We start from the raw sequence: 56693 nt of genomic DNA, 5'->3' as shown, positions 1-56693 counted from the left end.
GCACGTCGAGGTGCACGGGCCCGCCGACGACCTGGCCGCCCCGGTGGTCGTCCTCGCCCACGGCTGGACCTGCTCCACGGCCTTCTGGGCCGCGCAGATCCGGGACCTGGCCGCCGACCACCGGGTCGTCGTCTACGACCAGCGCGGCCACGGCCGCAGCCCCGCGAGCCCGGCGTGCAGCACGGACGCGCTCGCCGACGACCTCGAAGCGGTGCTCGCGGCGACCCTCGCGCCCGGCGAGAAGGCCGTCGTCGCCGGGCACTCGATGGGCGGCATGACCGTGCTGGCCGCGGCCGGGCGGCCCCGGTTCCAGGAGCACGCTGCGGCGGTCCTGCTGTGCAGCACGGGCAGTTCGCGGCTGGTCGCCGAGTCGACCGTCGTACCGATCCGGGCCGGGCGGCTGCGGACCTGGCTGACCCGGAACGTGCTCGGCTCCCGGGCGCCGCTCGGACCGGTCACACCGCTCGCCCGGCGGATCCTCAAGTACGCCACGATGGGCTCCGGTTCGGCGCCGCACATGGTCGAGGCCTGCGCGCGGATCGTGCACGCCTGCCCGCGGCGGGTGCGGCACGCATGGTCGCAGGTGCTCGCCGCCCTCGATCTCGACCACGGAGTGAGGGAGTTGCGGGTTCCGACGGCGGTGCTGGTGGGTACGGCCGACCGGCTGACCCCGCCGGTGCACGCGCGGGCGCTGGCGGCGGCGCTGCCGCTGTGCGTCGGCCTGACGGAGCTGCCCGGACTTGGCCACATGACGCCGGTGGAGGCTCCTGAGGCGGTCACCGGCCGCATCCGGGAACTGGTCACCGCGCACGCGGTACCGGACACGGCGAAGAACACCGACGAGGCAGGGATCAGGGAGGGCGCATGAGCAGGGTCAGCCTGGAGGGGCAGGTCGCGGTCGTCACCGGCGCGGCGCGGGGCGTCGGCGAGTTGCTCGCGCGCAAGCTGTCCGCGCGCGGCGCGAAGGTCGCCCTGGTCGGCCTCGAACCGGACGAGCTGAAGCAGGTGTCGGCCCGGCTGCACGGCGAGAGCGGCCACTGGTACGCCGACGTCACCGACCACGAGGCGATGAGCCGGGTCGCCGCGGAGGTCAAGGAGCGGTTCGGGAAGGTCGACATCGTGGTCGCCAACGCCGGTGTGGCGACCGGCGGTCCGTTCGTCGACTCCGACCCGGAGTCCTGGCGGCGGGTGATCGAGGTGAACCTGATCGGGTCGGCGGTGACCGGCCGGGCGTTCCTGCCGGTGCTGACGGAGAGCCGGGGCTATCTGCTCCAGATCGCCTCCCTCGCGGCGATCACCCCGGCGCCGATGATGACGGCGTACTGCGCGTCCAAGTCGGGCGTGGAGGCGTACGCGCACAGCCTGCGGGCCGAAGTCGGCTACCGGGGCGTGCGGGTGGGCGTCGCCTACCTGTCGTGGACCGACACGGACATGGTGCGCGGAGCCGATCAGGACGACGTCATGCGGGAGTTGCGGCAGCGGCTGCCGTGGCCGTCCAACAAGACCTATCCGCTGGGTCCGGCGGTGGACCGGATCGTGGCGGGGATCGAGCGCCGGTCGAGCCATGTGTACGGGCAGTGGTGGCTGCGCGGGATGCAGGGGGTGCGCGGGTATCTGCCGGGGCTGATCGGGACGGTGGGGCAGCGGGAGATGCGGCGGTTCGCCGACCGGCTGGCAGGGATGCGAACGGGGCTGGTCGGCGCGGGTGGTGCGGCCGACGAACGGCAGCGCATCACACAACGTGACTGATCGACATGCGCAGGGTCACCGCCCATGTGAATCTGGTCGAGCCCGATCCCCTCACCCACTTTGGGAGTGAAACCGCATGGGCATGAAGGACAAGTACCAGGACCAGGCCGAGCAGCGGCACCAGCAGGGCAAGCAGAAGGCCGGCGAGGCCCGCGAGAAGGCGGGGCAGCACGCGGGGCAGCACGCGGGCCAGCAGCGTGAGCGCTCCTCCGAGCCCCGTGAGCGTGGCCGCCAGGGTGGCGAGCACCCGCGGGACGAGATGGAGGACCGCTTCGACCAGGACTACGACGCCTAGTCGCTGCGTTCGGCTTCGGCCGTGAAGCGTGGGGTGCCCCTTGCCGGTTGGGGTGCCCCACGTTCGCGTTCGGAGTTGCCCCTCCGGGGGTTGGGGTGCCCCACGGTGGGCGTTGCCCCTCCGGGGGGCGTGGGGGGCCGGTGTACTGGCGCTCGGCAGGACAGGGCCTCTTACCGCTCCTCTGGGGTGGGGCGTGGCGGGAGGGTGGGGCGGGAGAGGGTGGGGATGTTGTGGTGGGGCGGGGGAGTGGCCGGGGGGTGGGTGGTGAGGAGGCCCAGGGCCAGTTCGACGGCGTCGTCGAGTTGGGCGTGGCGGCCCTCGGCCCAGTCCAGGGGGGTGCGCAGGACCTCCAGGTCGGGGGCGACGCCGTGGTTCTCCACGGACCAGCCGTAGGCGTCGAACCAGGCCGCGTTCATCGGCACCGTGATCACCGTGCCGTCGCCCAGGCGGTGCCGGCCGGTCATGCCGACCACGCCGCCCCAGGTGCGCTGGCCGACGACCGGTCCGAGCTTCAGCAGTTTGAAGGCCGCGGTGATCATGTCGCCGTCGGAGGAGGTCGCCTCGTCGGCGAGGGCCACGAGGGGGCCCCGGGGTGCGTTCGAGGGGTACGACACCGGCTCGGCGTCCCGGGTCAGGTCCCAGCCCAGGATCGTACGGTTCAGCTTCTCGACGACCAGTTCGCTGATGTGGCCGCCCGCGTTGCCGCGCACGTCGACGATCAGCGCCGGCAGCGACACCTCCTTGCGCAGGTCCCGGTTGAACTGCGCCCAGCCCGAGCCGCCCATGTCGGGGATGTGCAGATAGCCGCACCGGCCGCCGCTCACCTCGCGCACGACCTCGCGGCGTTTGGCCACCCAGTCCTGGTAGCGCAGCGGCCGCTCGTCGACGAGGGGGACGACGGCGACCCGGCGTGGCGGCCCGCCGCCCCCGGCGGGCGAGAAGGTCAGCTCCACCGTCGTACCGCCGGAGCCCGCGAGCAGCGGGTACGGGCCCGAGACCGGGTCCACCGGGCGGCCGTCCACGTGGGTGAGGACCGCCCCTTCGCGGATGCCGGTGCCCGCCAGCGGTGAACGGGCCTTGGAGTCGGAGGAGTCGCCGGGCAGGATGCGCCTGACCGTCCAGCCCCCGTCCCGGCGCACCAGGTTGGCGCCCAGCAGTCCCTGGTGGCGCTGGTAGTGCGGCGGTCCCTCGTTGCGGCGGGAGGCCGTGACGTACGCGTGTGAGGTGCACAGTTCGCCCAGCACCTCACGCAGCAGATCGGCGAACTCGTCCGGTGAGGCGACCCGTTCGACCAGTGGGCGGTACTGGGCGAGCACCCCGTCCCAGTCGATGCCGCACATGCCCGGATCCCAGAAGTAGGCGCGGATCAGCCGGCCCGCCTCCTCGTACGACTGACGCCACTCGGCGGCCGGGTCGACGACGTGCAGGATCCGGCGTACGTCGATCCAGGTCGTGGAGTCGCTGTCGCCGATCTCGGTGGACGGCACCGCGCGCAGCTCGCCCTCGTCGACCACGACCAGCCGGGTGCCGTTGCCGCTGACAGCGAACCAGTCCAGGTGGTCGACGAGTTCGTACTTCTTCGCCTTGGTGAGGTTGAAGTACTCCAGCGTCGGCCGGCCGGTGGTGTCGTCCGGGTTCGCGAACGTCTCGCCCAGCGCGCCGGAGATCGGCCAGCGCAGCCAGACCAGGCCGCCGCCCGCGACCGGGTGCAGCGCCGAGTACTTGGAGGCGATGACCGGGAACGGGGTGACCCGGTTCGCCAGGCCCTCGACCTCCACGGGGACCGCGCCGGGTTCGCCGGTCTCCTCCTCCTCGGCCGGGTCGAGCCCGCCGGCCGCCGGGCGGCCCTCGGGGTTCAGCGCGAAGGGGGAGGGGGTCGCCGAGGACAGGGGGACGAGATAGGGCTTGCAGCCGAGCGGGAAGGACAGGTCCCCGGTGTGCACGTCGTAGACCGGGTCGAAGCCGCGCCAGGAGAGGAAGGCGAGATAGCGGCCGTCCCGGGTGAAGACCGGGTTCTCGTCCTCGAAACGGCCGTCGGTGACGTCGACGGTCAGGTGGTCCTTGATGCGGGCCATCTTGATCTGCCGGAGGGTGCGGCCGATGCCCGGGTGCGACCAGGTCAGCCAGGCCCCGTCCGGGGAGAACGCGAGGTCGCGCACCGGACCGTTGACCGACCGGATCAACTCGGTGACCGTACCGCCCGGTTCACCGGCGGCACCCGGGTCCGCGCCCTCCTCCGCGCCGGCCTGCGCCCCCGCCTCCGCGCCGGCCTCCGCCTCCGCCCTCTCCCGCACGTCGAGCAGGAGCAGCCGTCCGTCGTGGGAGGCGACGGCCAGTCGTTCGCCCTCGGGGTCGCAGACCATCTCCAGGACGCGGCCCAGGGCGCCCGAGGCGAGCCGGCGGGGCGCGCGGTCGCCGGTGGCGCGCGGCAGGAAGGTGATCTCGACGGCGTCCTCGCCCTCGGCGTCGGTGACATGGGCGACCCGGCCGGTCTCACCGAGCATCTCCGGCAGCCGGACGCGGACGCCCGGGGTCTCGACGAGGGTGCGCGCGGGGCCGTCGCGGTGGGTGAGCCAGTACAGGGAGCCGCGGACGACGACGGCGCTGGCCCGGCCGGTGTCGTCGACCGAGATGCCGTCCACGTGCTGGGCGGCCGGCACCTGGTAGGGGCGGCGGCCCGCCCGCGGCCCGCCCACCCGTACGTCCAGCCGGCGCGGCACCGAGTCGGGGGCGAGGCCGTCGACGATCCACAGGTCGCCCGCGCACTGGTACACCACCCGGGTGCCGTCGGTGGAGGCGTGGCGGGCGTAGAAGGCGTCGTGGTCGGTGTGGCGGCGCAGGTCGGAGCCGTCGGGTGCGCACGAGTAGAGGTTGCCGACGCCCTCGTGGTCGGAGAGGAAGGCGATCCGCCCGCCGACCGCCATGGGGGAGTGCAGATGGCCGCCGATGTCGGCGAGCAGCCGCCGCCCGTGCAGCCAGAGGCGGCCCATGGCGCCACCCCGGTAGCGCTTCCAGGAGGCCGGTTCGTGCGGCGGGGTGCCGGTGAGCAGCAGCGTCTTCCGCTCGCCGGCGATGTCGGCCACCTGGATGTCGGAGACCGGGCCCCACGGGAGCTGGTCGCCGGGGCCGCCGTCGGTGGGCACCTTGTAGGCCCAGGTGAAGTAGGAGAAGGGCTCGCCGTGGGAGGTGACGGCGAGGATGTGGCTGTGCCCCTTCTCGTCGGGCGCGCTCCAGCCGCACACCCGCGTGTCCGAGCTGCCCCAGTACGTCAGCTGCCGGGCCGGCCCGCCCTCGACGGGGACCAGGTGGATCTCGGGCACCAGGCTGCGCCAGCTCGTGTAGGCGACGGCGTTGCCGTCGGGGGAGAAGCGGGGGTGGCCGGCCTTGGTGCGGTCCACGGTGAGCCGCCAGGCGCGCTCGGTTCCGTCGAGCGGCGCGAGCCAGAGGTCGTCCTCGGACACGAAGCACAGCAGGTCGCCGCTGAGGTGCGGCAGGCGCAGATAGCTCACCTCCCCATGCTTCGCCGGGGCATGGGACGGAGCAACTTATGGAAAACCGACAGGCGTGACCGAGTCCGTCCCACGTGGCGGAATTCGCTCGTGACGGCCCGGGCCCGGCCGCTAGCCTGCCGGTCATGAGCACGTCTTCCGAGTCGGGAGCCCACCCGCGTTTCGCCGAGGCCCTGCGGGAGCGGGGACTCGCGGACCTGATCGACGAGGTCCGGCGGTTCCCGGACGGCGCGCGGACCGCCGCCGAGGCCGCCGCCGCGATCGGCTGCGAGCTGAGCCGGATCTGCAAGTCGCTGATCTTCGCCGCGGACTCCGTGCCGGTGCTGGTCCTCATGGACGGTGCCTCTCGCGTGGACGTCGAGCGGGTGCGGCGGGAACTCGGCGCCGAGCGGGTGACCCGGGCGAGGGCGGACGTCGTCCGCGAGACGACGGGATACGCCATCGGCGGCGTCCCGCCCTTCGGGCACCGCACGCGGACCCGGGTGCTCGCCGACCGGTCGCTGCTGGAGCACGACGTTGTGTGGGCCGCCGCCGGCACGCCCCACGCCGTCTTCCCCATGGCGCCGACGGAGCTGGTAGCCCAGGCCGGCGGCACCCTGGTGGACGTGCGCGAGCGCACCTCGTGACACCCGTCGTCACCGCGGCCGTCCTGCTGGCCGCCGTCACCCACGCCGGCTGGAACGCGATCGCCCACCGCATCACCGACAAGCTCGTCGGCTTCACGCTGATCGCGGGCGGGGGCGTGCTGATCGGGCTGGCCCTGGCGCCGTTCGCCGCCACGCCCGCGGCCCGGGCGTGGCCGTACCTGTTGTCTTCGGCGGCCATCCACGTCGTCTACTACGCCCTGCTGATGACATCGTTCCGGCTGGGCGACTTCGGGCAGGTCTACCCCATCGCGCGCGGCTCCGCCCCGCTGGTGGTCACCGCGCTCGCGGCCGTTTTCGCGCACGAGGTGCCCGACGGCTGGGCGGCCACCGGCATCGCGGTGTCCTGCGCCGGGCTGACCGGCGTCGCCCTGTGGGGGCTGCGCGGGCACCGGCCGCACTGGGCGGCGATCGGCGCGGCGCTGGCGACGGGGCTGACCATCGCGGCGTACACGGTCGTCGACGGACTCGGCGTACGGGCCTCGGGCTCGCCCCTGGGATACGTCGCGTGGCTGATGGCGATCCAGGGGGTCGTGATCCCGGTGTACGCGGCCTGGCGGTGGCGCGGGCGGACGACCGCCCTGCTGCGGCCGTTCGCCGCCGTGGGACTGCTCGGCGCCGCGCTGTCCGTGGCGGCGTACGGGCTGGTGCTGTGGGCGCAGACGAAGGCGGAACTCGCTCCGATCGCGGCGCTGCGGGAGTCCTCGATCCTCGTCGGCGCGGCGATCGGGGCGGTGTTCTTCAAGGAGCGCTTCGGGGCGCCGCGCATCGCGGCGGCGGGGCTGCTGGTCGTCGGCATCGGCCTGATGCTGCACGCGGGCTGACCGGGCGGCCCCGCGCCGGAGCGGGCCCGTCCTCTTGGGTGCGCGGGTGGCGTGCGAGGGGCACCCTGGAAGCAGATGTTCCGGAGGTGACCGTCATGATGCACACGACTGTGGGATGGCATGTCGAGCTGGAGTTCGAGGAGGACGAGACGCACACGCGGGCGGCGGCGCTCGTGCGCCTGCCCGACGGGTCCGAGGTACGGGGCCACGGCCGGGCCAGCCGGCACTACACCGACACCAATCAGCCGCGGGTCGGCGAGGAGATCGCCGGAGGCCGCGCCCTCAACGACCTCGCCATGGAACTGCTGACCAAGGCGCACGGGGAGATCGACCAGGCGTCCGGGCACACCTCGCACCCCATCCACGTCTGACCGGTCCGGGCAGGCCCTACGCCGGCGACGTCAGGGACGCCCGTACCGCTCCGATCAGCGCCTGCGCCCTCGGGTCCGCCGTCACGCTCGTGCGGAAGCCGTTGGTGACGTAGCCGAAGGCGATGCCCGACTCCGGGTCGGCGAAGCCGAGAGCGCCGCCCCGGCCCGGGTGGCCGAAGGATCCCGGTCCGAGGAGGGGAGAGGCGCTGCCGTGCAGCATGTACCCGAGGCCGAACCGCGTGTTCACCACGAGCACGCGGTCCGGCCCGAAGGAGTGCTCCGCCCGGGCGAGTTTCATGGTCGCCGGGGTGAACAGGCGTCGCCCGCCGTCCACTTCGCCGATCAGCGCGGCGTAGAAGCGGGCGAGGCCGTCGGCGGTGGTGATGCCGTTGGAGGCGGGCAGCGCGGCGGCCCGGTAGGCGGGGTCGTTCTCGTCCGGCAGCGGGCTGATCGCCGCGAACGCGCGCCGGGTCAGCGACCCGGGGTCGGCGTACGCCTCGGCCACCGACCGCTTGGGACGGGTCCGCAGTGCGCCCGCGGACCGCGGGGCCTCGGTCTGCCCCACCCGGCCCGCACGCCCGGTCTCGCGCTCCGGCAGCCCGACCCACAGGTCCGCCCCGACCGGCTCCGCGATCTCGCGCGCGATCCACTCGCCGATCGGGCGGCCGGTCACCCGCAGGACCAGCTCGCCTGTCAGCCAGCTGTACGTCTGCGCGTGGTAGCCGTGGTCCGTGCCCGGCTCCCACAGCGGGGCCTGCGCCGCCACGGCAGCGGCACCGAGCACCGGATCGGCGGCCTGCTCCGGGGTCAACGGGCGTTCCAGCACCGGCACACCGGCCCGGTGCGCGAGCAGGTCGCGGACGCGGGTGCGCTCCTTGCCCGCCGTCTTGTACTCGGGCCAGTACGCCCCCACCGGCGCGTTCAGGTCCAGCTCCCCGCGCTGGTGCAGAAGCAGGAGTACGGCGGCGGCGACGCCCTTGGTCGCCGAGCGCACGATCTGGGCGGTGCCCCGCCCCCAGGGAGCCGAGCCATCCACGTCCTTCGTGCCGGCCCACAGGTCGACGACCTTGTGCCCGTCCCGGTACACGGCCACCGCCGCGCCCCGGTCGCCCAGCCGGTCGAAGTTCGCCGCGAACGCCTCCCCGACCGGCTCGAAGCCCCCGGCCACTGTGCCGTGCACGTCCACGCCCGCGTCCCTCCCTCTGCCTCGCCTACGACCTCGAGCGCAACACGGTGGTCCAGCCTGCGATTCCTGGGTGGCACCCCCCGGGCACGATCGTTACCTCGATGTTGCCGACCCGGCCGGGGCGCAGCCGTCCCGGCCCCGGTGCTCGGCGGCCCGCTCCGGTCGACGACCCCGACGATCCGCCCCGGTCAGCGGACCCGGTCCGCCGCCCGGTCGGCGCGCCGCGCTAGCCGCCACAGCTCCTCGCGCAGTCGCTCGGCCTCCGCCGCGTCCAGCTCCGCCGCCGCCAGCATGGTGCCCGGCACCCGCGCAGCCCGCTCCCGCAGCTCCTCGCCCCGCCCGGTGACCGCGACCAGCACCGACCGCTCGTCGCGCGCCGAGCGCTCCCGGCTCACCAGGCCGGCGGCCTCCAGGCGCTTCAGCAGCGGCGACACCGTGCCGTAGTCGAGACGCAGGGCCGCGGCCAGTTCCTTCACCGTCGTCTCGCCGCGCTCCCAGAGCACCAGCAGCACCAGGTACTGGGGATAGGTGAGCCCCAGCTCGTCGAGGAGCGGCCGGTACGCGGCGGTCACCGCGCGCTGCGCCGCGTACAGCGCGAAGCACAGCTGGTGGTCCAGGAGCAGCGACCCGGCCGCCCCCTGGTTCTCGTCCCGGTTCGTCACGCGCCCATTGTCACGGAGCGCGGGTCGAAGCCGAAGGGCAGCTCCAGCCGGTGGGCGCCCATCAGCGCCTCGTCGGAGAGGAGTTCGCCGGTCGGGCCGTCCGCGGCGATCACACCGTCGCTGAGGATCAGCGAGCGCGGGCACAACTCCAGTGCGTACGGCAGGTCGTGGGTGACCATCAGGACCGTCACGTCCAGCGAGCGCAGGATGTCCGCAAGTTCGCGGCGCGAGGCCGGGTCGAGATTGGACGACGGCTCGTCCAGCACCAGGATCTCCGGTTCCATGGCGAGCACGGTCGCCACCGCCACCCGGCGGCGCTGGCCGAACGACAGGTGGTGCGGCGGGCGTTCGGCGAAGTCCGCCATGCCGACCCGCTCCAGCGCGGTGCGCACCCGCTCCTCCAGTGCCGCCCCCTTCACTCCGGCCGCCGCCGGCCCGAACGCCACGTCCTCCCGCACGGTCGGCATGAACAACTGGTCGTCCGGGTCCTGGAAGACGATGCCGACCTTCTGCCGGATCTCGGCCATGTGCGCGCGCCCGACGGGCAGTCCGGCCACCGTGACGGTGCCGGTCCCGCCGCTCAGGATGCCGTTGAGGTGCAGCACGAGGGTGGTCTTGCCGGCGCCGTTCGGGCCGAGCAGGGCGACCCGCTCCCCGCGCGCGATGCGGAAGTCCACGCCGAACAGGGCCTGGTGGCCGTCGGGGTAGGCGAAGGCGAGGCCGGAGACCTCCAGGGAGGCGGGGGGAGCGGCAGTCACAGGATCCATCCCAGCAGACAGACGACGAGGGCGGCGAAGGGGAGGGCGAGGGCGTACGACCACTGCGCCCGGGAGGCGGTCACCTCGTCGATCACCGGCATGGCACCGGCGTAGCCGCGGCTGACCATGGCCAGGTGCACCCGCTCGCCGCGCTCGTAGGAGCGGATGAACAGCGCGCCCGCCGACTTCGCGAGCACGCCCCAGTGCCGGATCCCGCGCGCCTCGAAGCCGCGCGACTCCCGGGCGATCCGCATCCGCCGCATCTCGTCGGTGATGACGTCGCCGTAGCGGATCATGAAGGAGGCGATCTGCACGAGCAGCGGCGGGACCCTGAGGCGCTGCAGGCCGAGGAGGAGTTCGCGCAGTTCGGTGGTGGCGGCGAGCAGGACCGAGGCGGCGACGCCGAGGGTGCCCTTGGCCAGCACGTTCCAGGCGCCCCACAGGCCGTGCACGCTCAGCGACAGACCGAGGACGTGCACCCGCTCGCCCTCCGCGACGAACGGCATGAGCACCGCGAACGCCACGAACGGCACCTCGATCAGCAGCCGCCGCAGCAGGAAGCCGGCCGGCACCCGGGCCGCGTACGCGACGAGGGCCAGCAGGACGGCGTACAGGGCGAAGGCCCACATCGCCTCGCGCGGGGTCGAGACGACCACGACCACGAAGGCGAAGGCCGCGGCGAGCTTGGTGTGCGGCGGCAGGCCGTGCACGGGCGAGTGCCCGTGCCGGTAGAGCTTGTGCGCGTGCCCGGCGCCCATGTCAGACGCCCCGCGAGGAGGAAGCGGCGGACTCGGCGGCGCCACGGCGCCTGCGCACGGCCCAGAACACCGTGCTGCCCGCGACGACGGTCGCGCCGACGCCGATCACGCCCGCGAGACCGCCGGACAGGCGGGCGTCGGAGACGTCCCTGACGCCGTAGCCGGCGAGCGGGGAGCCGTCGGAGGCGTGCCGCCCGGTCTTCTTGTCGATGCCCTGGTCGTGGGCGACCTTCTCCAGCCCGTCCGGGCTGGCGGAGGCGTAGAAGCTGACGAAGCCGGCCAGGACGAGGGAGGCGATCAGGCCGGTGAGCCACATCTTGCGGTGGTGGGGGTACCTCCCTGCTCGAGCGGAGCCGAGAGCTTGGGGGAGGGCGGTGGCGGGGACCGGGCGGGCGGGCGGTGCGTCGACCAGTTCGCCGTTCACCCGGAGCTTCAGCCGCTGCCGCAGTCCCCGCGCGCCGTACACGAGGTCCGGCCGTACGGCGATGACGGCGCCGACGGTCAGCGCGGTGATCACGGCCTCGCCGAGGCCGATGAGGACGTGGACGCCGATCATGGCGGTGGCGACCTTGCCGATGGCCACGTCGGTGGTGCCGCCGAGCGCGTAGATCAGGGTGAAGGCGACGGCGGCGGCCGGGACGGAGAGCAGGGCGGCGGCGAAGGAGGCCACGGTGACCGAGCGGCGCCCGCGCGGCAGCACCTTCACCAGGCCGCGGAAGACGGCGTACCCGACGACCGTCGTGACGAGCGCCATGTCGGTGATGTTGACGCCGAGCGCGGTCAGCCCGCCGTCGGCGAAGAGGATGCCCTGCATCAGCAGGACGACGGAGACGCACAGGACACCGGTGAAGGGGCCGACGAGTATCGCGGCGAGCGCCCCGCCCAGGAGATGGCCGCTGGTCCCGGCCGCCACGGGGAAGTTCAGCATCTGCACGGCGAAGATGAACGCAGCGACCAGGCCGGCCAGGGGCGCGGTCCGCTCGTCGAGCTCCCGGCGGGCCCCGCGGAGACTGACCGCGAGGGCACCCGCGGCGACGGCTCCGGTGGCGGCGGACAGAGGGGCGTCGATGAATCCGTCAGGCACATGCACGGTTCGATGATAGAGGCTTGTTGCGAACTCCTTGCAAGAGCGAGAAGGTCGTGCGTGCCGGACGGGAGGCGCGCGAGGGGTGTGAGATGCCGGGCCCTCGACGGGCGCCCTCGGGAAAATGTGCGACGCTGGAGGGGAAGCGGAAGCATATCTTTCGGATAGGTCACCCAGCGTGAGGGGTCGTCCGATGTCGGTAGTCGAACAGTACGCACGAGCTCACATAGTCACGGACCACGACCTGCAGGATGACAACGCTGCCGTACCGGTCGTCCTGCGCTACGACCCCGAGGCCGACCCGCGTGTGGTGCGCATCGGACTTCCCGGCCCCCACGAGTGGGCGTTCCCCCGGACGCTGCTGGAACAGGGCCTGCGCGCCCCGACCGGCACCGGCGCCGTCCGGGTGTGGCCCTGCGGCCGGGTGCAGGCAGTGATCGAGTTCCACTCCGCCGGGGGCGTCGCGGTGGTCCAGTTCGAGACCAAGACGCTCATCCGCTTCCTGCAGCGGACCTACCGGGCAGCCGCGGAGTCCGTCGCGGAGCCCGTCGCGGAGCCCGTCGGACACCGGTGACGTCGCGGAGCCCGTCGGACACCGGGGACGTCGCGTCGCGGGCGGGACTCAGCTCCCCGTCCTCAGCAGGGTCGCCACGATCGGGCCCGCCGTGTCGCCCCCGTGGCCGCCCTGCTGCACCACGCCAGCGGCCGCGAGGTCGCCGCGGTAGGCGGTGAACCAGCCGTTCGGCTTCTTCTGGCTGTCGACCTCCGCCGAGCCGGTCTTCGCGCCGTAGTCCGGGCCGAGACCGGACATGGCCTCGGCGGCCGTGCCGTAGTCCGCGGTGAACTTCATCAGCTCCCGCAGCTGGGACAGCGTGGACGCGGACAGCGTGCGGGAGGCCGTGGCGAGCGTGCGGCCGTCGGCCTTCGGGGACACCAGATACGGCTGGTGGAAGCTGCCCGTCCTGACCGTCGCGGCCACCGACGCCATGTTCAGCGGGTTCATCCGCACCCCGCCCTGGCCGATCAGCGAGGCCGCCATCTGGGCCGCGCTCTGCACCGGCACCGCGCCGTCGAAGGACGGCACACCGATCGCCCAGTTGTTCATCGACAGACCGAAGACCTGCTGGGCCTGCCGCGTCAGGTCGGCGTTGTCGAGCTTGCCGGCCTGGCTGATGAAGGCCGTGTTGCAGGAGCGGGCGAAGCTCGCCTTGAACGTGCCGTTCTTGATCTCGAAGTCGTCGTCGTTGTGGAACTTCCACCCGCCGTAGGTGAAGGTCTTCGGGCACGGGTGCTGCTTGTCGGCCGACGCGAGGTGCTTGTCGATCAGCAGCGAGGAGGTGATGACCTTCATCGTGGAGCCGGGGGCCAGGGAACCCTGGAACGCCGTGTTGAAGCCGTGGTCGGTGTTCGCCACCGCCAGGATCTCGCCGGTCGACGGCCGCACCACGACCACCGACGCCCGCTTCCGCTTGGCCACCTGCTTCTCGGCGACCGCCTGGAGGGTCGGGCTCAGCGTCGTCCGCACCGTGCCCGGGGTGCCCTTGCTCAGCTCCACCAGCGTCTTGTCGGAGAGTTCGGCCTTCTGCGACGCCTTGCCGCGGATCACCCGCAGTTCGACGCCGGCCTTGCCGCCGGCCGTCTTGCCGTACTTCTCGCGCAGCCCGTCCAGCACGGTGCCCAGCGACGGGTAGTGGGCCGTGGTCAGCTCGTCGCCGTCGCGGTCCAGCGCCTTCACCGGTGGGGTGCCGGAGGCGCCCGTCACCAGGGTGTCGCCGTCCTTCAGGTCGGGGTGGACGACGGAGGCGTGCCAGTCGACCACCGGCTTCCCGTCGGTGGCGCGCCGGACGACGGTGAGTGCGCTGTCGTACGCCAGCGGCTTGGTCAGCCCCTTGTACGCCACGGTCGCCCGCACGGAGAACGGGACCTTGCCGCCGGTGCCCGTGCCCGCGGTCAGCGTGATCTGCTCCAGGTGGGCGTCCCGGGTGTAGCCGGTGAGCAGGGCGGTGGCCGCGGCGGAGTCGTTGGTGGCGGCCGCCGCCTCGGCGGGCCTGCCGTGCTGCCACGCCGTCAGGAAGCGCTCGGTGGTGGTCCGCACCTCGGCCGCCGTCAGCGGGCCGGTCTTCACCGAGTCGTGGTGCCGTGGCGCGGACGTGGCCCCCTTGCCGTCCTCGGCCGCCGGTCCGCCACCCCACAGCGCGTACGCGCCGAAACCGGCGCCGCCGACGGCGACCACGGCGATCACTCCGCCGAGTACCGCCGGATTCGTTCTCCGCTGCTCGGTGACGCGCCTTCTCTTGCCCACTGCCTTCCGTCCTTCACGATTCCCCAGGGCCCCCGCCACCCTCACGCACCCCAACGACGGCTCCTACCCTAGAGGCCCGTTCCGCGTGCGCGACTTCGGACACCTGTCCGTAGCAGACCTGCGACATTAGCCCGGGGGCACGGCGTGATGGACGGGCGGGGTCCCGTGGCCGGGGGCTCGGCTCGGGGTGGTGGACGGGCGGGGTCCCGTGGCCGGGGGCCGCCTCAGCGGCCCGCGCGCAGCACGGCCGCCACGATCGGGCCCGCCGCGTCGCCGCCGTGCCCGCCCTCCTGGGTCATCGCGGCGGCGGCCACGTCGTCCCGGTAGCCGGTGAACCAACTGTTGGACTTCGCCTGCCCGTCGACCTCGGCGGAGCCGGTCTTCGCGCCGATGCGCCCGGTCAGCCCGGACATCGCGACGGCCGCGGTGCCGCTGGTGGCGGTGCGGTTCATCATCTGCCGCAGCTGGGCGACCGTGCCCGCCGACAGGCCCTCGGCCCGGGCGAGTTCACGGTCGTCGAGGTCCTGCGGGACGATGACGGGCTGCCGGAACGCGCCCGTCATCGCGGTGGCCGTCACCGACGCCATGTTCAGGGGGCTCATCTGCACCTGGCCCTGGCCGATGAGGTCGGCCGCCTTGTCCGGGCCGCCGGAGGCGGGGACCGAGCCGTCGAAGGACGGAATGCCGGTCTTCCAGTTGTCCCGTCCGAGCCCGAAGCGCCGCTCCGCCTCCTCGTTCAGGGACTCGACCTTCAGGGAGTCCGCGAACTTGATGAAGGCGGTGTTGCAGGAGCGGGCGAAGCTCTCCGAGAGCGTCGCCCGGGGGTCCGGGGCCATGTCCTTGAGGTTGTGGAAGGTCTGGCCCTCCCACATCGCGTCGGGCGGGCAGGGCGCGGCGCCGCTCGCCGTCGTGAGTCCCGTGTCGATGAGGGTCGCGGCACTGACGATCTTCATGGTGGAGCCGGGGGCGAGCCGGCCGAGGAAGGCCGCGTTCCAGCCGTCGGCGCGGTGGTTGGCCACCGCGAGCACCTCGCCGGTGGAGGGCTTGACCGCGACCACGGACGACTCGGCGTACCGTTGCACCGCTTGCTCGGCCGCCGCCTGCGCGCTCGCACGGAGCGTCGTGCGCAGTCTGCCCGGGCGGCCCTTGGCGAGGGTGACCAGCGGGGTCTCGGCGGCGTCGGCGCCTTCGCCGCTCTCGTGCCGGATGCTCAGCTCGACGGCGGGAGTGCCCCCTGCCTTGTCCCCGTACTTGGCGCGTAGTTCGTCCAGAATCGGCCCGAGAGAGGGGTACTTGTCCTTCGTCAGCACCTTGCCGTCGCGGTCCACCGCCTCGATCGGCGGGGCGGCCGACTCCCCGGTGGCGAGCGTGTCGCCCTTCTTCAGCGCGGGATGCACGACGGACGGCTGCCAGTCGACCAGCGGGCGGTGGGTGTTGGTGCCGCGCACCACGGTCAGCCGGCTGCGGTAGGCGAGCGGCTCGGACTTGCCGCCGAAGGACACGGTGGCCCGCACCGAGAAGGGCACGGTGGCGCCGGTGGCCGCGCCGGGCGTGATCCTGACGTCCGTGATGTGCGCGTCCCGCCCGTAGGCCGACAGCAACCGCTGGGCCGCGTCGGGGAAGTTCGTGTACGACGCCGCGGTCGCCGCCCGCCTCTTCTCCCAGGCCGCGAAGAACTTCGCCGAGGTGTCCTTCACCTCGTCCCCGCTCGGCGGCCCGGTCCGCACGGGCGCGGGCCCGCCGGCACCGCTGAGCGCGGACACCACGTTGAACGCCCCGTACCCGGCCCCGCCCACCAGCACGACGACCACCCCGCCGACGATCGCCGCCTTGACCCCCTTGCGCATGGAAGCGCTCCCTCCCCGTTTCTCTCCCGCACTGTAAGTGGCGGGAGGGGCTTCTGTGAGGGCTGTTTTCGGATGTTGGCCGAACTTGCGGCTTGGAGCGCGTGTGTACCGAGTGGGAGTGGTACGACGGACCGCGCGCCGGCCTCGCCGCGGTACCGAGGTGAGCGGGTGCGTGCCTGGGGCAGCTCACGCTAGCCCGCGGACCGGACCGGGCCCTGCGTCTGTTCGTCGGTGGCCGATCGACGGCCTCCGTACGAGGCGACCAATGCGTCGGCGACGGCCGCCGCGTCCGCTTCGGCCACCTCCGCCGGGTACTCCGGCAGCAGGTCGTCCCAGACGGGCATCCACGAGCCGTACAGCTGGACCTGCCCCTCGGGCCGGGCGAAGAACCAGATGTGCAGGTGTGCGGCTCCGTCCCCGATCCGGTGGACGTGGGCTCGGGAGACATGGGGCAGTGCCTGCACATGGCGGACGATGTGAGTGGTGAGCACCCCCAGTTCGGCGGCCATCTCGTCGGGCAGATCCGCCATGTCGTAGTGGTCGCGGGGGTACAGCATCAGCACCAGCGGCACACCGACGCCCGTGACCCGGGCCAGTCGCCAGTGGTCGTCGAACCAGATGCCTTCGTCTCGGGCGCGGCACACGTCGCAGTCCGCCGGGTCCTCGCCATGCCGATCCGGCTCGGGCAGAACGGGCGGGCGCAGCGGCGCGACGCGAAGCCCGTCGGGCTCGAACGGGCTTATCTCCCAGCCGGTCATCCGTGCCAACGGAAGCCGGAGCTCACCATCCGCGGCCGCACGTGCGTGGTCGTAAAACTCATCGGGTCGCAAGGCCATGATCGGAGACTAACGGGGCCCATGGGTGTTCCGACGGCCGATGGGATCAGCGACGTTGGGCGGGCGGTGCCCTGCCCGGGCCGTCTCCGGGTCGTCCGAGGGTGGCCGGCACCCACCGCCGACCACCACCAACGGCCACGAGGGCGCGGCCGATCGCCGTGCCCTCGTGGTGTGTCCGCCCAGCTAGACCCAGGTGTCCAGCCACATCCGCGCCCGCCAGTCGTCGATCGGGATGGCGGTGCCGGTGTAGAGGGGCCAGAAGTAGATGAAGTCTGCGCGATCCGGCCCCGTAGGGCCCCAACCAGGGCGTTTGCCTCTAGCCGTAGTCACGTCAGCGTGCGTGGGCCGTCTTGGGGCCGTAGCGTTGTTCAAGCAGATTGGCCTCATGCCGAAGCCTGCCGGGACTAGGCCCTGCTTCTGACGGTCACGCCGAAGGCCATCTCAACGCGGAAGGCCCCGGCCGGCCATCTCTGGGCCGCGAGCGGTATCAGGCCGCCTTCAGGTGGGCAATCCAGTCCACCAGTATTACGGTTTGGGCGACCCTTGGGCGTCGCGACAAATCTCATCTTTCGGACGATAATGGACATGGTCAGAAACTAGGCTGATGGAGGGTTTGCGATGCCGCGTCCAGAGAGTCGAGAAGGCGAGTATCCGCAGCCGGATAATCGACAGCCACTATTTCGCCCGGGCACTATTAAAGCCAGAGGGATTCGTAGCATGCAACAGGACTCTAAAGCGAAAGCGACCGTGACAAGGGGTGCGTTGGCGCGGGTGTTTAAAGGTGATGCAATGCCTAAAGGGTAGTGTCACATTCGATGCATGGGGGCGAGATGAGGCCTAAAAGTCAGAGTTGGCGGATGCGAGTATTACGCCGCGTATCCAACCAGCGCAAGAATGAAGTTGAAACGTCCAACGACGAAGCTCTCACTGGCGAGGTATCCGGCCCAGAAGTGGCCAAGATGGTGGACAGCCTCCTGGACAAGGAGAGGTCTGCAAGCACAGCGATGATGGCGCGAGCCCTGACTGTTGTGACAACGTCCGCCACTCTGGTTACTCTGCTACTGGGCTTTGCGACCCTGAGTATTCAGGAGCGTGCGCTCCCGAGCGTGCCATGGTTTCTCAAGGCAGCATGGATCCTTGCTGTGCTCTTTTTGGTTTCCGCTGCAGTGGTTGGTTTGATTCTGAACGCAGACATCAAGAGTGAGGTTAGGAAGCTCAGCTATGAGGGACTTAGTGTGGTTTTCGAGTATGCCGAGGTTTGGAACGCTCCGCCGGTAGATGTAACGCGTGGTATCGCTCTCGATGAGGCGGGTGTTCTCGCTGATGAGCGAGAGGCGAACTTCACTAGGCATCGCTTGTTGGGTGCGGCCATTGTTCTTGAGGTTCTAGGAGTCGTATTCGCGGGCGTATCGGTAGGTATTGTTGTCTCGATCGTTTGATCGATTCGACGGCCGGGCCTACTCCGCCCGGCATGTCGCTTGTCCTCCTGACCTCTCGCAGCGAAGCGCGAACGGTGTCAGCGAAGGGTGGTGACCCGCTAGGTTCCTCGGCGAAGGTTGAGTGGCTTTGGGGCCTGGCTGACTGGGGACGCGGTTTTCCGGTGAGCGCGAGCCGCTTCGTCTCCCCCAGTACTGTGGCCTCGTATGACCGACTCCGAGATCGAGATCACCACGACCCTGGTCCATGACCTGCTGCAGGAGCAGCATCCGGACCTTGCAGGGCTGGCCATTCGTGAGGTGGCGGGTGGATGGGACAACCAACAGTGGCGTCTTGGCGACGAGTTGGCCGTGCGCATGCCGCGTACAAAACGTGCCCCGGACCTCCAGCGCAAAGAATGCCGATGGCTTCCCGTCCTGGCTCCGCGCCTGCCGCTCCCGGTCCCGAACCCTGTACGGACTGGTGAACCGTCCGCACGCTTTCCGAAGCCTTGGACCATCATGACGTGGGTTCCCGGCGAGCCGCTGGACCACACCTCGATCAGTCGCGGCGCCCACGCGGCCGACACTCTGGCGGGCTTCCTCAGGGCGCTCCATGTGGAGGCGCCCGCCGAGGCGCCGAACAGTTCGGACCGTGGCGCTCATCCCAAGAAGTGCACGGACGGCTTCGACCACTTCTTTCAAGCTGTTATTCCCGGAGGCATTGCCGACGAGGTCCGGGCCGTTTGGAAGGATGCCGTTGCGGTCCCCGAGTGGGAGGGCCCGCCGGTATGGGTGCACGGTGACCTTCACCCCGCAAATGTCGTCGTCTCGGACGGCACACTGTCGGGCGTGATCGACTTCGGTGACATGTTCGCCGGCGATCCGGCGTGGGACCTCGCGGCTGCATGGGTGGTCCTTCCCGCAGGCGCCGCCTCACGGTTCTTCGACGTGTACGCGCATGCGGACGGGGCGACGATCCGGCGTGCCCGCGGGCTGGCGGCTCTGAAAAGCCTGTTCCTCATGGTTATGGGCCAGAACGGAGACCGGGGCCTTCCTGGCGGCAAGCCGGCATGGGGACTCGCAGGCCAGGCGGCGCTCAATCGTGTTCTGAGCGGCGATTTGCCGTAGAGACGGAGGGACGAGCCTCAGAGGCCCACTCGCTCCCATCCGTTCGGTCTCGCGAGCTGGGTGCTCAATCTTCGGTGAGAAGGCTCAACCTTCGCTACGACAGGTCACCTCCTAAGGGCCCGCCTGTCCCTGTGGCTCATCGGTTGTATCAAAGGTCTGCATCCTTGGTGCCTCCAGGAAAAAGCCATCGACGGCACTCCTAGTACGTCCTTCGCTGCTCGGCATGAGGTGTGTGTACGTCCTGAGCGTAAACCCCGGATCGCTGTGTCCGAGGTACTGGCTCAGGGCTCGGATATTCTCGCCAGCGTCAAGGAGAACGGACGCGTAGAAGTGCCTCAGCGCATGCATGCCATGCTCGGGGGCCGACGCGTACCGCTCGCCCGCCTCTCGCGCCGGGATGATGCCGGCGGCGGCCAGAGCGGGCTTCCAGTGGTGGTCGTTGAAGTTACTCACGCGGACGTGATTGCCCTCCGGCCCGCTGAAGAGCAGCCGCTTCGTCACGGGCGGGCCGTCGGGCGTGCGCCACGGGAGTGTCACGTCGATCGGCTCGAACTCCTGCGAGTGGTCCCGGAGCGCGGTGGCCACGGCCTTGGGAAGCGGCACGTCCCGGACCTTGCCACCCTTCGGCAGCGCGAAGACGTACTTGCCCCGGATGCGCTTGAGCTGATGGCCGACGGTCAGCCAACCGCCCGCATCGTCGAGCTCATCAACGGCCAGGCCGAAGATCTCGCCCTGCCGCAATCCGCACCCTGCCCCGGCATCCACGGCGGCCTGGTAGCGCCGGGGAAGCGCTGCGCGTACGTCGAAGACCTGGACGGTGGTCCACGGGGTGACCCGCGGCTTGCCCGGCTTGGGGAGCTGGACCGTACGCGCACGGCAGGGGTTCTTGCTCAGCAGTCCGTCATCCACTGCCGCGCTCAGAGCAGCGGAGACGGTACCGACGATGATGCGGCGGTGGGACTCTGCCGGCACCGTGTTTTCCAGGGCGGCGATCCATGTGCGGATGTGCTCCGGCTTGAACGAACCGAGCGGGCGTGAGCCGATGTGGGGGTAGGCGTGCAGCCGTAGCCGTCGCTCCGCGGCCTCACGGCTGTTGATTTCGCCCGTGTGTGCCTTGACCCAGCGTTCCGCGTACTGCCGGAACGTCGTCCGCGAGGTGCGCGGATCCACGTACTGACTGCGCGACATGTCCGCTTCGATCTGCGCGAGCCACTGCTTGGCCAGCCGCAGTTCCTTGTCCCGGAACGACTTGCTCTTTTCGGTGCCGTCCGGCCCCACATACCGGGCCCGGTACCGCAGACCCGTTCCGTGGCGGTCGGTCTTGACCTTGACGGGCTTGCCGTCGGGGCCGGTGACGGTCTTGAACCAGCGGTCTTGGATGTGACCTGCCATGTAGGGCTTGGTCCCTTCTGGGCATGGGACGGGGAGGGCCACGGTGTGACCCTCCCCGGACGAATTGACTGGGTGCCTGACCGCGTCAGGCGGCGTCGACGTCGGTGTTCTTGCGGCTGGTCACGTAGGCGCGTACGTCGACGGGGTCGTAGCGAAGGTGCTTGCCGATGCGGAAGCCGGGCGGGCCGACGCGTTTCTTGCGCCACTGGTAGACGGTCTCTTTCGGCACCTCGAACATCTCGGCAATGTCGTCGGGAGTGAGGTAGCGGTCGGGGAGGCCACCCCGGAGAGTGGTGCGGGCGTCGGCGTGGGGAAGGGCGGGGGCACTCAAGACGTCCTCCACGTATTGAGTCCGCATTGCCGTGTGTCGCGACTCAATCGACTCAGGGACCGTTGCGGGGCGGTGTGAGTCGATTGAGTCGCGACACGGGCTACTGCGGGTCGGACAGGCTGAGGGTGATCCCGGTGTACGTCGGCACCTGCCGGCCGTACTGGTCGCGGGGACGGGCTCGGTGCAGCTGCGGGACGACGGATTGCAGGTTGCGGCCGAACATCTGCTTCGTGCCGACGGCGCGCACGCCGTTGTCCTCGGCCCACTCGCGCCAGACCGCCCACAGCGTGTCCACGGGCACCGTGCAGTCGTGCCCGATGGTGCAGCGCTCGCGGACGAACGCGCTCGTTGGGGACGCGGTGTCCTGCATGATGACGACCGATTCCCGCGAGGATGCCGGTTCGGTGATGCGGCCGATGCGCTGAAGCCGGGCGAGCCCCTCGAGGGCCCAGTTGAGGATGCCGGGCATTTCAGCGGCGAGCCGCTCCGTGAGCCCGGTGTCTTCCCTGCCGAGCCACGAGACGGTCATGTTCAGCACCACGAACCGGCGGGCGATGACCCCGGAGGAGTCGCCGAAGTTCGGCAGCTCATTGGTGAGGATCATCAGTCGCGTGGGCAGCTTGCCGGTCCATGGGTCGCGGAACTTGCGGTCGATGTCGATGGTGTCCTCACCCGAGATGGTGAGGAGCCGTTCGACGACCTGGCCGCCGTCCTTTCCGGACAGCCGCGCGTCGGAGATGACCGCGAGCGGCTTGCCCAGCAGGGACGAGAGCCCGAAGTTGCTGCCGAGGCCGGCGAGGGTGGGCCCGGCGAGGTTGTCGCGCCCGACGAGTTCCTTGAGGACACGGGCGATGGTGCCCTTGCCGGAGCGGGACGGTCCCTTGATGAGCAGGATCTTCTGTTGGTCCGTGCGGCCGGACAGCACGTAGCCGAACCACTCCTGCAGGGCGTTGACCGCGTCGGGGTCGGTGGGCCAGATCTGCCGCAGAAAGTGTTCCCAGGTAGGGGCGGTGGCCTGCGGGTCGTAGTCGTACGGGACGGAGACGAGGTTGAAGAATCGCGGACTGTGCGGCAGCAGAGCCCGGTCCCGGATCCGTAGCAATCCGTTCTGGCACGCCACGATGGGGCACCGGTCCTGCGCGTCCTCCCGGTCCCGGTCGATCCAGACGGGGGCGTCCACTTCGGTGGGCAGGAGGGTGACTGCCCCGAGCGCGTCGAGAAGGTTGCTGATCTTCTGCTTCGTCGGCGCCCAGTCGCGTTGTTCGGGCCGTCCATCCTTGCCCGGGATGCTGAAGTTGGCGTGCTCCAGCCGGGTGTACATAGCCGCGCGCATCTGCGCCTCGTCCACCTCGCGCCAGCAGGTACCGGTCCAGCGCATCCACGAGCCGCGCCAGCGTCGGCACACAAGCTGTCCGTCCTCGGTCTGCCAGTCAGGCAGCAGTCGTCGGGCAACGGCCAAGGGGTTGGACGGTGGGGGCAGTTCTTCCACGTCGGTCATGCGGCGGCCCTCCCTTCCTGGGAGCTGCGGAGAGGGCAGGCGTTGCGGTGGGCTTCGTGGTCGGTGAGCAGGGCGAGAATCCGTTGCTTGCCGACGGCGCTTCGGTCCCGGCCGCACTCGCACTTCGAGGTAGCCGTGGGTACGGCGCCGGGCGGCGTGACGATGTGGAGCCACGCGATGGGGTAGCGGTCGTCGCCACGGTGCGGCTCAGAGCGAAGAGCAGTTCGGACGCCCTTACGGGCGGCGCCTTTGGGCTCGCCCACTGCCGGAGGTGCGACGGCCGGTTCGGCGGCGTGCAGCCCGGTGGGCTGATGGGGTCGGCCTTCCAAGGGGGAGCGGCGGGGTGTGTTCATGCCGCGTCCCGGGGTCGGGCTTTGCGGATGGAGCTGTCCAGGGCGCTGCGGATGGTGGCGCGGCACTCGGCAGCGGTGAGTCCCCGTTCCTCACCCGCCCCTTGGAAGGCCTCCTCTGCCACGTGCCGGGGCAGGTCGCCCCACGCGACGAAGCGCCCCACCTTGAAGGCGCATCGGTTCAGCGTGACGTTGCGCAGCCCGTCCGGGGCCGCCGCAACGACGGCGCATTCGGCGTCCAGGGCGGCCAGCGCAGCACGGCTGCCGTCGACTGCAGGGGGCCTGAGAGGACCTGCGGGGCGGGTGGGGGCGGGTTGAAGGATGGTTCGCAGCCACGTGGGCAGTGCGGCCGTTTTAGCGCCGCACAGCGCTTCGTATAGTCCGGTGGGGGTGATGCTGCCGGCGGCGACGACGTAGCCGCCCCACGCACGAGTGTCGACGGAATCGGCAACGGTGCCAGCCGTATTGGACAGCCGCAGGTCGTCCGGGACGGTGAAGTACAGGTGCTGTCCGCCGCTCGCGGTCCGGGTCCGGTAGGTGGAGGGGACGGTGTGGCCGGCGCGCTCGCAGAGCGCCCCGAAGGTCGTCGCGCCGCAAGGCGCGTCCGAACTGCTTTTGTCCTTGGGCACGTCCAGGTCGACGACCAGCAGCCCGGAGGGGCCCGTGGCAATGCCGACGTTGAACGGCGCCCGTGACCAGGCAGCGCGGATGCGGTCCGGGTCGGTGGTGGCGCGCTGCTCCCACTTCTGGTGGCCGCGCTCGCACGGTCCGGTGCCGGTGCAGGCTTTCTCGCCGTGCAGGGCCGGGCGCTTGGTGCCGGTTCGCAGGGGGAAGACGTGCCAGCCGCGCGCGGCGGCGTTCAGCGCTGCGGACAGCAGCGCAGACCGGGGGGCATGGGTCATGCTGGGGGTCTCCAGTTCTCTTGGCAGTGCTGGGTGACAAGGGCGGCCCCGATTCATTGGCGTGAGTGGGGGGCCGCCCTTGGCGTAGCTACTGGTTCTTGGCCCAGTGGGCGTACTCCTGGCGGACGTAGCCGCGCGGGTTGGTGGCTGTGGCCGGGTGCTCCGCCCGGTACGGGTTGCCGTGGCACTCGCTGTGGTCGCAGTCGTGCGCCATGAGCTGGTGGGCGGCTTTCGTGGCCATCTCCGCCGCGTCACCGGTAACGCCGTCTCGCTCGTCGCACAGCGCGATGCGGTCCAGCAGCGCGGCCTTGCGGAGCCAGAACTCCCGCCCCAGGTGCTCGCCGAACGGCTTGTCGGCGGCGGCCCGGGCGGTCCATCCGATTTCGCGGATGATGCTCGGCGCGAGCGCGTATGCGTCGTCCGGCGTCGGCCACGATCCCGTTTCGGGGCGATGGTCGGCCGTCACGTACAGGCGGGTGCGCCCGCCGTCGCGTGTGGCGTACTGGCGTACGGCGCCAGCGGTGAACACACCGCTGAGCGCGGCGGTGATCCGGTCGGTGTCGTCCGGTTCGCAGATGACGCGGATCTCGAACACGTCTCTCCTATCGGGGTCTTCAGCCGTGGAACTGGCTGCGCTTGATGACGGCCTTGCGGATGTTGACGGTGCTGCCGCGGCCGCCGGCGACGGCGCGGACTGGGGCGCGCCAGGCGAGCACGGCGAGGGCGACCCAAACCAGGGCTCCCGAGCCGGCTCCGGCGATCGCGTTGAGGGCTTCACCCACGCCGTAGCCGACTCCGGCCGCCAGGGCGCCGCCCCCGATGCCGGCGCCCATGAAGCGCTGCGCGATGGGGTCGAGCAGGGGGAGTGGGGTCAGGTCGCGCGGCTCGGGGCGCGGCGTCGGCGGTGGGGCGAGGTCCTTGGGCATGGGGACCATGCGCCCGTAGGCGTCGGGCACCCAGACGATCGGTCCGCGTTCCGCGGCCAGTTCGACGCGCGCCAGTTCGGGTGCGTACGGCTCGGTGGGCACCGAGTGCGTGGGTGTGGGCAGCGGCGGTTCGTTCACGGCGGTGCTCCTCACAGGTTGGGGAGTGCGTTGACGACGGCGCTCATCAGGGCGTTGACGGTGTCGGCGGCGCCGGTGGACGCGAGGTAGAAGCCGAACATCACGGCGACGAACGCTGAGCCGTAGCCGAGGGCCTTCGAGCGCAGCAGGAAGAGCAGGACAAGCCCGGACAGGAGGACCATCGAGACGGTCACGGCCATGAGAGGCTCTCCTTCACATCAAGGCGGGCAGGGAGGCGAAGCGGTGGGGGGACGGATCCAGGTCAGCGCGCGGGTTGTGGAACGGGTTCAGCGGGACTTCCCGGACCCTGAAATCGCCGCGGTGGTGGTCGAGCTGCTGGAGGAGTGGGGTAACACGTGGCCCGATTGGCAGGTCGACCGCGTCCAGTCCGCGATCGTGCTGTATGCGGCGGGTGACGTGGAGCAGGTGATGGCGCTGCTCGAAGTGGCGTATGTCGACTTCCGGGATGCCCTGATCGCCACCGGCTTCGCCCGCGCAGACTGGCAGGAGCTCATGGAGGTCGCGTTCGGCACGAAGTGAGCCGTCTGCCGTCATCAGCGGATGCCGGCGCGATAGATGCGCGCCCAGCGGTTGTAGAGCCAGCGGCCGAGGCGGATGCGCTTGCCGCTGGCGTGGCAGCGGCGGCAGTCCTTGCCGCGCTTGGGCCGTCCCTTGTGGTCGGTCTTCAGTGCGTGGCCCATGCCGCGACACTTGCGGCAGTCACCGAACGGCGAGGCCGCACACAGTCCGATGTAACCGAGTGTGACGGCGAGCAGGCAGGTGACAGCGAGTAGAGCGGGGGTCATGATGGGCCCTCCGGGCGGGATTCCAGGGGTTTCCGCAGGTGGGCCGCTATCCGCTAGCGGCCTGATCAAGGTGGTTTTGGGGCGCTAGCGGGGCCGCTAACGTTAGCGGGGTCTGCCGCTAGCGCTAGCGGCCCCGAGTGGTCAGCCCACGTCCCGATTTCCGTTACGCTCCGCAATCGCGGTGGTGATGTGGGAGCGGTCGACGCCGCGCCGGTTGACGACCTTGCCGTCCATCCGACGGCCCACCTGAATCGTGCTCACCCCGTGCGGCTTGAGCGCTGCGGCGAGCGCGTCGGGGTCCCACCCGTCGTAGACATCCGAGCGCAGCTCGGCGAGCCGCGCGACGACGGTTTCCGACCACACCTTGGCTTCCTTGGCCGGGATCACGGCGAGGATGTCCGTCAGCAGGTCGTAGGCGGCAGCGGTCGGCTCCGGGGCCTCCCCGAGCGCGTGACCGGCGAGCAGCCCGGCCTTCTCGCGGGCGCTACGTGCACGCGCGGCGATGGCCTCGGCCCCGCCGGCGTCCACGTAGACCGAGCGGACGATCCGCGCGTCGGAGCCCTCGCCCACGAAGTAGTGGATGCCCTTGTCGCCCCAGGCGAACATGGTTGCGCGTACGCCGCGCTTGTAGGCGGACGTGCCGAGCACCATGTCGTTCTCCAACTGGCCCATGACCTTCAGGCACCAGCGGGCCGAGGCGTTCGCGCTGATGCCGGTGGGCAGCGATTTCGCGTCCGGGCGCTGTGTTGCCAGCAGGACCACGATGCCGGTGGCCGGACCGCGCTTGACCAGGTCGGTGATGATCTCCTCGAACTCCTTGCCGTGGTCGGCGTGCTCGAAGAGCACTTGGCACTCATCCACTCCGACCACGATCGGGTGCAGCCCGAGCGAGCGCTTGTCGGCAAGGGCGCTGGTCACCTTCGACTCCGGGCAGATGTCACGCGGAAGCGACCGGATCACTTTGGTGCGTCGGCGCAGTTCCTCGCGCAGTGCGCGGAAGTCGTCCAGGGCGTACAGGACAGGTTCGTCGTCGTCGCCTGCGGCGTGCCGGTAGCCGACGGCGTTGCCGACGGGGTCCAGGTCGCCAGTGCCCTTCATGTCGTAGGTGTGCAGCTCCGCGCGCGGGTCCAGGGCGGCGATGAGCAGCAGCAGACGCAGAAGGAACGTCTTGCCCATGCGAGGGATGGCCCCGATGACGCCAGCGATGTACATGAGCGTGACTTCGGTCCAGCGCCCGCGCTGGTCGGTGCCGTAGGCGACCGGCTTAAACAGATCGACGCTGCCGGACTTCAGTAGCGGCCACGCCGGTTGTGGGGCGTGGGACATGTCCTGATCCCCGACCCACAGCACCAGGTGCCCGGTGTGTTCGTCGGGCACCGCTTCGGGCCATACGCACCCGAGCGGCCGACGCAGGCCTGAGGCGAGCCGTTCACGACGCTCGATGATGTCGGTCACGGTCACGCCGTAGGGGAGGTCGCCTTCCGCGCGCCAGCCGGGGCCGTCCCGCGTGATCGGGGCGGTGAACTCGAAACCGTCCCGCCCCTTGGACTGGGCCTGATTGACCGCGGGGATACCGAGTGCTCCGAGCGCCCGGAGCACGATGTCACTGGTGAGCTTGGTCGCCTTGGGCAGTTCCACCGCCCGGTGGATGACCGGCTCGTCCGCCCGGCGGCCGGCGAAACCGAGCGCCATGACGACAGCGCTCACCGACACCACCTGAAGCCACGCCGGGGCGAGCAAGTACAGGGCGAGTGCCGTGACCAGACCGACGAACATGCCCAGCACCGCAACGAGGGTGCGCAGTCGGACGCGACCGTCGCGCTGCCGTGACAGCTTCAGGTACTCGGCTGCGTCCTCGCGGCGGACCGCGGCGAGCCGGACGGGTTCGCCCTCACGGTCGGCCACCCACCGCATCGTGCATCCGACGAACCGGGCGGCACCCGCCGGGGCCTGCAGGGCGAGCCGGGCGGCGTAGACCGGGGTCCGAAGCGCGTGGTAGCCGGTGGCGTGGGCGTAGTGGCGGGCGACCCACGCCGACGCCGTCCGCAGTTCCGCAGAGGACTTCATCCACATCGGGACGACCGCGCGGCGTCGGGCCTGGGCGAGCCGACCGAGGTAGCCGGGACCGGTCGCGGTCGGGGTGGGGCGGTCGACCATCACGGCGGCGGTCGGGTCGGCCGACTCGGTATCCGACCGACCCGCGCTCGGGTCGGCCGAGGGGTCGGCGTCGGGTCGGCTGGTCGGGTCGACCGACCGGGTACGGGCGGAGCGTGCCTTGTCGAGGTCGACCACGTCGGCTGCGGGACCGGCAGGGGAGTCGGTGACCATCTCGGCTTCGAGGCGGTTGAAGAGTTCGTGGTCGTCGTCGGGGTGCTTCACTGAGAGTCCCTTCCGAATCTGGGAGGAAAGGCGGGGTCCGGCCGACGCTGTGGAAGGTGGGCGGACGGACCCCGCGGCAGAGACGTGCGGTTCAGGCGGCGCGTAGCCGCTTCACGCCGGCACCGCGCCGACGGGTATGTCGGCGCGGGCTCCGCTACGACCGGCTCGGCGGCCGGCGAGCGTGGCGAACAGTCGGCCGAGTCCCGCGCGGCGAGTGCCGGTGCGCGCTTGCTTGGCCGCGTACATTGCTTCGTCCGCGCGCCGCAGCAAGGTCGACAGGTCCTCGCCCGGGAAGTCCGCGGCACGGACCCACCCGAGCGAAACCGTGGTGCGTACTGCGGGGTCGTGGCCGTCGACCGGGCGGGCGAGCACTCCGTGCAGGACGGCGAGCAGATCGGCGGCAGTGCCGTCGTCGTCCAGCAGGACGGCGGCGAACTCATCCCCTCCGAGCCGTCCTGCCACCCCGGACCGGCCGACATACAAGGCGAGCCGTCCCGCAGTCGCCCTCAGCAGCGCATCCCCGGCGGCGTGTCCGAACGTGTCGTTGATCTGCTTGAAGCGGTCGACATCCGCCAGCACCACGACCGCCCGCGGGTCGCGCAGCAGGGTGGTGGCGCGGCGGGTGAAGCCGTCGCGGGTACGCAGGCCGGTGAGAGGGTCGCGCCGTGCGGTGTTCAGGCATCGGTGCAGCCAGTGCACGTGCACCGCCCAGCCCATGGCCAGCGGAAGCGCGGACAGCAGAACCGTGACCAGAGTGTTCATGCGGCCACCTCTTCCGCACTGCGGTCCGCGATCGGCGGGGCGGACTCGACGGTCGTCGACGGGGCGTCGTCGTCGGCACGGTCGGCCTTGAGGGCGTCGCGCAGCCGGCGCGCGTTGGCCTGCGAGACACGCAGCGTGGTGCGCAGCCGGTCTGCGGTCAACTCCGCACCCGCCCAGTCAGCGGTGAGGGTGCGGGCCTCGCGCAGCGCGTCCTCGAACGTGCGCTGCGGCTTCGTCTTGGCCTTGCTGGAGCTGCGGCGCCGCGGGCGCTGCTTCGCCTCGTCGGCCGACAGGGACGGCGCGGTGTCTGTCTCAGCCGGTGCGGTCGGCGTCTGCGACCTGGCGGCGGGGGTGAGGTCGCCCATGCGCAGCATGACGCGCTCGCGCCGGGGGGTCTTCCACCGCCACAGCGGGCCGAAGCGCTCTCGCAACTCCGCGTGGGTCAGCAGTCGTTCCCGCTCGCACGCGAGTGCCGCGCTGTAGGAGGTGACCTCCCACAGCGTCATGCGGCGCCACAGAGCGAACGTCGATACGGGGGCGAGCATCCAGCGGGACCGGCGGATCTTCTCCATCCTCCGGCCGGTGACGGCTCCGATTCGGACGGCGTAGACGTGCGCACCGATTTCCGAGAAGACGACCCACAGCAGCGGCATGGTGCCGTGTGCGACCTTGGCCCACATGCTGTGTCCGGCCGCGATGTTGAGCCCGCAGGTGACCAGCGTCAGCACCCACGGGACGAACCGCACCCACGCCAAAGCCATGTCCAGCCTGATCAACAGCAGGTTGGCCACGGTGAACACCGGGATTGCCAGGTCGATTCCGACCGGCAGCATCCACGATTCACCGAACCCCCATCGCGCCGCAGCGGTGGATACCGCGTCGAACGAAGACACCAGCCCCAGGGCCCCGACGCCGGCCGCCGCGAGCGCTCCGAGCCCGGCGAGCCCCATCTCTGGACGGGTCAGCGGGGGCACCGTAGGCCGTTCGATGCTCCCAGTTGTCATGCCGCACCACCCGGCTGGCTTGCGCCAGCGGCGCGGTTGGCCAGTTCTCGGCGGGCGACCAGCAGCCGGCGGCGGGCGCGGCGGATGCGCTGGGCGTCCAGCACGGTGGGCGTGCGGTCCAGCCTGATGATCTGCGCGTCGAGCAGGTCGACGTCTGCGAGGATCGCGGGCATCTCCTCCTCGATCGCGTCCAGCTCCGCGGCCGTCGGCTCGATCCAGTCGGCGAACGCGGTAACGGCGTTCTGAACAGTGACGATGTCGCTCATGGGTCGTGCTCTCCCTAGCAGGTGGAACGGCCCGAACAGCGCCCCCGGAGTTACCGCTCCGGGGGCGCGCGCCGTTGCGAGGTGGGTGAGGTCAGCCGCGCTCGGTGCTGCGGCCGTAGGCGGCGTCCAGCTCCGCCGTGACGTCCTTGCACTGACCGGATGCGATGCGGTCGTAGACCTGCTCGCCCTTCTGGACGTTGTCCTGGCTGGTCAGGTCGGTCGACTGCTGCGTCTGCTTGCCGGACATAGGGACTCCTGATGTCGAAGGTGATGGACCAGGCCGGCGGAACCGGCCCCGGCTCCCTGCACCCCCGCCCGTACGGACCCTGGCGAGCAGGGCGGACGGGCGGGGGAGGCAACCGGCCGCAGCGCCGGAGCGTTGCGGAGAGGTTGAGGTCGCGCTGTACCGCGCGCAGGGGCAGGACCTGCGCGCGCCCGTCCTCTTGTTTGCGGAGGTGGGACGGGCTTTCCTCGGCACGCTGTTGAGTTCTCAAGGCGCAGACGCTGCCTTCGTACTCACCCCCGCGGGCTTTCCTCCGGGCGTTGTCCATGCAGTATCTGTTTTACAGGTACTGCATGATGCCCCGTCAAGTCCCGACTCGGTACCTCTTGGTTTTGCCGCCGGGACTTCTTGGCGCACATTCAGAATTGCTGCAGGTCAGGGGAGTTGGTCACCCCGCGCATGGACAGCTCTGGGACATCTGGCTACCGTGAAGAAGTCCCTAGACGTCCCTCGAAGGGGGGCAGATGCCCAACGAGCGATTGAGGTCTGCCCTGTTAGCCCGCGGCATGACCGTTCAGAGCCTCGCTGACGAGCTCCAGGTGAACGCGAAGACCGTTGAGCGATGGATCACCCAGGGCAAAGTGCCCTACCGACGGCACCAGTACGCGGCGGCAACAGCGCTGCAGGTCGACGTCACGACGCTGTGGGAAGACGACCGCAACGTCGACAGCACGGCGGACCTCACAAAGGCAGAGATCAGCACGGTCTACCCGCACCGACACATGGTGCCGCCGGGACTCTGGCGAGAGATCTTCGGACGTAGCCAGAAGAGCCTAGATGTCCTGGTCTACTCGGGCCTGTTCCTCGCCGAGGATCCGCTCTTCCATGACCTGCTCAGGGCGAAAGTCGAGGCCGGCGTGCGGGTTAGGTTGCTGCTCGGGGACCCGGACTGTGCAGCGGTGAGGCAGCGTGGCGTGGATGAGGGTCACCGGATCATGGGTGGCAAGATCCGCAACGCGCTGGTGCTCTACCGGCCGCTCATCAAGAGCCACCCCGACGTAGGGTTCCGGCTGCACGATTCGACGCTCTACAACTCCATCTACCGCTCTGATGACGAGATGCTCGTGAACCCGCACGTCTACGGCATCGGCGCATACATGGCCCCCGTACTGCACCTGCGCCGGCTCCCTGGCGGCGGCATCTTCGACACGTACGCGCATAGCATCGAGCACACCTGGGAGACCGCCCGCCCGGTCACAGACACCGACTTCTCGGGAGCCTGATCATGGGACGCATTGACTACCTTCACGACCCGGACGCTCCGCCGGCCAACTCGGTAGTTCCGTCGGTCGTCGCCCTGGTCCGGAACGACGCGGGCCAGGTGCTCATGATTCAGCGCTCCGACAACGGACGCTGGGCACTGCCCGGAGGCGGTCACGACGTGGGGGAATCCATCAGCGACACCGTGGTCCGCGAGGTCTGGGAAGAGACCGGTATCAAGGCTGAGGTCGAGGGCATGTCCGGGATCTACACGGACCCGGGCCACGTCATGCAGTACGACGACGGCGAGGTGCGCCAGCAATTCAGCATCTGCTTCCGCGCGCGCCCGGTCGGGGGCGAGGTGCGCACGAGCGACGAGACGATGCAGGTCCGCTGGGTCGACCCAGCGGACCTGCGGGAGTTGGACATCCACCCCACGATGCGGCTGCGTATCGAGCACGCGATGGATCGGACGCGGACGGTGCCCTACATCGGCTGACGCTTCGCGCCGGCGACCCGCTCCAGTACGCGTGCCGTGCACGCCAGAATTTCGGACTCGGCGCGGCGGATGAACGTACCGATCAGGCTGTCTGGGCCGTAGCGGCCGGCAATCTCGTTGATCCGGTCCACGGGGTTCGTGGGGGTGCCATCGGGCGTGGTGTTCATGTCGCAGTAGCAGAGCGCGTCATTGAGGTGCGGGCTCTGGCGGGGGAACTCACCCTCCAGTTCCTCGCGCAGGCCGCGCGCGTCTGCCTCCATCCACGCGCAGGAGTGGTGGGCTACCAGCTGCACAACGCGCTCGTCCGCGTTCGCCACGTCGCGGAGGTAGCGGGCACCGTCGAGAGGATGAAAGCCGGTCTTCGCGAGGTCCGGTGCATACCCGATGTCGTGGAGGACGGCCGCGGCCTCCAGCAGCTCGGCGTCCTCCCCGAGGACGACTGCGATGGTGCGCGCCCGCTCGGCCACTCCCAGACAGTGTTGCCACCGGCGCGGCAGCGGCTCGGCGAGTAGGGACTCCGCGAGGGGATAGGCCCACTCTGTCAGCTCCGACAAGCTACTAACGCTCCTCTCGTATCGGCAGGGCGCGGACCGTCCGCACCTTGCCTTGCCCTCCGTTGGCCAGCAGGCCGGCGGCCTCCAACCTGTCGAGTGCCTTTGTCACGGTGGGGCGTGACACCCCGAATCGAGAAGCCAGAGCGGAAGCACTCGGGAACGCTGCCCCTACTTCGAGACCTTCATCCGTGATGATGGCGGCGATCCGTTCGTCCAGAGGACGCCGGTCGGACCTCTCGCTGGCCCTTACAACCCGCCACCGTCCTCCGGGTACCGGCTCCGCAACTCCATCGCGCTGGAGTACGCCGAAGGCGCGTAGGGCGACCCCCCGCGAAATCTTGTAGTCGCGCATGAGATCTGCAGCAGGCGGAAGTTGCGTCATGTGCGGGTCTGCTTCGATCCGGGCCTTCACTGCATCGGCGATCTTTAGGAAGGTCCCCCGAGGGCTGGCCTGCTGCGCCACGCGTTCTCCCTCTCAGTCGGTCAAACGTCTTACCAAAGCTTCCCATGTCTAGTGAAGACGAGGACGCGGGTCAGACCTCGCGGCGGGCTGGCTGAGTGCGAACCCGCTATGAGATGGAGGTTTCGCCTGACGAACAGTGCGCGCAGACGGCCGTCACGCCCTATCGTTGCCATACGCATGGACGGTCGCCGGGGCGACGTGTGGTGTGGGCGACGGGTGGGGACAGTATGGAGTGGTGGAAGTACGCCCTTTTAGGCGCGGCAGGGGGTGCCCTGGTGGAGCTACTTTCCATCTTCAACTGTCTAGCACTCTGGCAAGAGGCTCGAAAGACCCCTACTGGAAAAATTAGGACTAAACCACCCTCTTTAAGGGTATATTTGGACATGCCGGCCCATGCCTGGATGACTTTTTTCCGGACGTTTCTTGGTGCTGGCACTGCCTGCGCGTTTGGCGCCAATGGTTCCATTAATGGCGTCGCGGCAGCAGTGGCTCTCGGTTTTTCGGCGCCATCGCTCTTGGCTCAACTTGGAAACATTCCCCAGATCGCTGACGCGGTCGGAGAGCCTGCGTCTGAAAAACGTCCGAGTTCCCGCGGTAGCGTTGAACTCACCGGGGGAGGGGCTAATGAATAACCGGTCTCTTGGTCATCGGGTCCTCGTCGGTCTGCTTCAGACTCCAGTTCGGTCTACCACTGAACCGCCAACGAGCAAGCTGAGCCTCTCTCGAAGAGTCCTAGCCGGTCTCTTTGGTGTTCCTGTTCGAACCGGATACTCACCGCCCCCAGAGCCCCGGCCAGTGCCCGTACGCTCGCCTGTGCTGGTGTCTGTGGGGCCGGGAAGTCAACGCGTAGAGGAGTTAGCTGACTCGGTCGCGCCTCGGCTAAATGCACCTTCCCCTAAATTTCACAAGCCGTGGGGCTATCTGGCCGTGATCGTTTTTGTCGATCTCCTCGGCATGGCAATTCAGGTCGGCTTGGTACTCAGTGCGTTGCGTCAGCCGTACGTCGCACTCCAAGCAACTGGGTGGGGATTGCTTTGGCCTTTGGTGCGATCAGTTCGACGTCGATATCGGTTCGAGACGCTGGGTGAGAATTATCACTTTTCCCCCCTTGTTGCTGACTGGCTCGTATTTATTGCGCTAGTTAGCTTGGTGCGCCCCATATTCGGCTTCGCCACTGATTTCGAAGCTGTTCTAGTTGCAGTGCTGCCAGGGCTTGTCGTTTCGTACTCGTCAGGACTTCTTCTTGGTAGGCGACTTCTGACAGACCGCCGCGAGGCGCGTAGAGTGCATCGAGTGTTGGTTGTCGGTGAGTCCGCCGCAGCCGATTACGTAGTGGGGCGCCTGGCATCTCTCACGGACCACCCATACGGCGTCGTCGGTGTCGTGGCTATTGGTGGCGATATCACCTGTTTCCCAGCAGCAGTTGGGCGACTCCCAAGAGGGCAGCTACCGAGTGCGGCAGACGCTACGACCATTATTTCGAGTGCAGCAGCTGTAAATGCGGACCTCGTCCTTCTTACGCAAGGTAGTGACCTGATGGGGCGTCGCCTACGTCGGGTCATCTGGGGCTTGCAGGACGCGGGATTTCCCCTCGTCATGCTTACTCCGCCCGAGGACGTTTCTACGCATCGCCTCCTCATGCGCACTGCCGCTGGGCTCACCGTTTTCCATGTTTTGCCTCCTTCTGGTTATATTCAAGCCGCCCTGAAGAAGTTGATTGACTGGATTGGTGCACTGCTCTTGATCGTTTTGCTGGCTCCGTTGCTTCTGGGTATTGGGGTCGCAATTTGGCTTGGGAGTAGGGGGCCGATTCTGTTTCTCCAGGTGAGGGTGGGTAAATACGGCCGCCCGTTCGTCATGTATAAATTCCGGACTATGGCTCTGGGCTCAGATCGGCGCCCAGTGGTCAACGCCGATGCCAGTGTTGGTGGCCGGATGTTCAAGATGAGAAGAGATCCGCGGATTACTAGGGTGGGTGGATTGCTGCGGCGCCTCTCTCTTGATGAGCTTCCGCAACTCTTGAACGTCCTGCGGGGGGAGATGTCGCTCGTTGGCCCCCGCCCTCCTCTGCCCGAGGAGGTCGAAATGTATGACGAGACAGAGCTCCGGCGTTTGAAGGTAAAGCCAGGGATCACCGGAGCCTGGCAAGTAAGTGGCCGCTCTGACCTCTCTTGGGATGAGTGCGTGAAGCTGGATTTGTACTACGTGGACAATTGGTCCCTCCCTCACGACTTCAGAATTCTGGCTCGTACGCTGCGTGCAGTCATTAATGGAAGAGGGGCTTATTAGTTCCGTCCCTGCCATTCTGGCTGGTTCAGCTTTGAGTGGACGGCTCCCTGGCCATGCTTCGCCTGCCGGGTGGTGCGGGTGCCTACTGATTAGCGCCCCCGGGGGATGAGGAACTTGATGCACTGAGTTCGACTGTGCTCGGCCCAGTCGTCCACTCCACCAAGACGCGCAAGTTCCCAATTCCACAGCGCGGCAACGGGTGGCGAGTGGACTATAGGTCTTCTGAGGCAAAGAGCGCGATATTGATAGGTCCGATAAGTTGAAGGGGCCGTCTGAAGCCGTCGACCCGCGAACCCCGCTCCGAGAGTCTGGGAGGAGGTCACTGACTGAGTCTGGGGCGCTGTTCGGCAAGGCGTAGGGGCGGCCTTCTCGGTTCTCTGTGGACGAGGTGTGGACGGGGAGAGCTTGTTCACCTAAGCCTGTGCGAGTCTCCGCAGGCCACGAGAAGCGCAGGAGGGCACGTGCGTGGGGACTGTAAATCCGCTGCAGTACCGGCGTTGGATCGTCACCGCTCCCTCCGCGGGTGACCAATCAGCGACTAACGATCAACAAACGCCAGGAGGGCGCGGCGGACCGCCGCGCCCTCCTGGCGTGTGCCCGGGGCGCCTGTGGATGACGTGCCCGAGTGTCCGGAAGGGCGTATTTCACGCAAGTCCTGCAGCAAGTGCGGACGGGGATCCAGTCCAACCCGAGTCTGTGCGCCACACTGACGCGATTCCGTGGTGTTCCAGAAGGCGGGTGTACACGTCCCCGATGGGCTCGGAGAAGAGGCCCAGTTGGCGCGGCTGCGCGTCTGACGGGTACAGGCAGAAGGCATAGGTGGCCAACTGGCCCAGTGCTTCGCGCACGGCTTCCGTCGCGTTGCCGCGTCGGATGAACTTAGCCTCAACAAGCCAGTGCACGGCGGACTTGATGACGACCATGTCGCGGGGATGGACCTCGGTACCAACCTCTATCTGTTGGCTAAGGAGGAACTCGCCGTACTGTCGCACGAGCGTTTCGTGGCTTCGGCTCTTGCGTAGCTTCCGTGCCGTGAGGGTTTGTTCGTACTCATCGTCGCTCTTCGGCGCGAAGTGCAGCAAGAGCTCCGAAGCCTGCGAGGGCGGTTCTTCGAGAACCGTGACGATGGTGTCGCGGGTAGTCTGCCGCACCTCTTCTCGGACGGCCAAAGCATCTTGGTAGAGGCCGATCATGCGACTCAGATCAGCCCGCAAAGTCTGCTCGTCGGGCAGCGCTGCGACCTCGTAGGTGATGGCCAACAGGTTGCCCGCTTCGTAGGAGCGGGGCAGGCCCCGCCGGTGGCCTAGATCGATCGTCGCGCTCAATCCCTTCTTAGAAGCTGAAGGAAGTGCATCCCTGACCGCAGCGGCTTCGGCAGCCAGTCGCCTTCGTGCCTCAGGAGCTCCGAGGGTCTCCGTGATCTCGGTGACGCCCTGGTTGAGGCTGAGTGCGAAGGTCTTCCTATCTTCAGCCAGGAGGTAGACGAGGTACATGCCCCGCTGTGCCGTCCTGGTCTCATCAGGGTCGAAGAAGGAAACCCATGGGCATGTGGCGGCGTTGCCTTTGCCCGGGCTTCCCTCAACGAGGTAGCCAGGCGGTACCAGGTGTCCGATCTTCTCGGGAGCGGCTCGCAGAAGATCTGCGACGCCCTTACTGACCTTTTTGTTGTCATTGATGACGTACGTGGAGCCAATTTCGTAGAGGAAGTCCCCAAGTTCCATACGGCGGATGCTATGCCTGACCACTGACACAGCCCCCACGGCAGGCAGTGCAGGGAAGTTGGGCAGTCCTGAAGGCCTAGTGCAGGACTGCCCAGGATCAGGCGCTACCGTCAGTCGTCTTGCGCGGCCGGCCACGACCCTTGGCTGAACGTAGGCCCAGGTGCACGAGCGTCTTCTGGTGGTACATCTCCTTGAAGGCTGCGTCGCGCGCGAGCTCCTTCAAGACCTTCTCTGTTGCGGCTTCGTAGTTGGTTCGGGCTCCGCCGGCAGTGGTCGGAGACCAGGTGACGTCACCGTTTTGGGCGGTCCCCTTCTCGAAGCGGACGAGCGTGCCCTCGAAGAGGAGATGCTGCATCTGCTCGACACCGTCCACCTTGCGGATCTTGCCTTCGGATCGCCCCCACGGGAGTCCTGCGAGTGCGTCGACGACGTCGTTCAGTGGAACCCCACAGAACCGCGCAGCACCAAGGACGCCACCGATCACGTACAGGCCAGCTGGGGACCCGTGCAGGTACTCCGCGCGGAACTGCTTAGGGGACAGGCCGGCTCCCTCTGGGGAGCGGCGAAGGTCCTTCCAGCCGGGAATCCGCTCGTATGCGTAGTCCAGAGAGGCCACGGTTTCCTCGATGACCTTTTCCAGCTCGTCGTTGATGTTGCCGCTTGATCCGGCACGCTCCTCGAGGGCTCTGCGCACATTTGCTTCGCGCGCATCGGGGGTTCGGTCCTTGAAGCCGACCAAGGTGGCGGTAGTGAACCCTCGCATGTGCGCGGTCGAGTACAGGGCCTCTTCGCGCGCGGCTGAGCGTAGGTAGACCAGGCGAGCAGGTTCGTCAGTGAGCAGCCGTGCACGCCGCCCAACCTGGGTGCCGAACCGGTTCGCGTACGAGCTTTGGTCAAGCGCTGTCATGAGTGCGGGCGAGATCGGCTTCGTCAGCCCCGCCACCACAAACATCCTCGTGACTTCGTCACGGTTGCTCTGCACGAGTACCTGGATCGGAGCGGCACTCGCCTTCAGGGTGCTCTCCTTATCCTGGTCCTCACCGAACGAGGAACCCTTCACACGGTCCCAGACCCGCGCAAGCGCCTCCAACGTGTGCTGCCCATTTTCGATGTGCATGGGCGTGCCCTGATAGACCGTGAGCATGCCGAACTCGACGCCGGGAGAGATGCTGTTATACCGCTTCCAGCGGTACGTCTCCTGATCATCGATGTCGCCGGGGATGGCGAGCTGGATCTGCTGGATCGGGGTGTCGGGGCGGTCGTAGAGCCCGTTCGCGATCTTCTCGACGTGCTTGAAGTCGATGGGACGGTTGCCGTACTCCTCGTCATCAAGATCGAAGTCCTTCCGGACGATCACCCCTGACTCTGTGCGTGCGCGCAGTTCCACGAGAGCCGGCAACGGGTGCATGAAGTTGAACGACGGCATCTTCCCGATCATGGTCCGGAACGCTGGAGTCTTGAACGAGACCGGACGCATGTCCATGCCCTCGGCCATCGCCTGCATGTCGGCCTCGGATGTCATCGGCTTACCTCCTTCGAATTTTGCCTGGCAAATTTTTTTCGGCTCGCCACGCGCGCGCGTCGCGAGCGTAATCTTGCTCCGTGCCGATCTGCAACCAGCTTGGGGCTCGTCGGCGGGCAAGGGGCACTTCATGTTGGCCAGCGCTGACGGATATGTGCAGCTCAGGAGGTTGTAGCGGCCGCGTCGCCGTACCCAGCGCGATCACGAAAAGTCGTCGCCCTCGTGGTGCGGGTGGTCCCTGCGGTCCCGGCGGCGTCGGGTCGGACCGCGCCAGGGCGGACGGGAGGGTGGAGGACTACGAGCCTGGGTAGTTGCGGCACCTCACTCCGTGTGATTACGCTCCACCCGTGAGCCACGCCGCTGTCGAAAAAATCGCCAGGCGAAAAACGAGGAGTCGGACAACCCTCACCGGCATCTCGTTGGAGCTCACGCTGACGTGGTCACTGTGGGGCGAACCCGTCCACAGCGGGCCGTGAAGGAGATCAGAAGCAATTGGGGGAGCCGCGATCCCGTCCGTCGAAAGTCGAAACGCGGCCCCACCCACAGCCCTCGAAAGGGGACCGATGCCAGTAGACATGAATCCGCCCCCGCCCGACAACCAGGGCGGGTACCTCGCGTTCGACGACTCTGGGGAGCTGGCGACGGTGATGCAGGTCGCGGCCCGACTCTTGTGCGCTGCCGTTGTCCTGGCGCTCATCGACGTCTGGCTCCCGCTGAATCTCGAGCCGTACTTCGCGAGCATCCTGGGCGCCTACGGCGCGTACCTGCTTGCCCGGTGGGGCGGTCCGGAGCCGCCGACTGGGCAGCTGGCGGCTTAGCGGAGGCCGTCCGTCCCCTGGTGGCGTCGTCCCCTGGTGGCGTCGACGCCACCAGGGGACGGGAAGCCGGAGCCGGTCGGGCCACTGGGGGGATTCCCCCAGAAGGTCGCGAAGCCTATGGCGACCTCCGCTGCCGGGCCGTCGCCGGGCCGTCTGAAGGCGACCCGGGACGACCAACACGGACCAACAACGACCTGAGGGGCGCGACCGCTGTCGCGCCCCTCAGGTTCGTCTGCCCAGCTAGACCCAGGTGTCCAGCCACATCCGGGCTCGCCAGTCGTCTATGGGGATGGCGGTGCCGGTGTACAGGGGCCAGAAGTAGATGAAGTTCCAGGCGATCAGGAGGACCAGGACGCCCGCCGCGGTGGCGCCGGTGACGCGGCGGGCGTCGGTGGAGCCGGGTGGGCCGACGAGCGCGCCGATCAGCATGGCGACCGCGAGGCAGAGGAAGGGCACGAAGACCACGGCGTAGAAGTAGAAGATCGTGCGCTCCTGGTACAGGAACCACGGCAGGTAGCCGGCCGCGACGCCGCAGGCGATGGCGCCCGCGCGCCAGTCGCGGCGGAAGAACCAGCGCCACAGCACGTACAGGAGGGCGACGCACGCCACCCACCACAGCACGGGCGTGCCGAGGGCGAGCACCTCGCGGGCGCACTTCTCGCCGGCGTCCGCCGGGCAGCCGTCCGCGCCGGGGGAGGGCGACTCGTAGAAGTACGACACCGGGCGGCCGTCGACGAGCCAGCTCCACGGGTTGGACTGGTAGGTGTGCGGCGAGGACAGGCCGACGTGGAACTTGTAGACCTCGTGCTCGTAGTGCCACAGGCTGCGCAGCCAGTCCGGCAGGAAGGTCCAGTTGCCGCCCTTGCCGTCGGTCGCGGCCCAGTTGCGGAAGTAGCCGCCGGTGCCGTCGGTGGGGGAGAGGATCCAGCCGGTCCACGAGACCAAATAGACGGCGATCGCCACCGGGACCGTCGCCAGGAACGTGATGCCGGTGTCCCGCTTCAGGACCGCCGCGTACGGGTGCCGGGCCCCGGCCACCCTGCGGGAGCCGACGTCCCACAGCACCGCCATCACGCAGAAGGCGGCCAGGATGTACAGGCCGTTCCACTTGGTGCCGATCGCCAGGCCCAGCAGCAGGCCCGTGGCCCAGCGCCAGGGGCGCCACCCCAGCCGGGTGTGCTCCGCCGTGTGCGCGTCGGGCCGGATCCGCCCGTCGGCGTCGGCCGGGAGCGCGGCGGCGAGCCGCGCGCGGGCCCGGTCCCGGTCGATCAGCAGGCAGCCGAAGGCGGCCAGTACGAAGAACATCAGCACGCCGTCGAGCAGCGAGGTACGGCTCATCACGAAGTGCAGCCCGTCCACCGCCATCAGCGCGCCCGCCAGGCAGCCGAGGAAGGTGGAGCGGAACAGCCGGCGCCCGATGCGGCAGAGCATCAGTACGGACAGCGTGCCGAGCAGCGCGGTCATGAAGCGCCAGCCGTACGGGTCGAAGCCGAAGACCAGCTCGCCCAGGCCGATCACGTACTTGCCGACCGGCGGGTGCACGACGTAGGCCGCGTCGGTGGGGATGCCGATGTGACTGCCCACCTTGAGGACCAGGTCGTTGGCGTTCTTGTCCCAGTTGACCTCGAAGCCGCGGTGGACGATCGCCCACGCGTCCTTGGCGTAGTACGTCTCGTCGAATATCACCGCCTTCGGGCTGCCCAGGTTCCAGAAGCGCAGCACGCCGGCCAGCAACGTCACCAGCAGCGGCCCGCCCCAGCCCGACCAGCGGGTCAGGCGGTCGGCGAGGGTCCCCGGGGCACCGAGGGCGGCCCACAGTCTCGGGCTCGGCTGCGCGTACGGCGGTACCAGCCGGTCGGTGACACCGCCGACGTCGCTGGTGGGCCCCGCCGGCCAGCCGAAGCGGCGCAGCCGCTGCTGCCACGACGGCCGCCGGTCGTGCGGGGCCGGTCCCTGCCGGGTGTCCGTGGAGGACGCGGTACTGGTCACCGCGCCATCGTAGGGAACGGTTCTGTGTGAGTCCCGCGCATGGGCGGTTCCGGCCGCGACGCGGCCTCCGCGACGGTGGCGGTGGCGGCGGTGGCGGGGGCCATGGCGGGGGTGGCGGGGGCCGGGAGGGAGGCGGCGCTCCCGGGCCGGCGCCCTTGAGAGGATGGGGGGCGTGACTGGAACCCTTGTTTTGGCGGGCACCCCCATCGGCGACCTTCAGGACGCGCCGCCCCGGCTCGCCGAGGAGCTGGCCGGCGCCGACGTGGTCGCCGCCGAGGACACCCGGCGGCTGCGCCGGCTGACCCAGGCGCTCGGAGTGCAGACCAAGGGGCGGGTGGTGTCGTACTTCGAGGGCAACGAGTCCGCCCGTACGCCCGAGCTGGTCGAGGAGCTGGCCGGCGGCGCGCGGGTGCTGCTGGTGACGGACGCGGGCATGCCGTCCGTGTCCGACCCCGGGTACCGGCTGGTCGCGGCGGCCGTCGAGCGGGGCGTCAGGGTCACCGCGGTGCCCGGACCGTCCGCCGTGCTGACCGCGCTGGCGCTGTCGGGGCTGCCGGTCGACCGGTTCTGCTTCGAGGGGTTCCTGCCGCGTAAGGCCGGTGAGCGGCTGTCCCGGCTGCGGGAGGTCGCGGACGAGCGGCGCACGCTGGTCTACTTCGAGGCTCCGCACCGGCTCGACGACACCCTCGCGGCGATGGCCGAGGTGTTCGGCGCCGACCGGCGGGCCGCGGTGTGCCGGGAGCTGACCAAGACGTACGAGGAGGTACGGCGCGGTGGGCTCGGGGAGCTGGCCGCCTGGGCGGCCGAGGGCGTGCGCGGCGAGATCACGGTCGTGGTGGAGGGGGCGCCCGAGAAGGGGCCCGAGGAGGTCGGCGCCGAGGAGCTGGTGCGGCGGGTGCGGGTCCGTGAGGAGGCCGGGGAGCGGCGCAAGGAGGCGATCGCGGCGGTCGCGGCGGAAGCGGGCGTGCCCAAGCGCGAGGTGTTCGACGCCGTGGTGGCCGCCAAGCACGCGGGCTGAGCCGGCCCCGGCGAAGGCGGCGCCCTTCGGTGTGACCCCCACGGCGCCGGGCCGAGTGCCCGGCGGTGCGTGCCGCAGTGACGTGCGGCCGCTTTGACGCGCGTGCCGCCCTGACCTTCAGGTCACCGTGACGCGCGGGCCTGCCGGTGCGAGAGCGGCCACACCCCCTCTGAGCAGGGAGCATCTCTGGTGAGCGTGCGCCCCATCGGGCGGTAAAGCCGCGTCATGCAAGGCAAAGCAGCCACCCGCCGTTCGGGTGCCCTGGGGCAAGCGTCCGCCAAATCGCCTCCAACGTTCGACAGGACTGATGCGTTCGCGCTGGTGGAGGCGTCCACTGGGACGAGGGACGCACCCGTCCCTCGCCCCTGACGGGATTCCGGGGGAATCCCCGCGTCGGGGGCGCTTGTCCAGCGGACAAGAGGAGCTGGCATGAGTGAGACCTCAGGGCAGACCGGCCTGCGTGAAGGGGCCACCGCCGTCGTCAACGAGTCGTACGCGTTCGCCTGTATGCGCTGCGGACACGGCTGGGAGCAGTCGTACGAGATAGAGCACCACACGGACGCCGAGGGCGGCGATTTCGTGCTGTACGTCGCGGACGGCCGGGTGGTCCCGTCGCCGCTGAGCCGCCCGAGCTGCCAGAACTGCGACGGCCACGTCGTACGGATCATGCGGGCCGGGCAGGTGTCGTCCGTGCAGTACCACCTGCACCGCAACCAGCGCCCGGCGGGCCCGGTCATGGACCCCGCGCCGCCCGCGCCGGAGTCCCCGTCCGGGGAGGAGGCGGCGGACCGGGAGCGGCACGGCCACCACTGGCACCTGTCCGACCTGCTGCACCCTTTTCAGCGCAAGGCCGGCTGACGCCCGCCCGGAGCGGTCGGGGCCTGCCCCTTTCGTAGGATCGGGGCATGCCTTCGAACGCCGACAAGAACGCGGCGCCACCGCTCCCGGAACCCCTCCGGATCCCGGTCGCCGACTCCCACACCCACCTCGACATGCAGTCCGGCACCGTCGAGGAGGGCCTCGCCAAGGCGGCGTCGGTGGGGGTGACCACGGTGGTGCAGGTCGGCTGCGACCTCGCGGGGTCGCGGTGGGCGGCCGAGACGGCCGCGGCGTACGACGCCGTCCACGCGACGGTCGCCCTGCACCCGAACGAGGCCCCACGCATCGTGCACGGCGATCCCGACGGATGGTCCCGGCAGGGCGCGCGGGAGCCGGGCGGCGACCCGGGCCTGGACGAGGCGCTCGCCGAGATCGACCGGTTGGCCGCGCTGCCCCAGGTCAAGGGCGTCGGCGAGACGGGGCTCGACTACTTCCGCACCGGGCCCGAGGGCAAGGCGGCGCAGGAGCGCTCCTTCCGCGCGCACATCGAGATCGCCAAGCGGCACGGCAAGGCCCTGGTCATCCACGACCGCGACGCCCACGCCGACGTGCTGCGCGTCCTCAAGGAGGAGGGCGCTCCCGAGCGGACGGTGTTCCACTGCTACTCGGGGGACGCGAAGATGGCCGAGGAGTGCGCGGGCGCGGGGTACTTCATGTCCTTCGCGGGCAACGTCACCTTCAAGAACGCCCAGCACCTGCGGGACGCCCTCGCCGTGGCGCCGCTGGAGCTGGTCCTCGTGGAGACCGACGCGCCCTTCCTGACCCCGGCGCCGTACCGCGGACGGCCCAACGCGCCGTATCTCGTTCCGGTCACGGTGCGGGCGATGGCCGAAGTGCGCGGCATCGACGAGGACACGCTGGCGGCGGCTCTGGCGGCGAACACGGCACGCGCCTTCGGCTACTGACTCATGACCGACCGATAACGCTCACCTGGGTTCGAATCGAGCCCGATCGTGACCTTGTGTATTCACACCGCTTTGGAGAGTGACGGACGCTCCGCTAGGTTGCGGGGGCCCGATCCGGACCCTCGGACCCTCGGCCCTCTGGAGCGTGTCGGTGTGAGCAACGGCAACTCGCCGTACGAGACCTATGAGACGCACGGGACGTCGTACGTGATGTACGGGACGTCGGACGGGCCGTACGGGACGTCGGACGGGCCGTACCGGAGGTCGGACGGGCCGTACGGGACGTCGTACGAGTTGTGCGGGATGCCGTACGAGACGCACGGGACGTCGTACGAGACGTACCAGCGGTACGGCCCCGGCGTGGTCCCCGCCCCGGAACCGCCGCCGGACGTGCACAGCGCCGAGACGGTGGCCTGCGGGGTGCACGGCGGCTACGGCGGCCACGGCGGCGACATGTTCTTCCGGACCGCGGACGCCCCCGGCCTCCCCACACCGCCCGGCGCCCCCACCGCGCTCGACGGCTTCGGCGCCTCCGCCGGGCTCGGCGCCTCCGCCACCACCGTCGTGGACGGGCTGCCCGGGGCCTGGGCGGACACCTACCGGCCCGCGTACGAGATCACCGAGCCGGTGCTGCCCCGGCAGGGCCGCGGCGCTCCGGCGGGCGAGGCGCGGGACCCGGCCGTCGGCCGGCGGCCGGACACCACCGGGCGGCGCGGCGCCCGCCGGCGCAGGGCCCGCCCCGCGGAGCGCCCGGAGCAGAACGTGCGGCGGCTGCTGCCGCAGGCGCTGGTCGTCGCCTTCCTGGCCGGCGGCACCACCGCCTTCGTCGCCCAGGACAAGGCCGTCGAACTCGACGTGGACGGCAGCCCGCGCACCCTGCACACCTTCGCCGACGACGTCTCCGAGCTGCTCACCGAGGAGGGCGTCGAGGTCGGGGCGCACGACGTGGTGGCGCCCGGCGCCGACACGGCGCTGGCCAGCGGGGACGAGGTGGCGGTGCGCTTCGGGCGGCCGTTGCGGCTCACCCTCGACGGGCAACGGCACGAGGTGTGGACGACGGCGCGCACGGTGGACGGGGCGCTCCGGCAGCTCGGCGTGCGTGCCGAGGGCGCCTATCTGTCGGCCGCGCGCTCCCGGCCCATCGGGCGCGCCGGGCTCGCGCTCGACGTGCGCACCGAGCGCACGGTGACGGTCATGGCGGACGGCCGGGCCCGCACCGTCCGCACCAACGCGGCGACCGTGCGGGAGGCGGTGGAGGCGGCCGGGGTCACCCTGAGCGGCCAGGACGCCACCTCCGTCGCGCCGGACAGCTTCCCGCGCGACGGGCAGACGGTCACCGTGCTGCGCATCACCGGGTCGCGCGAGGTGCGGGAGGAGCCGATCCCCTTCGCGGTCCGGCGCACCGACGACCCCACGCTGTTCCGGGGCACCGAGATCGTCGAGCGGGCCGGGCAGCCGGGGGTGCGCCGGGTGACGTACGCGCTGCGGACCGTAAACGGGGTGCGCCAGCAGCCCCGGCGCGTCGACTCCGAGGTGGTGCGCGAGCCGCGCACGCAGGTGGTGAAGGTCGGCACCCGGGCGCATCCGCCGTCGGTGCGGGGAGCCGACCACCTCGACTGGCGGGGGCTCGCGCAGTGCGAGTCCGGGGGCCGGGCCGACGCGGTGGACCCCTCCGGGACCTACGGGGGGCTGTACCAGTTCGACACCCACACCTGGCACAGCCTCGGCGGCCAGGGGCGCCCGCAGGACGCCTCGCCGGAGGAGCAGACCTACCGGGCGAAGAAGCTGTACGTCCGCCGGGGCACCAGTCCCTGGCCGCAGTGCGGGGGACGGCTGCACGGCTGAGCGCGGTGCGGGAGCCGGGCAGGGCGCCCCGTACCCTTGCTCCGTGAGCAGCAGCCCCACCCCCGAAGCCCTGCTGGGCCCCGCCGACGTCCGCGAACTGGCGGCGGCCCTCGGCGTGCGTCCCACCAAGCAGCGCGGTCAGAACTTCGTGATCGACGCGAACACGGTCCGTCGTATCGTCCGCACCGCCGACGTCCGTCCCGACGACGTCGTCGTGGAGGTCGGGCCGGGGCTCGGCTCCCTCACCCTGGCGCTGCTGGAGGTCGCCGACCGCGTCACCGCCGTCGAGATCGACGACGTCCTCGCCGCCGCGCTGCCCGCGACGATCGCCGCCCGCATGCCGGACCGCGCCGACCGGTTCGCGCTGGTCCACTCGGACGCGATGCACGTGACCGCGCTGCCGGGCCCGGCCCCGACCGCGCTGGTGGCGAACCTGCCGTACAACGTGGCCGTGCCCGTGCTGCTGCACATGCTCGACACCTTCCCGAGCATCGAGCGCACCCTCGTGATGGTGCAGGCGGAGGTCGCCGACCGGCTCGCCGCCGGGCCCGGCTCCAAGGTGTACGGCGTGCCGTCCGTCAAGGCCGGCTGGTACGCCGAGGTCAAGCGGGCCGGCGCCATCGGCCGCAACGTCTTCTGGCCCGCGCCGAACGTCGACAGCGGGCTGGTCTCCCTCACCCGGAGGGCCGAGCCGATCAGGACGACGGCCACCAAGAAGCAGGTGTTCGCCGTCGTCGACGCGGCCTTCGCGCAGCGGCGCAAGACCCTGCGGGCCGCGCTCGCGGGCTGGGCGGGTTCCGCGGCGGCCGCCGAGGCGGCCCTCGTCGCCGCGGGCGTCTCGCCGCAGGCGCGCGGCGAGTCGCTGACCGTCGAGGAGTTCGCGCGGATCGCGGAGGCGGCCGCGTCCCGGGGGACCGCTCCGGTGCGGGCGGCCGCGGAAGAGGAGTCCGACTAAGTGAGCGTGACGGTACGCGTCCCGGCCAAGGTCAACGTCCAGCTGGCGGTGGGTCCCGCCCGGCCCGACGGCTTCCACGACCTGGCGAACGTCTTCCTGGCGGTCGGCCTGTACGACGAGGTCACGGCCACCGCGTCGCCGGACGGGCCGCGGGTCACCTGCGCGGGCCCGGACGCCGGCCAGGTCCCCCTGGACGGTACGAACCTGGCGGTCCGTGCCGCGATCGCGCTCGCCGAGCGTCACGGCCGCGACCCGGACATGCACCTGCACATCGCCAAGGACATCCCGGTCGCCGGCGGCATGGCGGGCGGCAGCGCCGACGGGGCGGCAGCGCTGGTGGCCTGCGACGCGCTGTGGGGGACGAACGCCTCCCGCGAGGAGCTGCTCGGCATCTGCGCCGAACTGGGCAGCGACGTGCCCTTCAGCCTGGTGGGCGGGGCCGCGCTGGGCACCGGGCGAGGCGAGTTGCTCCGGCCGCTGGAGGTGGACGGCACCTTCCACTGGGTGTTCGCGACGGCCCACCGCGGGCTGTCCACCCCGGCGGTCTTCCGCGAGTTCGACCGGCTCGGCGAGGGCACGCGCATCCCCGAGCCCGTCGCCTCGCAGGACCTGCTCGACGCGCTGGCCAAGGGCGACGCGGACGCGCTGGCAGCGGCCGTCTCCAACGATCTGCAGCCCGCCGCGCTGTCCCTCTTCCCCGAGCTGGCCGGCACCCTGGCGGCGGGCCGCGCCGCGGGCGCCCTGGCCGCCCTGGTCTCGGGCTCCGGCCCGACCACCGCCTTCCTCGCCCGTGACGCCGGGACGGCGGCCCGGATCGCCCGGGACCTCCGGGCGACGGGCACCTGCCGCACGGCCCGCACCGCGGCGGGCCCGGTGCCGGGGGCGACCGTGGTGAGCGGAGCGCCGTAGGGGCGGGCGCGCCGGCGGTCCACGGTTACGGCGGTGGAGTCGCGAGGGGCCCGGAGGGCGAGTGGGGGCCGTCGTCGGGTGTCACCCGATCGGCGTACGTCGGTCTCCGACTACCCTGGAGGGTCGATCGCGTCCCCCGGGCAGGAGTGAAATGGCCGTCAATCTGGTCAATGTCGAGAACGTCAGCAAGGTGTACGGCACGCGTGCCCTGCTCGACGGTGTCTCGCTCGGCGTGTCCGAAGGGGACCGGATCGGGGTCGTCGGGCGCAACGGCGACGGCAAGACCACCCTCATCCGGATGCTGGCCAAGCTGGAGGAGACCGACACCGGGCGCGTCACGCACTCCGGCGGGCTGCGGCTGGGCGTGCTCACCCAGCACGACTCCCTCGACCCCACGGCGACCGTGCGGCACGAGGTCATCGGTGACCTCGCCGACCACGAGTGGGCGGGCAACGCCCGCATCCGCGACGTTCTGACCGGGCTGTTCGGCGGGCTGGACCTGCCCGGCTTCCCCAAGGGCCTGGACACCGTCATCGGGCCGCTGTCCGGCGGCGAGCGGCGGCGGATCGCGCTCGCCAAGCTGCTCATCGACGAGCAGGACCTGATCGTCCTGGACGAGCCCACCAACCACCTCGACGTCGAGGGCATCGCCTGGCTCGCCCAGCACCTGCGCGACAGGCGCTCGGCGCTGGTGTGCGTCACCCACGACCGCTGGTTCCTCGACCAGGTCTGCACCCGCATGTGGGACGTGCAGCGCGGGGTCGTCCACGAGTACGAGGGCGGCTACTCCGACTACGTCTTCGCCCGCGCCGAGCGGGAGCGGATCGCCGCGAGCGAGGAGGTCAAGCGGCAGAACCTCGTCCGCAAGGAGCTGGCGTGGCTGCGCCGCGGCGCCCCCGCCCGCACGTCCAAGCCCCGCTTCCGCGTCGAGGCGGCCAACGAGCTGATCAAGGACGTGCCGCCGCCGCGGGACTCCTCCGAGCTGATGAAGTTCGCCTCCTCCCGGCTCGGCAAGACCGTCTTCGACCTGGAGGACGTGTCCGTGCAGGCCGGGCCGAAGGTGCTGCTCAAGCACGTGACCTGGCAGCTCGGCCCGGGTGACCGGATCGGCCTGGTCGGCGTCAACGGCGCCGGGAAGACGTCGCTGCTGCGGGCGATGGCCCAGGCGGCCCGCACCGAGGGCGAGGAGCAGCCGGCGGGCGGCCGGATCGCCGTCGGCCGGACCGTGAAGCTGGCGTACCTGTCCCAGGAGGTCGCCGAACTCGACCCCGAGTGGCGGGTCCTGCAGGCCGTGCAGCAGGTGCGCGAGCGCGTCGACCTCGGCAAGGGCCGGGAGATGACCGCCGGGCAGCTGTGCGAGACCTTCGGCTTCAACAAGGAGAAGCAGTGGACGCCGGTGGGCGACCTGTCCGGCGGTGAGCGGCGCCGGCTCCAGCTGCTGCGGCTGCTCATGGACGAGCCGAACGTCCTCTTCCTCGACGAGCCCACCAACGACCTCGACATCGAGACCCTCACCCAGCTCGAGGACGTCCTCGACGGCTGGCCCGGCTCGATGATCGTCATCTCCCACGACCGGTTCTTCGTCGAGCGCACCACGGACACCGTGTACGCGCTCCTCGGCGACGGCGGGCTGCGGATGCTGCCGCGCGGCATCGACGAGTACCTGGAGCGGCGGCAGCGGATGGAGCAGCAGGCCGCGGCGGCCGCCGCGACCGCCGCGTCGGCGGCGGCGCGGCCCGGGTCGGCCGCGCCCGAGAAGAGCGCCGCCGAACAGCGTGCCGCGAAGAAGGAACTCCAGAAGATCGAGCGGCAGTTGGACCGCATCTCCGACAAGGAGTCCACGCTGCACACCCAGATCGCCGAGAACGCCACCGACTTCGAGAAGGTCGCCCGACTCGACGCCGAACTGCGCGACTTGGCGGGCGAGCGCGAGGAGCTGGAACTGCGCTGGCTGGAACTGGCCGAGGACGCCTAGGACTCGGCCCCACCCGCGCATCACGCCACCCCCACCGGCACATCCCGCCCACGTCCGCCACACATCCGTTCCGGGCCGCCTCCGGCTTTGTCCCACGTCCGCCCCCGCCCCACGGCCGGAAAACCGGGGCGTGGGGCGGCGTCGCGTGCGCCGCGTGAAGGGGGCGTGAAGGCGCGTAACGAGGGCATCACGGGCCGGTTCTCCCTTGGGAACAGGGGTTGATCCGAGCCGGTCGGCCGTCGGGGGTGAGTGATAGAAAGGGCCGTCTGAGAACAATCTGAGTATCACTTCGGGTCCGTCACGAACCTCAGGGCGTGGCCGAAAATCAGTGAACTAGGGGGAACGCGCTGATGGCTCAGCCGCCCAATCAGCCGCCGCAGGGCGGCTTCGGAGCACCGCAGGACCAGCCTCCGCAGCAGCCACCGCCGGGCGGCGGCTTCGGTGCCCCGCAACCGCCGCCCGCGCAGGGCGGTTTCGGCGCTCCCCAGGACCCGCGCCAGGGCACGCCCCCGCCCCCCGCCCAGCCGCCGCAGGCCCCGCAGCCCGGCTACGGCTACCCGCAGCAGCCCGGCCCCCCGGCCCAGCCGGGACCGTACGGCGCGCCCACGGCGCCCGGCCCGTACGGGCAGCCGCAGCAGCCGGGGCCGTACGGCTATCCGCAGCAGCCCGGCCCGTACGGACAGCAGCCCGGATACGGCTACCCGCAGCAGCAGTTCCCGGGCGCGCCCGGCACCCCGCCGCCCGGCGGCTCCCGCAACCCCTTCAAGGGCCGGCCCGCGCTGGTCGTCGGCGCCGTGGTGGCGGTGCTGCTCGTCGTCGGCGGCACCGTGTGGGCCGTCAACGCCGGTGACGGCGGCGGCAAGAAGCCGGTCGCCGGACCGAGCGGCGACGGCAAGGACACCACCTCCGACGGTCCGGCCGACCCCGGCGACGGCAGCGGCGACGGCAGCAAGGACCCGGAGAACCTCAACGCAGGCCGCAAGCCCGGCGAGGCGAAGGTGCTCTGGTACAAGGAGGCGCCCGACGCCCCCGGTTCCGGCGCCGACGCGCCCGGCATGTGGATCACCGGCAAGACCGCGGTGAAGGCGGCCTACAAGCAGGTCGTCGCCTACAACGTCGGCGACGGCAACCCCACCTGGGCGCCCCTCACCTTCCCGCAGAAGATCTGCGCGGTGACGCCCGAGAAGTCGGCCGACGGCAAGGTCGTCGTGGCGTACATGAGCGGCAGCAGCGACCGCGCCAAGTGCAACCAGCTCCAGGAGATCGACCTGGACACCGGCAGGAAGGGCTGGACCACCCAGGTCGCCGACGGCCAGTTGTTCGACAGCACGATCACCATCGAGCTGTCCCTGACCGGCAAGACCCTGATGGTGGGCCGCTCGCAGTCCGGTGTGGCGTACGACGTGGAGACCGGCAGGAAGCTGTTCGACAAGAAGCACTACGGCGCGGCCTGCTACCCGGCCGGGTTCGCGGGCGGCACCCGGCTGATCGCCGTCTCCTCCTGCGGCGTCGGCGGCTCGAACGCGCACGACGAGGTGCAGGAGCTCGACCCGGCCACCGGCAAGGCGCGGTGGACCAAGAAGATCCCGAAGGGCTGGACGGTCGAGCGCGCCTACTCCGTCGACCCGGTGGTCATCTACTCCACCGACAAGGACAAGAAGCACTGGAACATCTCGACGCTGAACAGCGACGGTTCCATCCGCTCCCAGGTCGACACCAAGGCCTCCTTCGACGCCCAGTGCGGTTTCGCCATCCTCGACCGCGACCTCCAGGGCTGCCGGGCGGTCGCCGTCGACGCGAGCACGCTCTACCTGCCCACCGAGGCCACCAGCGGCGCCAACGAGATCGTCGCGCTCGACCTCGCCACCGGCAAGGAGAAGTGGCGGGTCAAGTCCCCCGCGGACACCAAGATGGTCCCGGTCAGGGTGGAGGACGGCAATCTCGTCGCCTACGTCGAGCCGTCCTACGACGCGGGCGGCCAGATCGTCTCCGTGCCGACCGCCGGATCGAGCCACACCACCACGAAGCTGCTGCAGAACCCGCAGGGCACCGCGCAGATCGAGGACGGCTTCTACTCCAAGGACGTCGACTGGGTCGACGGGCGCTTCTACATCTCCACCACCCGGCTGAACGGCAACGACGACACGAAGGAGAAGTTGATGCTCGCCTTCGGCAAGTGAGGCCGGTCGGCCGCTCCCGGGCGGCCGGCGCTCCCGCGCCGTTTCGATCACCCGGCTTCTCCGCAGTCCCCGTCGTCCCCCGCATTCCCGAGGTGCACCCGTCATGACCCAGCCTCCGCCGCCGCCCAACCAGCCCCCGCGGCCGAGCGGTTTCGGCCCGCCCCAGGACCAGCCGCCGCAGCAGGACGGTGCGGCGCAGCCGCCCGCGCAGGCCCCGCAGCCCCCGGCCGCCCAGCCCCAGCAGCCGCCGCAGACCCCGCCCCCCGCCGGCGGTCCGAACCTGACCAAGGGCCCGACCCCGGCGCCCGGCTACGGCTACCCGCAGGCCCCGCAGGGCTCTCAGCCACCCCAGGCCCCCCAGCCGCCCCAGGGCACCCCGCAGACGCCCCCGCCGGCCGGACCGCCCCAGCCCCAGCCCGGGTACGGCTATCCGCAGGCCCCGCAGCCGCCCCAGACCCCGCCCGGCTACGGCTACCCGCAGGCGCCTCAGGCCCCGCAGACGCCCCCGGGCTACGGCTATCCCGGCCAGCAGCCGGGCCCGTACGCCCAGCAGCCGGGTTCCTACGGCACCCCGCCGCCCGGTCCCTACGGCGGCCAGCAGCCGGGTCCCTACGGCACCCCGCAGTCCGGTTACGGCTACCCGGGCCGGCCCACCATGCCGATGCACCCGCAGGCCGGGCAGCCGGCCGGCGGGCGGAAGATCAACGCGCAGCTGGCCATCATCGTCGCGGCCGTCGTCGCGATCGCGCTGATCATCGGCGGCGGCGTCTGGTACGCCAAATCCTCCGGCGGCAGCGGCAAGGACGACACCGCGAGCTCCAGCGGCGGCACCGGCGGCAAGAGCGGCGACGGCGGCCAGGGCGGCTCCGGCGGCACCTCCTCCGGCGGCAGGGAGAAGGTCCCCTCCGACCCCGCCGCCAAGGTGCTCTACCAGGTGCCGATGCCCGACGTGAAGGACACATTCGTCACCACCGGCTCCTGGCTCACCGACAAGGTGTACGCCAAGAGCGGGGTCGCCGAGATCGTCGGCTACGACCCCGACAAGGGCACCAAGCTGTGGACGATCAAGCTGCCCGGCCCGGTGTGCCAGGCCACCGAGCACACCACGGCGGACAACCGGACGGCGATCCTCTACCAGCCGGCCATGCCGACCAAGGCCAAGCCCTCGCAGGGCTGCAGCCAGGTCGCGGCGATCGACCTCGACGCCGGCCGCAAGCTGTGGACGAACACCGTCAAGTCCGGTGACCGTCTGGTCTCCCTGGACAACGTCACCGTCAGCGCGGGCACGGTCGCCGTGGGCAGCACCAGCGGCGGTGCCGCCTTCGACATCGCCACCGGCAAGGCGCTGTGGTCCCCGAAGCCGACCGACACCTGTTACGACGCGGGCTACGGCGGCGGCCCCAAGCTGGTCGCGCTGCGCAAGTGCGGCCAGTACGGCCAGCGCGAGCTGCGCGTCCAGACCATCGACCCGAAGTCCGGGAAGGTGATCTCGGAGTACAAGATGTCCCAGGGCATCGAGTACGCGGCCGTGGTGTCCACCGACCCGCTGGTGGTGGCGGCCGACGTCGGCGACAGCGCGGGCGACGGCAGCGGCATCTCCGACTTCTTCTCCATCGACGACAAGACCGGCAAGCTGCGCGCCCACATCTCCGCGCCGGGCGACAAGTACGCGGCCCGCTGTGACGGCATCACCAGGATCGAGTACTGCACCGGCCTCGCGGTCGGCGACGACAAGCTGTACGTGCCGACCGAGGAGCACGACGGCACCGGCGAGTACAGCAAGACCAACGAGATCGTCGCCTTCGACCTCGCCACCGGCCGGCAGACCGGCCAGCGCGCCGACGCGGGCGACGGCTACACGATCACCCCGCTGCGCATGGACGGCGGCAACGTCATCGCCTACAAGCGCCCGCCCTACGACAAGGGCGGCCAGATCGTGAGCATCGACGGCGGCTCCTTCAAGGAGACCGAGCTGCTGGAGAACCCCGCCACGGAGGCGGTGCGGGACGCGGAGACCTCGATGTCCCCGGAGTACGCCGAGATCCTCTACGCGCAGGGCCACCTGTACATGTCGGCCGTCTTCGCCCACAAGTCGAGCTCGTCCTTCGGCAAGGAGTACCTGCTGCTGGCCTTCGGCACCGGCGGCTGAGCCCGCCACGGCCGCGACCCGCACGGCCCCGCCCCTGCTCAGGGGCGGGGCCGTGCGCGTACCGCGCATCACCCTCGAATGCGAGGAATCCCGGGAATTCCGTCGATCCGGGGCACTTCTCGCCGGTAGGGGCAGCGCGACGTCGAACAAGCGTGTAGCTTCCGGGGGATGCAAAGGGCGGTGTGCCGGGGGGCGCACCGCGCGTAGGGCTGCCCGTGGGATCCGGTGGGCATCCAGGAGGGGCGTCCGTTGGGAGGACTGGGGGGTTGCTCGATGGGAGTGCGGCTGATGGTGGTCGACGACCACCGACTGCTCGCCGAGGCACTGGCCTCGGCGCTGAAACTGCGGGGACACCGCGTGCTGGCCGCGGCGGCACCCGCCGCCGGCGCGGCGGAGCTGGTGATCAGCCGTGCGCCGGAGGTGTGCCTGCTGGGGACGGCGACACCGGCCGAGCCGGGGACGTTCGACCCGGTGGCGCGGATCAAGCGGGAGCGGCCGCAGGTCGCGGTGGTGGTGCTGGGCCCGGTCCCGTCGCCGCGCGGGATCGCGGCGGCCTTCGCCGCGGGCGCCTCCGGATACGTACGCCATGACGAGCGCATAGAGGGCGTCGAGCGGGCGATCATGAAGGCGCGGGCGGGGGAGGCGGCCGTGGCCCCGCAGCTGTTGCAGGGTGCCTTCGGCGAGCTGCTCAACCCCGCCGCCCAGCCCGACGACGAGGGGCAGCGGCTGTTGGAGCTGCTGACCCCGCGGGAGGTGGAGGTGCTGGTCAGGGTGGCCGACGGCGAGGACACGCGGCTGATCGCGGCGGGCATGGGCATCGCGCCGAGCACGGCCCGCACGCATGTGCAGCGGGTGCTGATGAAGCTCGGGGTGGGCTCCCGGCTGGAGGCGGCGGCCCTGGCGGCCCGCACCGGCCTGCTGGAGCGCGCGGGCCCGCTCCCGCACACGCCGCCCGCCCCGCCCGCGCGGCCGGGGACGGGAGCTGCGGGACCCCAGTAGGGGCTCAGGGGGCACACGCGGGGCCGGACGCTTCGGCCGGGACCGGCGCGGGGCCGGAGGGCCACTCCGGCCCCGAGGATCCCGGTGGCCCGCTGTGGGGGAGGCGGGCCACCCTTCACCCACGCGCCGCGCCGCGGCCGCCGTACGGCCGGACCGGCCGGGGGCGGCCGGCCCGTGTCACTCCGGCCGCTGCTCTTCGGCCGCTTCCTCGGGCAGGTGCGGTACCACCGGCCGCAGCTTCAGCCACACCAGGAAGAAGATGCCGAGCAGCAGCATCCCGATCCCGGTCCACAGGTTGATGTTGACGCCCTCCGCCTTGTCGATGGCGGCCTGGGAGTCGGTGATGCCGGTGATCGTGACGATGACGCCGTAGAGGACGAACAGGCCGCCGATGATGCGCCGCAGGTCGAAGATGCGCGCGGCGGTCGCGGACTTGCCCTCCAGGTCGGTGACTTCCCGCTGGACGTCCTTCTCGGAGTATCCGTGGTTCTCGGACATGGTCTCTCAATCCTCCCGCGTCAGAACGAGAACGGGATGTAGCAGAGGGCGGCGAGGGCGACCGCGCCCCAGCCCAGCAGGGCGGGCTTGCGGTACCAGGCCTCGTCCCCGGGGGCGGCCGGTTCGGCCACGCCGGGCGAGCGGGTGCCGTAGACGAGCCCCTGGAGGTCCTCATCCGGCTTGGGCCGGGTGAACAGCGACACGGCGGCCATCACCACCGCGCCCGCGACGAAGCCGGCGATCGCGGAGACGAAGTTGGCGCCCTGGTCGGTGGGGATGTCGATGATGCCCTGCTTGTAGATGACGAAGTAGTTCACCATCGCCGCCGTGGTGCCGGCGAGCAGGCCCCAGAAGCCGGACTTCATCGACGCGCGCTTCCAGAACATGCCGACGATGAAGACCACGAACATCGGCACGTTGAAGAAGGAGAACAGCGTCTGCAGGTAGGCCATGATGTTCGAGAACGACGAGGCGAGGAACGCCGTGCCGATCGACGCGAGCACACCGACCGCCGTGATCAGCCGGCCGAAGCGGACGTAGTAGGAGTCCTCGCGGTGCTTGACCACGTACTTCGCCCAGATGTCATTGGTGAAGACGGTGTTGAAGGACGACACGTTGGCCGCCATGCCGGCCATGAAGGCCGCGAGCAGACCGGTCACCGCGATGCCGAGGACGCCGTTGGGCAGCAGCTCCTGCATCAGGTAGGGGATCGCGTCGTTGTACTGGAGGCCGGAGGCGGAGGTACCGATATTCGGCACCAGGGCGGCGGCGACCAGGCCCGGGATCATCACCAGGAAGACGATGAAGATCTTCGGATAGGCGGCGATCAGCGGGGTGCGCTGGGCGGCGGAGAGGTTCCGGGCGGACAGCGCGCGCTGCACCTCGGCGAAGTTGGTCGTCCAGTAGCCGAAGGACAGC

Annotated in this window: 53 protein-coding genes (2 of these 53 cut by a window edge); 24 read left to right on the top strand and 29 right to left on the bottom strand. The window is 70.4% G+C overall.

All coding sequences use genetic code 11. The features are described 5' to 3' along the window. The 3 genes from ACF1A5_RS19000 to ACF1A5_RS18990 form a co-directional block, all read left to right on the top strand. A protein-coding gene (locus tag ACF1A5_RS19000; RefSeq protein ID WP_392194007.1) for an alpha/beta fold hydrolase crosses the window boundary here: on the top strand, positions 1–868 show its 3' portion. Its footprint begins 92 nt before the window's first position; only the last 868 of its 960 coding nucleotides appear in the window; its start codon lies beyond the left edge, outside the window; its stop codon occupies positions 866–868. After that, complete coding sequence (locus tag ACF1A5_RS18995) at positions 865–1749, top strand: SDR family oxidoreductase (RefSeq protein ID WP_392194006.1); 885 nt, start codon at positions 865–867, stop codon at positions 1747–1749. Before ACF1A5_RS19000 ends, ACF1A5_RS18995 begins: the two co-directional genes overlap by 4 nt. 76 nt (positions 1750–1825) lie before the next feature. Then, positions 1826–2044 (top strand): hypothetical protein, encoded by a 219-nt coding sequence (locus tag ACF1A5_RS18990; protein WP_392194005.1) that lies wholly within the window; start codon positions 1826–1828, stop codon positions 2042–2044. 170 nt (positions 2045–2214) lie between these two features. Here ACF1A5_RS18990 and ACF1A5_RS18985 read toward each other — a convergent pair whose 3' ends face one another. Beyond that, entirely contained in the window at positions 2215–5553 is a 3339-nt protein-coding gene (locus ACF1A5_RS18985) for a S41 family peptidase (RefSeq protein WP_392194004.1), read from the bottom strand. Between the two features lie 125 nt (positions 5554–5678). Between ACF1A5_RS18985 and ACF1A5_RS18980 the strand changes: the two genes are divergently transcribed. From ACF1A5_RS18980 to ACF1A5_RS18970, 3 genes are all read left to right on the top strand, one after another. Further along, positions 5679–6179 (top strand): YbaK/EbsC family protein, encoded by a 501-nt coding sequence (locus tag ACF1A5_RS18980; RefSeq protein WP_392194003.1) that lies wholly within the window; start codon positions 5679–5681, stop codon positions 6177–6179. Then, positions 6176–7021, top strand: a complete 846-nt coding sequence (locus ACF1A5_RS18975; protein ID WP_392194002.1) for an EamA family transporter — start codon at positions 6176–6178, stop codon at positions 7019–7021. The genes ACF1A5_RS18980 and ACF1A5_RS18975 overlap by 4 nt, the downstream gene beginning before the upstream one ends. A 95-nt stretch (positions 7022–7116) precedes the next feature. After that, positions 7117–7392, top strand: a complete 276-nt coding sequence (locus ACF1A5_RS18970) for a DUF1876 domain-containing protein (RefSeq protein WP_392194001.1) — start codon at positions 7117–7119, stop codon at positions 7390–7392. A gap of 16 nt (positions 7393–7408) precedes the next feature. Here the strand turns inward: ACF1A5_RS18970 and ACF1A5_RS18965 are convergent, their stop codons facing one another. The 5 genes from ACF1A5_RS18965 to ACF1A5_RS18945 form a co-directional block, all read right to left on the bottom strand. Further along, positions 7409–8578, bottom strand: coding sequence for a serine hydrolase domain-containing protein (locus ACF1A5_RS18965; protein ID WP_392194000.1), 1170 nt, complete (start codon positions 8576–8578; stop codon positions 7409–7411). A 188-nt stretch (positions 8579–8766) separates the two neighbouring features. After that, entirely contained in the window at positions 8767–9240 is a 474-nt protein-coding gene (locus tag ACF1A5_RS18960) for a MarR family winged helix-turn-helix transcriptional regulator (RefSeq protein ID WP_392193999.1), read from the bottom strand. Next, the gene (locus tag ACF1A5_RS18955) at positions 9237–10007 is read right to left on the bottom strand and encodes an energy-coupling factor ABC transporter ATP-binding protein (RefSeq protein ID WP_392193998.1); all 771 of its coding nucleotides are present in this window, start codon (positions 10005–10007) and stop codon (positions 9237–9239) included. Before ACF1A5_RS18955 ends, ACF1A5_RS18960 begins: the two co-directional genes overlap by 4 nt. After that, positions 9995–10756: a cobalt ECF transporter T component CbiQ gene (cbiQ, locus tag ACF1A5_RS18950; protein WP_392193997.1), complete on the bottom strand. Its 762-nt coding sequence runs from the start codon at positions 10754–10756 to the stop codon at positions 9995–9997. The genes ACF1A5_RS18955 and cbiQ overlap by 13 nt, the downstream gene beginning before the upstream one ends. Before the next feature lies 1 nt (position 10757). Continuing rightward, positions 10758–11846 carry an energy-coupling factor ABC transporter permease gene (locus tag ACF1A5_RS18945; protein WP_392193996.1) on the bottom strand — a complete coding sequence of 363 codons (1089 nt, stop codon included), beginning with the start codon at positions 11844–11846 and terminating at the stop codon, positions 10758–10760. Positions 11847–12033: 187 nt separating this feature from the next. Here ACF1A5_RS18945 and ACF1A5_RS18940 point away from each other — a divergent pair, with 187 nt between their 5' ends. Continuing rightward, positions 12034–12414, top strand: coding sequence for an SsgA family sporulation/cell division regulator (locus tag ACF1A5_RS18940; protein ID WP_392193995.1), 381 nt, complete (start codon positions 12034–12036; stop codon positions 12412–12414). Positions 12415–12462: 48 nt separating this feature from the next. Here the strand turns inward: ACF1A5_RS18940 and ACF1A5_RS18935 are convergent, their stop codons facing one another. The 3 genes from ACF1A5_RS18935 to ACF1A5_RS18925 form a co-directional block, all read right to left on the bottom strand. Further along, positions 12463–14142 (bottom strand): penicillin-binding transpeptidase domain-containing protein, encoded by a 1680-nt coding sequence (locus ACF1A5_RS18935; protein WP_392193994.1) that lies wholly within the window; start codon positions 14140–14142, stop codon positions 12463–12465. Positions 14143–14366: 224 nt separating this feature from the next. After that, positions 14367–15989 carry a penicillin-binding transpeptidase domain-containing protein gene (locus tag ACF1A5_RS18930; protein WP_392193993.1) on the bottom strand — a complete coding sequence of 541 codons (1623 nt, stop codon included), beginning with the start codon at positions 15987–15989 and terminating at the stop codon, positions 14367–14369. A 191-nt stretch (positions 15990–16180) separates the two neighbouring features. Further along, positions 16181–16633 carry a hypothetical protein gene (locus tag ACF1A5_RS18925; RefSeq protein ID WP_392193992.1) on the bottom strand — a complete coding sequence of 151 codons (453 nt, stop codon included), beginning with the start codon at positions 16631–16633 and terminating at the stop codon, positions 16181–16183. A 1049-nt stretch (positions 16634–17682) separates the two neighbouring features. Between ACF1A5_RS18925 and ACF1A5_RS18920 the strand changes: the two genes are divergently transcribed. Further along, a complete protein-coding gene (locus tag ACF1A5_RS18920; RefSeq protein ID WP_392193991.1) occupies positions 17683–18264 on the top strand; it encodes a hypothetical protein in 582 nt (193 codons plus the stop codon). A 204-nt stretch (positions 18265–18468) separates the two neighbouring features. Beyond that, positions 18469–19371: an aminoglycoside phosphotransferase family protein gene (locus tag ACF1A5_RS18915; protein WP_392193990.1), complete on the top strand. Its 903-nt coding sequence runs from the start codon at positions 18469–18471 to the stop codon at positions 19369–19371. Between the two features lie 111 nt (positions 19372–19482). Here the strand turns inward: ACF1A5_RS18915 and ACF1A5_RS18910 are convergent, their stop codons facing one another. From ACF1A5_RS18910 to ACF1A5_RS18880, 7 genes are all read right to left on the bottom strand, one after another. Further along, positions 19483–20763, bottom strand: a complete 1281-nt coding sequence (locus tag ACF1A5_RS18910; RefSeq protein WP_392193989.1) for a tyrosine-type recombinase/integrase — start codon at positions 20761–20763, stop codon at positions 19483–19485. An 85-nt stretch (positions 20764–20848) separates the two neighbouring features. Next, on the bottom strand, positions 20849–21121 hold the full coding sequence (locus ACF1A5_RS18905) for a helix-turn-helix domain-containing protein (RefSeq protein ID WP_392193988.1): 273 nt from the start codon (positions 21119–21121) through the stop codon (positions 20849–20851). Between the two features lie 73 nt (positions 21122–21194). After that, positions 21195–22592, bottom strand: coding sequence for a phage/plasmid primase, P4 family (locus tag ACF1A5_RS18900; RefSeq protein WP_392193987.1), 1398 nt, complete (start codon positions 22590–22592; stop codon positions 21195–21197). Positions 22593–22941: 349 nt separating this feature from the next. Next, complete coding sequence (locus ACF1A5_RS18895; RefSeq protein WP_392193986.1) at positions 22942–23844, bottom strand: bifunctional DNA primase/polymerase; 903 nt, start codon at positions 23842–23844, stop codon at positions 22942–22944. An 88-nt stretch (positions 23845–23932) separates the two neighbouring features. Further along, on the bottom strand, positions 23933–24439 hold the full coding sequence (locus ACF1A5_RS18890) for a hypothetical protein (protein WP_392193985.1): 507 nt from the start codon (positions 24437–24439) through the stop codon (positions 23933–23935). A gap of 19 nt (positions 24440–24458) precedes the next feature. After that, positions 24459–24908, bottom strand: a complete 450-nt coding sequence (locus ACF1A5_RS18885) for a hypothetical protein (RefSeq protein ID WP_392193984.1) — start codon at positions 24906–24908, stop codon at positions 24459–24461. A gap of 11 nt (positions 24909–24919) precedes the next feature. Beyond that, entirely contained in the window at positions 24920–25108 is a 189-nt protein-coding gene (locus ACF1A5_RS18880) for a hypothetical protein (RefSeq protein WP_392193983.1), read from the bottom strand. Between the two features lie 43 nt (positions 25109–25151). Here ACF1A5_RS18880 and ACF1A5_RS18875 point away from each other — a divergent pair, with 43 nt between their 5' ends. Beyond that, on the top strand, positions 25152–25448 hold the full coding sequence (locus ACF1A5_RS18875) for a hypothetical protein (protein WP_392193982.1): 297 nt from the start codon (positions 25152–25154) through the stop codon (positions 25446–25448). Positions 25449–25462: 14 nt separating this feature from the next. On the opposite strand, the gene ACF1A5_RS18870 is transcribed toward ACF1A5_RS18875, so the two are convergent. The 6 genes from ACF1A5_RS18870 to ACF1A5_RS18845 all read right to left on the bottom strand — a co-directional run bounded on the left by ACF1A5_RS18870 (position 25463) and on the right by ACF1A5_RS18845 (position 30372). Next, positions 25463–25714, bottom strand: a complete 252-nt coding sequence (locus ACF1A5_RS18870; protein WP_392193981.1) for a hypothetical protein — start codon at positions 25712–25714, stop codon at positions 25463–25465. Between the two features lie 141 nt (positions 25715–25855). Then, positions 25856–28093 carry a cell division protein FtsK gene (locus ACF1A5_RS18865; protein WP_392193980.1) on the bottom strand — a complete coding sequence of 746 codons (2238 nt, stop codon included), beginning with the start codon at positions 28091–28093 and terminating at the stop codon, positions 25856–25858. Positions 28094–28204: 111 nt separating this feature from the next. Next, positions 28205–28855, bottom strand: coding sequence for a GGDEF domain-containing protein (locus ACF1A5_RS18860; RefSeq protein ID WP_392193979.1), 651 nt, complete (start codon positions 28853–28855; stop codon positions 28205–28207). Beyond that, entirely contained in the window at positions 28852–29859 is a 1008-nt protein-coding gene (locus ACF1A5_RS18855) for a DUF2637 domain-containing protein (RefSeq protein WP_392193978.1), read from the bottom strand. Before ACF1A5_RS18855 ends, ACF1A5_RS18860 begins: the two co-directional genes overlap by 4 nt. Then, positions 29856–30125, bottom strand: coding sequence for a DUF6284 family protein (locus ACF1A5_RS18850; RefSeq protein ID WP_392193977.1), 270 nt, complete (start codon positions 30123–30125; stop codon positions 29856–29858). Before ACF1A5_RS18850 ends, ACF1A5_RS18855 begins: the two co-directional genes overlap by 4 nt. 91 nt (positions 30126–30216) lie before the next feature. Next, a complete protein-coding gene (locus ACF1A5_RS18845; RefSeq protein ID WP_392193976.1) occupies positions 30217–30372 on the bottom strand; it encodes a hypothetical protein in 156 nt (51 codons plus the stop codon). A gap of 500 nt (positions 30373–30872) precedes the next feature. Between ACF1A5_RS18845 and ACF1A5_RS18840 the strand changes: the two genes are divergently transcribed. Together ACF1A5_RS18840 and ACF1A5_RS18835 are read left to right on the top strand one after the other, a co-directional pair. Next, entirely contained in the window at positions 30873–31631 is a 759-nt protein-coding gene (locus ACF1A5_RS18840) for an XRE family transcriptional regulator (protein WP_392193975.1), read from the top strand. A 2-nt stretch (positions 31632–31633) separates the two neighbouring features. Continuing rightward, a complete protein-coding gene (locus ACF1A5_RS18835; protein ID WP_392193974.1) occupies positions 31634–32107 on the top strand; it encodes an NUDIX domain-containing protein in 474 nt (157 codons plus the stop codon). Here ACF1A5_RS18835 and ACF1A5_RS18830 read toward each other — a convergent pair. Beyond that, a complete protein-coding gene (locus ACF1A5_RS18830; protein ID WP_392193973.1) occupies positions 32095–32661 on the bottom strand; it encodes an HD domain-containing protein in 567 nt (188 codons plus the stop codon). The genes ACF1A5_RS18835 and ACF1A5_RS18830 overlap by 13 nt on opposite strands. A gap of 4 nt (positions 32662–32665) precedes the next feature. Further along, positions 32666–33013, bottom strand: coding sequence for a GntR family transcriptional regulator (locus ACF1A5_RS18825; protein WP_392194064.1), 348 nt, complete (start codon positions 33011–33013; stop codon positions 32666–32668). Between the two features lie 567 nt (positions 33014–33580). On the opposite strand from ACF1A5_RS18825, the gene ACF1A5_RS18820 reads away from it, so the two are divergent. After that, positions 33581–35413 carry an exopolysaccharide biosynthesis polyprenyl glycosylphosphotransferase gene (locus ACF1A5_RS18820; RefSeq protein ID WP_392194063.1) on the top strand — a complete coding sequence of 611 codons (1833 nt, stop codon included), beginning with the start codon at positions 33581–33583 and terminating at the stop codon, positions 35411–35413. A 644-nt stretch (positions 35414–36057) separates the two neighbouring features. On the opposite strand, the gene ACF1A5_RS18815 is transcribed toward ACF1A5_RS18820, so the two are convergent. Both ACF1A5_RS18815 and ACF1A5_RS18810 read right to left on the bottom strand, forming a co-directional pair. Then, on the bottom strand, positions 36058–37134 hold the full coding sequence (locus ACF1A5_RS18815; protein ID WP_392193972.1) for an MrcB family domain-containing protein: 1077 nt from the start codon (positions 37132–37134) through the stop codon (positions 36058–36060). A gap of 97 nt (positions 37135–37231) precedes the next feature. Then, positions 37232–38656 carry a DNA sulfur modification protein DndB gene (locus tag ACF1A5_RS18810; RefSeq protein WP_392193971.1) on the bottom strand — a complete coding sequence of 475 codons (1425 nt, stop codon included), beginning with the start codon at positions 38654–38656 and terminating at the stop codon, positions 37232–37234. 563 nt (positions 38657–39219) lie between these two features. Here ACF1A5_RS18810 and ACF1A5_RS18805 point away from each other — a divergent pair. After that, complete coding sequence (locus ACF1A5_RS18805; RefSeq protein ID WP_392193970.1) at positions 39220–39474, top strand: hypothetical protein; 255 nt, start codon at positions 39220–39222, stop codon at positions 39472–39474. A gap of 240 nt (positions 39475–39714) precedes the next feature. Here ACF1A5_RS18805 and ACF1A5_RS18800 read toward each other — a convergent pair whose 3' ends face one another. Beyond that, on the bottom strand, positions 39715–41463 hold the full coding sequence (locus tag ACF1A5_RS18800; protein WP_392193969.1) for a dolichyl-phosphate-mannose--protein mannosyltransferase: 1749 nt from the start codon (positions 41461–41463) through the stop codon (positions 39715–39717). A 172-nt stretch (positions 41464–41635) separates the two neighbouring features. On the opposite strand from ACF1A5_RS18800, the gene rsmI reads away from it, so the two are divergent. The 10 genes from rsmI (at position 41636) to ACF1A5_RS18750 (ending at position 55277) form a co-directional block, all read left to right on the top strand. After that, on the top strand, positions 41636–42481 hold the full coding sequence (gene rsmI / locus ACF1A5_RS18795; protein ID WP_392193968.1) for a 16S rRNA (cytidine(1402)-2'-O)-methyltransferase: 846 nt from the start codon (positions 41636–41638) through the stop codon (positions 42479–42481). Positions 42482–42910: 429 nt separating this feature from the next. After that, positions 42911–43339 carry a hypothetical protein gene (locus ACF1A5_RS18790; RefSeq protein WP_392193967.1) on the top strand — a complete coding sequence of 143 codons (429 nt, stop codon included), beginning with the start codon at positions 42911–42913 and terminating at the stop codon, positions 43337–43339. A 47-nt stretch (positions 43340–43386) separates the two neighbouring features. Continuing rightward, entirely contained in the window at positions 43387–44265 is an 879-nt protein-coding gene (locus tag ACF1A5_RS18785) for a TatD family hydrolase (RefSeq protein ID WP_392193966.1), read from the top strand. 303 nt (positions 44266–44568) lie between these two features. Continuing rightward, positions 44569–46110, top strand: a complete 1542-nt coding sequence (locus ACF1A5_RS18780; RefSeq protein WP_392194062.1) for a ubiquitin-like domain-containing protein — start codon at positions 44569–44571, stop codon at positions 46108–46110. Between the two features lie 43 nt (positions 46111–46153). Further along, positions 46154–47065, top strand: a complete 912-nt coding sequence (gene rsmA / locus ACF1A5_RS18775) for a 16S rRNA (adenine(1518)-N(6)/adenine(1519)-N(6))-dimethyltransferase RsmA (protein WP_392193965.1) — start codon at positions 46154–46156, stop codon at positions 47063–47065. Continuing rightward, complete coding sequence (locus tag ACF1A5_RS18770) at positions 47066–47974, top strand: 4-(cytidine 5'-diphospho)-2-C-methyl-D-erythritol kinase (protein WP_392193964.1); 909 nt, start codon at positions 47066–47068, stop codon at positions 47972–47974. A 151-nt stretch (positions 47975–48125) separates the two neighbouring features. Continuing rightward, positions 48126–49949: an ABC-F family ATP-binding cassette domain-containing protein gene (locus tag ACF1A5_RS18765; protein WP_392193963.1), complete on the top strand. Its 1824-nt coding sequence runs from the start codon at positions 48126–48128 to the stop codon at positions 49947–49949. Positions 49950–50299: 350 nt separating this feature from the next. Continuing rightward, positions 50300–52129 carry a PQQ-binding-like beta-propeller repeat protein gene (locus ACF1A5_RS18760; RefSeq protein WP_392193962.1) on the top strand — a complete coding sequence of 610 codons (1830 nt, stop codon included), beginning with the start codon at positions 50300–50302 and terminating at the stop codon, positions 52127–52129. Positions 52130–52232: 103 nt separating this feature from the next. Beyond that, positions 52233–54278 carry a PQQ-binding-like beta-propeller repeat protein gene (locus ACF1A5_RS18755; RefSeq protein ID WP_392193961.1) on the top strand — a complete coding sequence of 682 codons (2046 nt, stop codon included), beginning with the start codon at positions 52233–52235 and terminating at the stop codon, positions 54276–54278. A gap of 273 nt (positions 54279–54551) precedes the next feature. After that, positions 54552–55277, top strand: a complete 726-nt coding sequence (locus tag ACF1A5_RS18750; protein WP_392193960.1) for a LuxR C-terminal-related transcriptional regulator — start codon at positions 54552–54554, stop codon at positions 55275–55277. 177 nt (positions 55278–55454) lie between these two features. Here ACF1A5_RS18750 and ACF1A5_RS18745 read toward each other — a convergent pair whose 3' ends face one another. Both ACF1A5_RS18745 and ACF1A5_RS18740 read right to left on the bottom strand, forming a co-directional pair. Beyond that, positions 55455–55775, bottom strand: a complete 321-nt coding sequence (locus ACF1A5_RS18745) for a hypothetical protein (RefSeq protein ID WP_392193959.1) — start codon at positions 55773–55775, stop codon at positions 55455–55457. Between the two features lie 20 nt (positions 55776–55795). Continuing rightward, positions 55796–56693, bottom strand: partial view of a sodium:solute symporter family protein gene (locus tag ACF1A5_RS18740; RefSeq protein ID WP_392193958.1) — the 3' portion only. The gene runs 794 nt beyond the window's last position; the window shows 898 of its 1692 coding nt (coding positions 795–1692); its start codon lies beyond the right edge, outside the window; it ends in the stop codon at positions 55796–55798.

It is taken from the genome of Streptomyces sp. NPDC014864, assembly GCF_043081525.1.
Classification (GTDB): domain Bacteria; phylum Actinomycetota; class Actinomycetes; order Streptomycetales; family Streptomycetaceae; genus Streptomyces.
Note: the sequence above shows the minus strand (reverse complement) of the source record. Positions and strands in the feature narration are given on the sequence as shown.

Bases quoted from the DNA above. Each gene is read 5' to 3' on its own strand.
- ACF1A5_RS18995 (WP_392194006.1), top strand. From the start codon at position 865: ATGAGCAGGGTCAGCCTGGAGGGGCAGGTCGCGGTCGTCACCGGCGCG.
- ACF1A5_RS18990 (WP_392194005.1), top strand. From the start codon at position 1,826: ATGGGCATGAAGGACAAGTACCAGGACCAGGCCGAGCAGCGGCACCAG.
- ACF1A5_RS18980 (WP_392194003.1), top strand. From the start codon at position 5,679: ATGAGCACGTCTTCCGAGTCGGGAGCCCACCCGCGTTTCGCCGAGGCC.
- ACF1A5_RS18970 (WP_392194001.1), top strand. From the start codon at position 7,117: ATGATGCACACGACTGTGGGATGGCATGTCGAGCTGGAGTTCGAGGAG.
- ACF1A5_RS18955 (WP_392193998.1), bottom strand. From the start codon at position 10,007: ATGGATCCTGTGACTGCCGCTCCCCCCGCCTCCCTGGAGGTCTCCGGC.
- cbiQ (WP_392193997.1), bottom strand. From the start codon at position 10,756: ATGGGCGCCGGGCACGCGCACAAGCTCTACCGGCACGGGCACTCGCCC.
- ACF1A5_RS18940 (WP_392193995.1), top strand. From the start codon at position 12,034: ATGTCGGTAGTCGAACAGTACGCACGAGCTCACATAGTCACGGACCAC.
- ACF1A5_RS18930 (WP_392193993.1), bottom strand. From the start codon at position 15,989: ATGCGCAAGGGGGTCAAGGCGGCGATCGTCGGCGGGGTGGTCGTCGTG.
- ACF1A5_RS18920 (WP_392193991.1), top strand. From the start codon at position 17,683: ATGCGAGTATTACGCCGCGTATCCAACCAGCGCAAGAATGAAGTTGAA.
- ACF1A5_RS18915 (WP_392193990.1), top strand. From the start codon at position 18,469: ATGACCGACTCCGAGATCGAGATCACCACGACCCTGGTCCATGACCTG.
- ACF1A5_RS18910 (WP_392193989.1), bottom strand. From the start codon at position 20,763: ATGGCAGGTCACATCCAAGACCGCTGGTTCAAGACCGTCACCGGCCCC.
- ACF1A5_RS18905 (WP_392193988.1), bottom strand. From the start codon at position 21,121: ATGCGGACTCAATACGTGGAGGACGTCTTGAGTGCCCCCGCCCTTCCC.
- ACF1A5_RS18900 (WP_392193987.1), bottom strand. From the start codon at position 22,592: ATGACCGACGTGGAAGAACTGCCCCCACCGTCCAACCCCTTGGCCGTT.
- ACF1A5_RS18895 (WP_392193986.1), bottom strand. From the start codon at position 23,844: ATGACCCATGCCCCCCGGTCTGCGCTGCTGTCCGCAGCGCTGAACGCC.
- ACF1A5_RS18880 (WP_392193983.1), bottom strand. From the start codon at position 25,108: ATGGCCGTGACCGTCTCGATGGTCCTCCTGTCCGGGCTTGTCCTGCTC.
- ACF1A5_RS18870 (WP_392193981.1), bottom strand. From the start codon at position 25,714: ATGACCCCCGCTCTACTCGCTGTCACCTGCCTGCTCGCCGTCACACTC.
- ACF1A5_RS18860 (WP_392193979.1), bottom strand. From the start codon at position 28,855: ATGAACACTCTGGTCACGGTTCTGCTGTCCGCGCTTCCGCTGGCCATG.
- ACF1A5_RS18855 (WP_392193978.1), bottom strand. From the start codon at position 29,859: ATGACAACTGGGAGCATCGAACGGCCTACGGTGCCCCCGCTGACCCGT.
- ACF1A5_RS18850 (WP_392193977.1), bottom strand. From the start codon at position 30,125: ATGAGCGACATCGTCACTGTTCAGAACGCCGTTACCGCGTTCGCCGAC.
- ACF1A5_RS18845 (WP_392193976.1), bottom strand. From the start codon at position 30,372: ATGTCCGGCAAGCAGACGCAGCAGTCGACCGACCTGACCAGCCAGGAC.
- ACF1A5_RS18840 (WP_392193975.1), top strand. From the start codon at position 30,873: ATGCCCAACGAGCGATTGAGGTCTGCCCTGTTAGCCCGCGGCATGACC.
- ACF1A5_RS18835 (WP_392193974.1), top strand. From the start codon at position 31,634: ATGGGACGCATTGACTACCTTCACGACCCGGACGCTCCGCCGGCCAAC.
- ACF1A5_RS18825 (WP_392194064.1), bottom strand. From the start codon at position 33,013: ATGCGCGACTACAAGATTTCGCGGGGGGTCGCCCTACGCGCCTTCGGC.
- ACF1A5_RS18820 (WP_392194063.1), top strand. From the start codon at position 33,581: ATGGTTCCATTAATGGCGTCGCGGCAGCAGTGGCTCTCGGTTTTTCGG.
- ACF1A5_RS18815 (WP_392193972.1), bottom strand. From the start codon at position 37,134: ATGGAACTTGGGGACTTCCTCTACGAAATTGGCTCCACGTACGTCATC.
- ACF1A5_RS18810 (WP_392193971.1), bottom strand. From the start codon at position 38,656: ATGACATCCGAGGCCGACATGCAGGCGATGGCCGAGGGCATGGACATG.
- ACF1A5_RS18805 (WP_392193970.1), top strand. From the start codon at position 39,220: ATGCCAGTAGACATGAATCCGCCCCCGCCCGACAACCAGGGCGGGTAC.
- ACF1A5_RS18790 (WP_392193967.1), top strand. From the start codon at position 42,911: ATGAGTGAGACCTCAGGGCAGACCGGCCTGCGTGAAGGGGCCACCGCC.
- ACF1A5_RS18785 (WP_392193966.1), top strand. From the start codon at position 43,387: ATGCCTTCGAACGCCGACAAGAACGCGGCGCCACCGCTCCCGGAACCC.
- ACF1A5_RS18780 (WP_392194062.1), top strand. From the start codon at position 44,569: ATGCCGTACGAGACGCACGGGACGTCGTACGAGACGTACCAGCGGTAC.
- ACF1A5_RS18765 (WP_392193963.1), top strand. From the start codon at position 48,126: ATGGCCGTCAATCTGGTCAATGTCGAGAACGTCAGCAAGGTGTACGGC.
- ACF1A5_RS18760 (WP_392193962.1), top strand. From the start codon at position 50,300: ATGGCTCAGCCGCCCAATCAGCCGCCGCAGGGCGGCTTCGGAGCACCG.
- ACF1A5_RS18755 (WP_392193961.1), top strand. From the start codon at position 52,233: ATGACCCAGCCTCCGCCGCCGCCCAACCAGCCCCCGCGGCCGAGCGGT.
- ACF1A5_RS18750 (WP_392193960.1), top strand. From the start codon at position 54,552: ATGGGAGTGCGGCTGATGGTGGTCGACGACCACCGACTGCTCGCCGAG.
- ACF1A5_RS18745 (WP_392193959.1), bottom strand. From the start codon at position 55,775: ATGTCCGAGAACCACGGATACTCCGAGAAGGACGTCCAGCGGGAAGTC.